Source organism: Desulfosporosinus youngiae DSM 17734, from assembly GCF_000244895.1.
GTDB lineage: Bacteria > Bacillota > Desulfitobacteriia > Desulfitobacteriales > Desulfitobacteriaceae > Desulfosporosinus > Desulfosporosinus youngiae.
Genome location: NZ_CM001441.1, coordinates 1,689,897 through 1,747,567, shown reverse-complemented (window position 1 = coordinate 1,747,567; position 57,671 = coordinate 1,689,897). Strand labels below are relative to the sequence as shown.

The window sequence follows — 57,671 nt, the reverse complement described above, 5'->3', positions numbered from 1 at the left end:
CGTTTACATCCTATCTTCAATAAGTGATCGGACCAAGTTATAAGAAGAAAATTCACCAAGACTAAAATATGCAATTGTTGGGGTTAAAGGAAAGATCTCTTTGGAAATTTCTTTAATACTCAGGCCTTTCTGGAAAAGAGTCAGGATTTGACCCTGTAGTTCTTCCAGATAAGCGAGCTTCTGCTCAATTAAATGATATCCGTTTTCAATTTTTCCTCCATGAGCACAATATATGGTGTCAAAGTTTTCCTTCAATAGTGAGCGTAAAGATTCCATTAGGAGGGGGATATTTTCTTTGCGCCGAACAACCCGCGTCTTATGATGGAGAAATAGGTCCCCGCTGAATAACCGTCCTTTCTCTCTTTCCAAAAATACGACATGGTCTGTGGTATGCCCGGGAGTTTTAATCACTTCAAAGCGGGAATGTTCGTTTTCGATGAAATCAGGCAGCGGCTTTGCTTGAAAGCCTATTCTAGGCCCCCAAAATGCTAACCGATAGAGCGGTATATCCCCTTTATAGCGGCAAATACTTAATGATTCGGGATGTATATAAGCAGGAATTTGAAGTTTTTTTACCAGATATGCCGTATTTCCCGTATGGTCTTCGTGAAAATGAGTATGCACTATTTTATCGGGTCGGTTTTGCCGGCAAAAATCCATGATCCCTTTCTGAAGTCTGTGGGGACCGCTATCTATGAGCATTCCGTCTACTATATAAGCATAGACATTGAGCGTAGTACCCAACATTCGAACAATACTGTTAAAAACTCTAACCTCCTGAGTTTTATCCTGCCTATTTTGACGATGCATTCCATGGATCGACATACAAGAAAACCCCTTTTCTTTGGATCTCCTCCCAACATTTACTTAATAAGTATACTACCTGTGAGTGAACTCGTTCAACATAAGATTCCACCTGATAAACAAGATGTTATTCATCCCTTCTTCTTTAACGTCTTCCTTGGAGCAACAATTTTTCCCTGAAACATCTCTTTAGGATTAATCCTGATTTCATAAGCACGTTCAAGCCTTTTCAAATATAAAGCCTCTTTTGAGTTTACAATGGATATGGCAATTCCCTTATTCCCCGCCCTGCCCGTCCTGCCAACCCGATGCAAATAGAGCTGCGGATCTTCCGGCAGATCGAGGTTAAAGACATGGGTAATCCCTTTGATGTCCAATCCTCTGGCAGCCAGATCTGATGCTACCAGTAAGGTACTTCTTCCGCTTCTGAAATCATCCATAGCTTTCTTTCGCTCCGACTTATTAGCCCCGCCGTAAATTCCTTCAGCTTCTAAGCCATGATAGTTAAGCTTTTCCACCATTTTTTCGATCTCTTCACTTTTGTTAATAAAAATCAAGGCCCGCGTGGGAACAAGCATTCGAATCAGCTTCCTCAGAACTTCGATTTTATCTCTCTGTTCCGCGGCAAAGAACATATGCTCAACAGTAGGTGCTATTACAATTTTATCCGTAACTCGGATGACTTCAGGCGTCTTTAATACTTCGGAAGCCTTTTGATAAGTTGCCGGAGGTAATGTGGCTGAAAATAATAAAAGCTGAGTTCTGCTTAAGGTCGTCTTAATGACCGATTTAACAAGAGATGCATTAGTTTCATCGAGCAGACGATCTGCCTCATCAAGAACGATCGTCTTAACGGTCTGAGCAACAATCTTTTTCTTCTGAATTAATTCAAGAATTCTCCCGCTGGAACCTACGATAATGTGCTGCTTCTGTTTGAGCTTTTCTATCTGCCGTGCTATATTCACATTTCCGATGATTGCGGTCGACGTGACAGCTAAACCGGAGTTTTTGGCCAAAATTTCCATTTCGCGCTGAATCTGAATGGCCAGCTCATGGGTCGGCGTGAGAATCATCGCTTGGGTTTCTTTCCTTTGTGTATCGATTTTCTGAAATAGCGGTAATAGATAGGCTAAGGTTTTGCCCGTGCCTGTTTCTGACTGACCCAATACATCTCTACCGGCTAAAATAAAAGGGATCGCTTGTTCCTGAATCGCAGTTGGTTCAAGAATTTCTTGTAGTTTCAGGGCATTTACCAAAGCTTCGTCAAGCCCAAGCTGATTGAAGGTATTCATTGATTATCCATCCTATCTATAAATTGGTATTATGATATCATTATAACCTTTCTCTTTGATAATAAGAAATATCTTTAGCAAAGCATGACTTTCTAACTTGAAGGATAAGTAAACACACTCAAATTTATACCGGGTATAACTATCTATAATTTCACACAATTCCATTAAAACTATAAGATGATAGTGGAATTGTCTAGTAAGGAGGGGATAGGATAATTGTCTGACCATCAAACATATTGTAAAACTCTTCAACATTTCTTGGCAGTTGCGCCCTTTATCAATCAATTTGTTATTGACGATATTGGGTTATTCATCTCTGATACAGAAAAGGTTATTTGGGACATTGTTCCTAAAACATTCAAATGGGATAAAGCATCTTATGTAGGTGAGATACCAGGTCCAGGATGGGTGTCTTATGATGCCATTCAACAACGAAAACGGGTTGTTAAAGAAGTAGGTAAAGAAGGATTCGGCGTACCCTACATAGCCGTAGCAATTCCGATCTTTGAAAATGACGATGTCGTAGGTGCTATTGCTATTCAACAGTCAGTGGACGGAAGAGAGCGACTCTTTGAAATTGCCAATTCTCTAAATAAAATCATTAAGGCTGTAGACAGTAATGTTCAACAAATTGCGGCTGAAGCAGAAGAACTGTCGGCGACGGGTCAACAATTAGGTATTATCTCTCAGAATACTAAATTTCAAGTTGATGAAACAGATACGATTATTGGAGATATTCACAAAATTGCCGCTCAAACAAATTTACTTGGGCTTAACGCTGCCATTGAGGCTGCGCGTGTTGGCGTACATGGTCAAGGGTTTTCTGTAGTTGCTGATGAAGTTCGCAAACTCGCTAAAACCAGTTCGGGTTCATCTAAAAATATTCAAGTTACCCTGAAGAAGATTCAAGAAGCGGTCGAGCAAATCAATGCTGCTGTTAATGAAATGGCCTTAGTTTCCGATCATCAAGCCGCTGCTCTGACAGAAGTTACCCCTTCGGTCAATGAACTATCTAAATTAGCCGATTCTATTGTCAAATTAGCCAAAGATCTAACCACAGATCATTATGCCCGCAGCTAATTCATAGTGAACTCCTTCAGCTAAAACTGAACATAGAGACTTCGGTGGTGGACTCTACCCTCACCTTTTGAATTGATAAAAAGCCAACGAAGCCCAATCTGTAGGATTGAGCTTTGTTGGCTTTTTAAGTAATATGCTCTTCTAATGTTTTACTATTTACCAATAATGATTAGTCTTATCTTAGTTGAGCTTTTAGTTTTTCTTTATCCAGCAAAAAGTCCAATCGCTTAATCTCTTGCCCTCTATTCAATACAACAACTGATGGCACGATTTGGACATCATACTTTTGGGCAAGATTTTTCTTAGTAGCCGTATCGATTTTCACCACTTTGCAGGGTTCCGCTAGTTCTTGATTTGCCTCTTCTAATAAAGTGCTGAACTCCAAGCTTTCAGTATTTAAGGCATTGAAGAAAAGCAAGAGAACCTTTTTGTCACTTTTCAGTACACTCGTACTAAACCCATTCAGTTCCTCAATATAGCGCTCTGCAGCAACTGCGGCCGTTGCCCCATCACCTGCAGCTGAAACCACTTGCCTTAAATATTTAACCCGATTGTCCCCCACCGCATATACCCCTTCGAGATTCGTTTCCATCAAGTCATTAACGGGTATATAGCCTATTCTGTCCATCCCAATGCCGCTTTCCTTAAGAAAATGAGTCGAAGGAATCATCCCCACAAAGAAAAAAACACCCTGGCAAGCAAGCTCGCTTGAACGGCCCGTTTTTAAGTTCTTGATTTTAACCCCCTCGACATTAGCCTCACCCAGAACTTCTTCAATGGTGGAGTTCCATACAAACTCCATCGTTTCATTTTGGAAGGCCCTTTCCGCACTCACTTTATTGCAATCGAGAACCCCTTCATCGTGGAGTACAATCACGGTGACTTTGCGAGCGAACTTGGTAATGTACATGCCTTCTTCAATAGCCTGATCCCCGCTGCCGACGACAACAACATCTTCCCCTTCAAAAAACTCAGCATCACAGGTTGCACAATAGGCTACCCCACTGCCCTGAAGCCGCTTTTCTCCGGGTATATTTAATAGTCTCGGCTCACTGCCACAGGCAATGATAACCGCTTTGGCCGTGTATTCTTTCTTTTTTTTGGTACAGATGATTTTTTCTTCTTGAGAAAAGTTGACACTCACAACTTCATCTCGTGAAAATTCAACACCAAAGGAATCGGCATGCTTTTTAAAGTCTTTCATAAGATCGGGTCCACTGATTTGACCATAGCCCGGATAATTGACAATTTCTCGTGTCGTATTGACCAAACCGCCAACCGTACCTTTGTTGATAACCAGAGTTCTCAGCTTCGCTCTTCCCCCATAAATAGCTGCCGTGAGTCCTGCGGGGCCCCCGCCGATAATGATTAAATCGTACGCCACATCTCCCATTTTCCTGAATTACTTCCTCTCTGTAGAATGTTATAGTGATTACGATTCCAGAACCTCCGCAATCTTATCTATGATTTTATCTTCGTCAACGGCCCCTGCCAGTTTTGCTTGATATTCCCCATCCTTAAAGAAAAGAATCTGAGGAACACCTTTTAAGGAGAATCTTTGGAACAAGTTTTTATCTTCTTCTACATCCACGTAATAGAATCCAAACTTGTCTAGGTAATCCGGTTGAAGCTCCTCCAAAAGAGGAACAACCTCTTTACAAACGTGACAGGCTTTTCTAGAGAAAATAACGAGACAGGATTCCTCATTATCATAGATAATTTTTTCGAAACTATTTACATTTAATTGTTCTAAGGACATAGTTTCCACTCCTTTAAACTGGCTTGAAGAATAGAAGCAGGCTATTCCACGAAGTCAATTTTAAGTGAATTAGCCTGCCTTTTTATAATTAGAATTCTTCGGTTAAAATCTGATAGATTGGTGCACCTTCGCACTGGGCAGGCATTCTTACACCTACTAGTGTTGCAATAGTCGGTGCAATATCAACTTGTCTGATTGTCCTAACTGTTGTAAAGTTTTCTTTAATTCCTTTTCCTGCTGCTACAAAAATTGGCATAACAGAAGTATCGAAAGCACCATCTGTAGTGGATAACCCATCACCATGTAAACGGCTATATCCCTCATCAACTGTGAAGAAGATATCACCACACTGCGGACCGTTTGCTCCTAACACTACAGCGTCTTTATTCCGCATTGCCAGCCCGATAACACGTTGTCCTTTATATCTATAAGAGTACAGGTCAGACATAATTTTTCTTTCCAGTTCATATTTGTCCGCTGGGTCAACAATGCCATGAGCATCACGACCTTTTAAGTTAATATAAATATAGTTACTTCGGGACTGAACTGCTGTTGTCTTTTCCCAATCTACTTCTTTCAAATTTTTACCGTTTTCATCCTGTTTCATAACGGTATAACCCAGTTCCTGCATTACCTGAATATTAATACCGCCATATTCACCAATTTGTGGTGGGAATTCTTCCCCTACCAGTAAACCATGGTCAGATACAAGCAGAACTGTCCAGTCTTCATCTAACAGATGTAAGAATTCACCTATATACTTGTCTGTCTGAATGTAGAACCTTCGGATAAATTCCTGATTTACTTTCTCATCAGTATAGCTCCAGCGCTCCAGATTTTTCGCTAAATGAAAAAACATATGACCTGCACAGTCAATATTATGCAAATGACTGAATACTACCTGGAAACCTCTGTTTTTAATTAAATGATTTAAAGACTTTGCCTGCCATTGACTATACGAATCCCAGGCCGGTTCAAAAATATTCTCAATTAGGTAAGCATCTTCTCCCCCAACCAAGCTAACAGGCGGAACCGGGCCAACATTTTCTACGATATCTGTTAACAACTCTTTTGGATGCCATAATTTATCCTGGGCAATATCCAATGCGTTACTGATCCACATTTTAACCGCTTTAGCATCCGCAGAAAGCTCCAGAACTCTCATAGTACGACATGCAGGTTTTAATACACCATCTTTATTAATGTCATCCACAATACCGGAAACCATTTTCCCGACTTCTAATTCTACAATTGGTTTCTCGGCCTTCTTATTTTTATAAACCGCTACACGGTCATAGATACCATCTGCATTCTTTAAAATAAGAGCCGGACGTCTTACAATACCATCAGAGGTTAAAATAGTGAATTCTCTGGCATCTGCCGGTGCAGCTGCCCAACCTTCCGCATCTTTCAACGGGGAATTGACTAAATCATAATGAGGGATAGCCTCAATGACCATTTCCATATTTTCCGGTCCCATGATATATTCACGGATTTCAGCGCCTTTCATGGCAGCTTCGCCGTACCATATTTCCAGCATATCTGTAGCTTCTTCTTTATCCTCTTCTTCAGTAATGGCACCCAGATCAGAAATAATACAGCCAACTCCAGCAGGGCGTTCAAGTTTTGGAGCATATTGTACTTCTGTAATTTCCTCATTAGCAACAATAATTTTTTCGAAATCAAGCTGTGCTACACCCATGTTAACAGAACCCGGCTGTGTCCCATCAACAACGCTTAAATTAGGGCTGTCACTGGTTGGAGGCCAAGCAGAACCAGGCCAGTGCCATACTAAGGTTTTGATGCCGGCAGCAGCAGTTACATTCCATAACTGTTCTGCTTCGCAGTTTCTGGAATCCATATTATATACAACGGCGTCCAAGCTGTGTGGTGACTGTCGCCAAAAGCAGGTAATACCGTGTGTTCCGGGATAAGCACCGGTTGCTAAAGTTGTCCAACATGGAGGCGTAATCGTTGGCACGGAACCTAAATGTCCCATGTCTTCTCTTGCTGAGCCTTTTTTAAGAAACTTTTGTAAGTTTGGCATTATTCCTTCAGCCATGAACTTCCGGGCTATTTTGGGATCCATCCCGTCTACCCCTAATACCAATAATTTCTGGGTTGATGCTTCTCTTTTCATTATTAACTCACAACTCCTCAAATGGTTTTGCTGCCAGTATGTATATGAACCCTGTGCCGCCGTTGATAGAAGATGACCTCATTGAGAAGAATCTTGCCCAGCGACTCTGGGAATTGTTCGATGAAATACCATTTCCAAACTTTAGCTTATTTAGTAATGAGAAGAACTAAAGTTGTCAGCTCGTTCTCCTCATTACTATCATTACATTTAGTTATTCGGTCGTTAACTTACTTATTGACACCATACTCTTTTTCTGTTTCTTCGACAATAGCTCGTAATTCAGCTTGAACACTTTCCGGCAGGGACTCAGGTTTATAGTCTTCCAAAATGGATTTAGCCACTTCATAGGCTCTTTCTGTAAAATCCTTACCTCCGTCTGTCAACCAGACATCCCTCATTCGACGGTCGATAACATTACTTTTGGATTGGGTGCGCATATGTTTGAAGGTGTGTTCTTCGCTAATAAAGTTACCAGCGGTACCTACCTGCTTAATAACATCTATAGCTAAGGTTTCATCCGACACACTAATCCCGCAAACAGTTTTCTTGATCATCCTAGCCATCTCGTTATCCATCACCATTTGAGCATAATCATAGGTGATACCGAGTTCTAACATACCCGCTCCATAGATCAGGTTGGACCCTGCCAACGCGGTCAGCATAGCGGTAATTGTGAACTCATGAGATGCTTGGGCATCCGGAAGTTTGCTATCTACCTATCCACCTGCTACCCAACTGGGCAGTAAGTAATATTGGGCAAGTTTTGCGACTCCGGCATTGATCATTCCCAATTCCGGAGATCCAACCGGAGCTGTCGCAAATCTTAAATCCATGATCGTCGTGGAACTGCCATAAATCACTGGCGCACCTTTGCGCGTGAGTTGACTTAAAACGATACCACTCAATACTTCCGCATTGTGCGTAACAAGACTGCCTGCTAAAGTGATTGGAGAGGTGGCCCCTGCCATAGCCATTGATAATAAGTTAACGGCTATACCGGCACGTGCACCCTCGATAATAACCTCAGTACAATGGCCCACCAATTGTAAAGGACTTGTAGGACAGACGTTGCACGAGAAGATAGGGCGTTCCCGAAGTTTGTCCTCGCCGCCAACAACCGCTGCAGCCATTTTTAATACCTTTTTAAAATTACGTCCACCTTCGGTGCCTATGAAAACATGCTTTGATGTATTATTAAAAAGTGCCTCTGCGTTGTGAACTACAGCAGCCTCCGCCGGTACATCCTGAGGTGCTACAGGTCGTAAAACTGCATCCATTTCACTCATGGCATCGCAAAAACGCGAGATATTAGCGACATCCTGCTTAGTCGTTTTTCGATATTCTTTGGTGTACGGGTCGATGATTGAGACCCCTTCACCGAAATTAATAAAATGAACCCTTTTGCCGCCTAAGATGATGTCATGTTTCGGATTACGCCCGGCTAATAGGATGGTATTGGGAGCTGAACGTATAGCATCTTCCACAATATAGGGCGGAATCTTTACGACGTGGGTTTTGAAGTCAACTATAGCTCCTCCCGCAGCGAAGATTTCCAAAGCCTCTTTAGATTCTACTTTAATTCCAGTTTTCTCTAAGACCTCCAAAGTCCCGGAGTGGATAGCGTAAAGCTCATCATCTGAAAATAAATTAAGCCCAAAGCCCTCAACTCTAGAAACTCCTGCTTGAACATCAGTTCTCAAATTTCTCACCTCTACTTAGTAATGAATTATTAAGTATCATATTAATCTTTATCGATCCTAGTTCAATAATGCGGTAGCCATTTCTTTTGCAGCCATGGCATCAGCACAATAACCATCGGCACCGATTTCATCGGCAAAGCTTTGAGAAACTGGTGCGCCTCCAATCAAGACCTTTACGCTGTCACGAAGTCCTTCTTCAGTGATTAGTTCAATAGTCGCTTTCATATTAAGCATGGTGGTCGTTAATAAAGCTGATAGACCAACGATTTTAGCATTATGCTCCTTGATTGCTGCAACAAATTTCTCCGGCGATACATCGACTCCTAGGTCAACGACATTAAAGCCGCCACTTTCCAAAATCATAACGACCAGATTTTTACCAATGTCATGAAGGTCTCCTGAAACAGTCCCGATAAGAATCGTCTTTGTGACGGAAATTTCCGATCCTGTAAGAAGTGGTTTCACGATTTTCATACCTTCAGATAATGCTTTGGCAGACATCATAACTTCTGGCACATACATATCACCGGCTTTGAACTTTGGAGTAACAATATCCATTCCAATCAGAAGACCGTTAGAGATAATCTCCATGGGGTTGCCGCCACCATCCACCATTCTTTGGGTCAGGTCTTTTACTGCAGCAGCATTACCTTTGAAAACATAATCGGCTAATTGTTCGAAATCATTCATTTTTGAAATCCTCCTCCTAAAAGATACTGATCACGCAACTAATTACTAAATTCCATTAGTTTAAATATAGGAGTCCTGTTAAATGGATCATATTATAAATGGCTGTTATTGTATAATTCCATCTTTTTATGCCGGATATAACTTTGGAACAACCTTTCAAGAGCTCACATGACTACTTGGAATTAGCATCAATATACTTTGATAGTGCTTTATCTATTTCTGGCATCAACAAAGTATCCGGAGCACTTTGAAGAATTTGTTTGAACTTACGATTTGCCCGGATCACCACATCTTCTGAACCGGAATCCTTCCAGTCGCTATAATTTCCCCAATCCGAGACTGTGGGGGTCCACAGAGAGCGGAATTTCTCAAAAGTGCTCATATGACTTAGATAGGTGCCCGTATGTCCTACTTCTTGAATAACATCTACCGCTAAGGCTTCATCAGAAGTATCAATACCTTGAGAAATTCTTCGTACTCTCCTGATCAGTTCCTCATCAATGACGAACTTCTCATAAGAAGTAGTCATGATAGCGTCCAATACACCTAAACTCTGAACCGACATGTGGGCCCCACTCATCATTCCCATCATTAAACTCTGCATGGTTTCATACCCTGCCTGGCAATCCACGGTTTTGGAGTGAGTAATTCCAGACATTGTTCTTACCGGTAAGTGATAGAAATCCAAACCCATTTGTAAGCTGGCTGTATTAATGAGCATAGCTTCCGGTGTACCAGCCGCATATGTAGCCTCCTTCATATATCCCGAGGTGGAGGCTGTTGCATATACTAACGGCGAACCGGGGTTGATTAATTGAACTAGTACCAATCCGGCAATAGTTTCAGTATTTTGCAAGACTGCCGTTCCCAAGAGGGATATTGGTCCGCTGACTCCTGCCATGATGCAGGGAGCAAGCAAAATAACCTGATTGCGTTTGGCATATTCGATCATAGTTTCCAATGTGTCAGGAGCATAGGCTAATGGACTCAGTGAATTTACCAGCACCGCAGTACAGTGATTATCTAACAGAAATCCTGGTTGACCCATGGCAATCTCAACCATGTCCAGTTGCTGACGAACTTGTTGAGTATTAGCGCAAAATCCGATCACTGGCTTCTCTGAATGTTTCAGGGCCTGATACATCATAAGCATATATTTGTCATCACTGTTAACATCACTGGGATCAACCGGAATTGTCCCTACCAAGTCAACAACATCACTAGCCTGACATAGTTTCTGGATATTGGCATAATCCTCTAAAGTTCCCTCACGACGTCCCTTATCCAAGTCTTGAATATAAACCGGACCGACATTAGGCTGTATCAAAAATCCTTCACCAACAGTTACAGAATATTTATCATTACGAGCGCGCATTCGGAAGCTGCGCGGAGCGGTAGCTAAAGCTTTGTCAACCATCTCACGAGATATATAAACTGTTTTATTCTCTACCCTAGCTCCATGTTTTTTGAAAACCTCAATTGCTTCCTCACTATGAAATACTACACCCGTCTCCCGAAGAATCTTCAGAGTGGCATCATGCACCCTCACTAAATCATCCTTCGTCAATACTTCTAACCTTGATTTTAAAGTCATTTTTGCACCCTCTCACATAGTACTGAAACTTAATGCAAATCTTCAGGCAACTTATCAGCCTACTATAATAAGTCAGATGACTTAAGTTGAGTCTAACTGACTTGCTATTTGATTACCCTCCTAAACATGATAAATACTAGGAAGAAAAAGATACATTAAGTTCAATTCCTTTTAAACCACGAATTATTGATTTAGTTCTACACCACCTCACATTGATTGATTGTCATAATTTAGCCCATAGTCGCCATCTTCGATACTACAGAAGAAGCAAGTGCTGACGATGGTCTAGACTTCGGAAATTGTTCAAAATTGAAACAATTCAGCAAGTTAACATTATATAATGCAATTTTCATGCCTGCAATAGGAAATGGTCCAAGAGTTATTTTGTACTAAATTAGAAAAATGCAGCTATGGTGATCGCCTAGACCTGAAGGCTTTTTTGCTAAGTTACGTGCGAAGACAGGGTCTTCGAGCGCTGGCCAAGTGTTCTAATGAATTATCCGCCGAGAATACATGCAATTCGGGACTAAATTAACAATGTATCAAAACTATAGGCACCTTTTAACTTGTAACCGTTATTAAAAATCCTGCATTCAAAAAAATAAGTCAAATTGGACTTATTTTTTTGAATGCAGGATTTTTAATTGATTCTACCGAATATAGTGTAAAAGCTGAATATTAGTTGTTTTATAACAATTTTTTTATATGACGACACATCTTGAGAAATTACCACAAAGGGAGTTGTTGAATTTGGTCGAATTTAACGATAGCAATTTGGACAAAGACGATTTCAAAATGATATTGAACAATTCCTTTGATGAGATTTTTGTTGTCAACAGCAAAGGAGTTGTAATATTTGTTAATGATGCATGTAAGAAACATTATGGTTTAGATCCATCTGAGATCATCGGAAAAAACTTTCATTATTTATTAGAGGAAGGGTATTATTCTCCGGCCCTTGCCCCCATTGTTTTTCGAGATAAATCATCGGTTACATTAGAGCAAACTACAAAATATGGCATCAAACTTGTTGTGACCGCTACCCCAGTCTTTAATAAGAACGGCGACGTAGAGTTCATTGTTATGAACAGTCGTGATATTACGCAAATCGAACAATTAAAACAGGACCTGGACAAAACCAAAAAACTGGTTAGCCATTATAAGAACAAAGTAGAAGAGTTAAGCCAACAAGTAAGTTATTTTAAAGGATATTCTTTTCGTGATGAGAAGATGAAGCAGTGCCTGGAAATTGTTCAGAGGGTAGCCCTTGTGAATTCAACCGTCTTAATCCTAGGGGAATCCGGAACTGGGAAAAACGTTTTAGCTATGGATATTCACAAAATGAGCGGTCGAAAAGATGGGCCGTTTATCTGTATTAACGGCGCCACAATTCCTGAGCACCTTTTAGAATCAGAATTATTCGGTTATTGCCGCGGTGCTTTTACAGGAGCAGACAAGTATGGCAAGGTAGGTCTGGTAGAACTTGCAAACGGCGGGACTCTTTTCCTTGATGAAGTCGGTGAAATTCCATTAGCAATCCAAGCAAAGTTATTAGAGCTTATTCAGGAGCGTCGATTTATTCCTGTCGGTGGAAAAGAACATAAGAAAATTGACATACGAATTATTGCAGCTACCAATAGAAATCTAGTTCAATTAATTCAAGAAGGTAAGTTCCGCGAAGATCTATATTACAGGTTAAGCGTAATTGAAATAGATACTCCCCCTTTAAGAGAAAGAGCAGAGGATATTATTCCTTTGTTACAATTCTTTTTAAAGAAATATGACCTTATGTATGCATACTCTCATAAATTTGATAAACGTTGTCTGTCTATTCTAGAAAATTATTCCTGGCCAGGAAATATACGCGAAATGGAACATCTAGCTGAGCGGTTAGTGGTTACAATTCCCGAAGGATATATTTCACCTGAACATTTACCCAGTAAAATATTTAAACTTCCATCCGTTCCCGCCAGTAGAAGTTTACTTCAAGATGAGCTATCAAACTGGAAGAATCTTAAGAAATCTAGTGACGAAGAGGCTATCATAATACGGTTATATAATACGCTGCGTAGTTCTTATAAAGTTGCAAGCACTCTGAATATCAGCCAAAGTAAAGTAACTCGAATCGTACGTAACTATAAGCAGAGCAGCACTACCGGTCAAAATAGTTAAAAGTATTAGAATAAGTCTCCTTCTTTTGAAGAGCTTCTTATGCAGTCGGAGGTATTTTATGAGATTAGAACAGTTATCTCTCTTAATTGAGGTTGCTAAATACAACTCAATTTCACTAGCGGCGGAGCATGCTTTTATTACTCAGCCTGCAGTCAGCTCTTCGATAAGCAAACTTGAGGACGAAATAGGGACAGTACTGTTTAAGCGCACTACCCAAGGCGCTTACCCAACAGAAATCGGAGAAATGGTTATTGAAAAAGCACGCCTTATTCTTGATACCGTAGAAGAGATTAAACAGCTTGCCAACTCTTCCTCATTAACCGGCAGTCTATCCGTTGGAATTATCCCGAGCATGGGAGATAAGATAATACCTAACGTTTTATACCACTTAAAAAATAAACACCCAAAAGTCAATATTAATTTAACAGTAGGTGAGTCAATTAGCATTTTACAAAACATCCAATCTGGAAAGAATGATCTTGGGATCGTTCTTTTAACTAAAGAAATCCAAGGAAAAGATATTTGCAGAGAGGAATTATTCTCAGATGAATTTTTGATATATGCCGGAAAAGATTCTCCTCTCTCAGCAAAAGAATCAGTCTCTTTGAAAGAAGCGCTTGAATATCCCTTTGTTGCCTATAATGACGAATTTGCAAAGAATAATGGGGGCATTACAAGTATATTGAAACAGTACGGCGAACCAAATGTGGTGTTTAGGTTCTGTAATTTTGAACTCATCAAAAGAGTCGTTTCTCAAGGAATTGCTATCTCCTTCTTTCCCAAGTTCATGTCGACTAACGATATATACTTGCAATCAGGAGAAATAATACCTATCCCCATTAGTGATGTTAGTCTAGGCATAACCGTTGGATTAATAAGGTCGAACCGATATGCTGTTTCTCAAGTAGAAAAGGAATTTATAGAAGTCCTTAAATCTATGTGTGAAATTTCCACACCCATTTCAAAATAGCAACTAAAACGTACACTACCCAAAAGAGGATGGCCGTGATCAGCCACCCTCTTTTGGTGCATTATGATTAGTCTTCTTCCGGATAATCGACAACTTGCACTTTAGCTTCTTGGCCGAAATCCTCCTTGAGCCACTTGCGTAGGGACAGCCCTAAGATGATGATAATAAATATAATAGGGACGCTGGTGGCAACGGATGAAAGCTGAACTACCGGTAACCCGCCCACCATCATGATAGCCACCCCGATCACTGCCAGGAGTGAACACCAGAAAAGTCTCGTCCAGCGGGGAGATTCCTGATCGTTCCTAACCTCTTTGCAAGCGATCATGGAAATAATGAACGCGTTGGAATCGATGGTCGTAGCTTGGAAAATAAGCATTACAAATAAGAAATAGGGAATCACTATTGCAGTTAAGGGTAAGGTATTTATAACTTGGGTAATCATTGCCCCGGCACCGGCCTCAGCCAAAGTTACATCAAGTGCTATCCCTTGATTAAGCTGAAGATCTACTGCATAGCTGCCGAACACTAAGAAGAATAGTGAACAGCCGATTGTCGTTACAACCATCATATTCAGAACAACGTTTTTGATCGTTCTCCCCTTGGAGATCCTGGCAACAAATAATCCGAAATACATGGCCCATGCTGCCCACCAGGCCCAGTAAAACACTGTCCAGTCCTGAGGAAAACCGGATTTGGTAATCGGATCTGTATATAAACTCATTCGTAAAAAGTTAGTAGCCCAAACCCCTAGGCTGTCAACATAAAAGGATAGCATAAATAGGGTGGGGCCTACCAGCATAACAAAAGCCAGTAATCCCATGCATAACCAACTATTTAATTCCGACAATTTTTTAATTCCGCTATTTAAACCGGAGTAAGCACTATAGCCAAATACAGCCGAAATCACCAGTGTGACCCCAACTTTTACCGCCATAGAATCCTCAATACCCAGCATATTGGCGCTTACGGCCGACATCATAGGCACAACCGTTCCTAAGGTTGTTCCTAATCCGCCTACCAGACCGATAATAACGAAGATATCAATAGCTCTGCCAAGCCATCCGTCTACCCTGTCCCCCAATATTCCCCTGCAAGCATAGCTTGGATAGAAGTAAGGTTTTTTTCTTACGTAAATCATGTAGGCAAAGGCGATAGCCCCCGGGACAAAGATAGCCCAGGCCGATATACCCCAGTGAAATATTCCATAAGCAATAGAGAATTGCGCAGCTTGTGCTGAAAATGCCTCACCCCAGAAAGGAGGCCACTTAAGATAAAAAATAGGCTCGGCCATAGACCAATAAACTAAACCGGCTCCGACACCGCCTGTGAACATCATCGATATCCAGCTGAAGTCTGAGAATTCGGGTTTATCATCCGGTCCGCCCAATTTTACATTACCATATCTGCCAAAAGCTAACCAAAGTGAAAACACTACACAGCCCAAGGCAAATAATAACCATAACCAATCCATTCTATAGGTTATAGCTTTTAAGATGGTTGAAACATAGGGTTGCAGCTCCGTACCAAAAATAAGCATTGGAGCATATAACACAACACATAAAATGGCACTGCCCCAGAAAACAACAGGATTAATACGAGCATATATACCTTTGGACTTCTCTTGTGACAAGTTATTCACCCTTTCTTGTGATTTAATCTGAGAACCGGGTTTAAGAAGAAAAGTCAGCTGATAAATTCACGTGTCTATCTATAGTATGTGTTACGAAAGCAAAATCCTTGGTTACTACTTTCTTGGTATTTTCAGGTCCGTGAAAAACAATCCTATACTGATGCCCGCTAAGACCCCTAGGTTATCGGCCTTAGTATAGCTATTTTACCTCACTAGGCTTGCATAAAGTTTAAAATGATTTGTTAAGTAAGAATTACAAAGATATATCATGAAAAATGCGTAATAATACCGTTAATCCTTTACTTTTATTCCTCCTTTGATTCAAATATTTCATTGCCCTAAAATGACCATCAAAACCTCCTTCTATAAAATGCTTAACTTCTGTCCCACAACTTTAATTGCAAGTTCTTTGCCAATTATCACACAAATCAATATGTTACCTCAGAAAGTTTAATAGCAGTGGACTATGTACGTATTTTCAAGGACTTATGCTAAGCTTTCAGGCCCCATTTATCAAACCACGAAAAGCATAGCTCAGAGTAATTTAAAGATTGTAACTTTTCAATCACAAATAATTAAGTCTTGATGACTCATGTAAGTCACCAAGACTTAATTTTCAAAGTATTTCTGTAAATCAGGAAGACTTAAACTTAAATGCCAATTTGGCCTCAGCGGCATCTTCCCAAATCAAATAGGCCGCAAATGATTGCCCTGCTTTCGACTTAAACCCTTTAATCAAGGGGGTCTTACCGGTTTTTAAAAGCCGTCTGACTTGGTTTAGAGTCAGAGTTTTACCGCAAATGGGTGTCTTCCACAATACAAAACGGCACCCGCTTCGCCAATTGGAACAGCCAAATCCTTTTTTGCCTTCAATAACTTCAGCGCCGCATTTCGGGCAGTATCCTAAAGATTGGTCAGTACTATTACTGTTATTTTCCTTCCGGCGAACCGCTTTTACGCCCTCTTCTTTCTTCTTGCTGTTTTTTGTAACCTCAGAAGCAGATGAATAGGCTAAAGGCAGTTTACCGTGAGATTGCTCAAAGGAACGAAGTTCTGCAACAATACGTTTGACAGCGGCTTCAACCTCTGACATATACCCTTCGATAGATAGTTCTCCCTTTTCAACCTTGGCAAGATTATACTCCATTTGCCCCGTCATCTCGGCACTAATGAGCAGTTGAGCTTCAGGCAGCTTTTCTTTGATTAAACGAATTAATTCGACACCTTTTGCCGAGGGCCGCAAAGACTTTTGTTTCTGAAAGATATACCCCCTATCGATTAAGCTCTCGATAATGGCCGGACGAGTAGCAACCGTACCTAGTCCTTTCCCTTTCATTTGCTGACGCAGAATTTCATCATCAATCTGTTTTCCTGCACCTTCCATAGCCTTAAGCAGATCACCTTGAGTATATGGTTTAGGAGGCTTTGTACTTTTTTCCTCCCAGAAAACTTGCTTAATCTGAACAGCCTCCCCCATGGTTAAGGGAGGGAGGGAAGCCTCCTCATTGTCTCCTGAAGGTCCGCGCTTTTTCCGCCCTCTTGAGGTTTCAGGCTGATCTTCCTTCCCTTCATCAAATTCATAGACCTCTTTCCAGCCCGGGCTCAACAGAGTCTTGCCTCGTGTGCGAAAGTGTTCGGCCCCAACCAACGTTACCACATCGGTTTGATGATAGCGAGCCGGCGGAAACCAAACCGCCAAAAAACGCCGCACAATTAAATCATAAAGATGCTGCTCATCCCGATTGAGCCTCCCCATAATAACTTTTTCAGTTGTTGGAATGATGGCATGGTGAGCAGTAATTTTATTAATCACGCGTTTCCCTTTAGGTATGCCAAAACCTCTCGCCTGCTCTGCCAAATCCTTATAGGGTTCTTGACTGACGGCATTTAAATGAGCCGGCAACTTTGGCAGGATATCTTCGGAAAGATAGGCGCAGTCCGTACGCGGGTAAGTAATGGACTTTTTTTCATAAAGAGATTGGGCTAATTGAAGAACTCTTTCTGCGCTATAACCATACTTTTTAGAGCCGGCGATGGTCAAAGAAGTTAAATCAAAGAGAAGGGGAGCCGGTTCTAAAATCTCTTTTTGTTCCAACTCCCCGATGCTGCCTAATTTACCCCGGGTTCTTGTTACAATGGCTTCAGCCTCTTGGGGGTCTGTAATCCGCTTCGAATCCTCGGCCGGATCAAACCATTTGCCAGGATACTCTCCTTGGGCAGCAACAAATTCAGCCTTTACTTCATAGAACGGCTGGGCAACAAAGCGTTCAATTTCCCATTCCCGTTCTACGATCAAGGCAAGTGTCGGCGTCTGCACCCTTCCTATGGAGATCACATTAGGTTTTTTCCGGACAGAATCAAAACTCCCAAATAAGGCTGTAAAGCCCTCTGTCAAATTCATGCCAAAATCCCAATCAGCGAAGGCCCGCCCATTACCAGCCGCCGCCAAGCCGGCTACCGATTCTGCGGAACGAAGACTTTTCAATCCTTCCCGTATAGCCGCACTCGTTAGCGAGGAAATCCAAAGCCTCGACAAAGGCTTACGGCACTCAGAAGCGTCCCAGACTTCTTGAAAGAGCAGCTGTCCTTCCCGGTCAGCGTCTGTTCCACAAATAATCTCTTCTATATCGGAAGACTTCAGCCAGCTTTGAATCACTTGATATTGTTTATCAGCACCTGGTTTGACTACCCTACGAAACTCCTTCAAGCTAGGGAGAACCGGCAAGCGCTTTAAACCCCATCGTTTTCCGACCCGCTCAATATCCATATAAGCTTCCGGCCGCTCTAACTCCAAGAGATGCCCGTAACACCAAGTAATAACATATTGCTCATTTTCCAAGTACCCATCCCTTTTGCCCCGAACCCCCAAGGCCGCAGCATATTCACGAGCTTGAGACGGCTTTTCTGCAATAATTAATGTTTTTCCCACGCTCTTAGCCCAGCCTCTCTTTCTCCTTTTATTAACAACAAGTAATCAACAACTCACTATATATATTCCATAAATCACCTATAAATCCAATACATGTATAGTATACTATAAATTCAGAATAAAGTGGTCTCTCGTCCACTGTTTCTTTAGAATTCTGAATAAATTCATTGATATATGCAGACAAACTATAATTATACCTAGTATCCATTACTGTAAAACTACTCCCCCGAAGAAGACTCCCTTTTTCGTCCTCTGCTGGTACCGCATCAGCTGCATAGGCGGCTCCTCTAAAAAATTAAAGACATGCAGAATAATCGCCAGGCCCGCAAGCAGGGCAGCTTCGTCCACAGAAGCGAACCCATTGCATGGAGAGGCGGTAAAAGCCCACAAGACGGTGCGGGGAGACGGAGCCACGGGTTCACATCAGGTATTACCCGGAGGTTTGGCGGAGTCCCGCACCGGCGAGTGGGCGAGCCTCGGAGTGCTGCGGTACGAAGACACTGTCTTCGCACGAATTAACTAATCTTGCACGGATGTGGGCGAAGCTGCCCGACCCGGACACAGCTCCTTTTCATCCTCTGCTGATGCCGCATCAGCGGCATGGGCGGCTCCTCTTCAAAAAACTTTAAGGAGATAAATTATGACTGAACACGAAAAAATGCAAAAAGGTTTGCTCTACCTCGCTTTTGATGATTCTCTCCTGGCAGACCGGCAGTCCGCCAAAGAACTGTTATTTCATTTTAACAGTCTGCGCCCTTCTCAAAAACAAGAACGGAATGCCCTTCTCCAAAAACTGTTTGGCAGAGCCGGTAACGATATCTGGGTGGAATCCCCCTTTCAATGTGACTATGGCTACAACATTCATGTGGGGAATAACTTTTACGCCAACCATAACTGCATTATTCTCGACGGCGCAAAGGTTACAATCGGCGACAACGTTTTGCTGGGGCCTAATGTAGGCCTATATACCGCAGGACATCCCCTTAATGTAGAGCAACGTATAAAGGGTTATGAATATGCCTATCCCATCACCATTGGCAATAATGTTTGGATAGGCGCAGGAGTATCAATCCTGCCTGGGGTAACCGTTGGCGATAATAGCGTTATTGGCGCAGGGAGTGTCGTGACAAAAGATCTTGCGGCTAATGTCGTAGCAGTGGGGAATCCGTGTAAGGCCATTCGGGAAATACCAAAGCCCCGAATACCTTAAGGTGCTCGGGGCTGGCCGTATTCGAGCTTAAATCCATAGCTGTTAAAAGCTACTTAGACCTCTTCCGGACTCCAAGATGCGAGATACTTTTCCTGCTCCTTGGTTAATTTATCAATGGATAACCCTAGGGACTGAAGTTTCAGCATAGCTACTCTCTCATCAATTTCTGTATTGACCTGATGGACCCCAGGGGACAGTTTATCATGATTTAAAGCAACATACTCCAGGGACAGTGCCTGTAAAGCGAAGGTCATATCCATAACTTCTGCCGGATGTCCATCCCCCGCAGCAAGGTTAACTAAGCGCCCTTCAGCAAGGACATACACTTGATGGCCATTGGGGAGAGTGTACTCGGTAATATTCATCCTGGCAGTTCTTTCAGAAACGGATATTTCCTTCAGCTGGGCCACATTAACCTCAACATCAAAATGCCCGGCATTGCACATAATCGCACCTGATTTCATGAGGACAAAATGCTCTTTATTTATAATATCCATATTGCCCGTCACCGTTATAAAGAAATCCCCGAATCTAGCCGCTTCAACCATTGGCATAACTTCAAAACCATCCATCAGCGCCTCGTTTGCTTTTATCGGGTTAATCTCACAAACAATGACCCGGGCTCCTAACCCCTTAGCACGCAGAGCAACCCCTTTGCCGCACCAGCCATACCCCGCAATAACCGCCGTTTTTCCGGCTACTACTAAGTTTGTCGTTCGCATAATGCCATCCCATACAGATTGTCCGGTGCCATACCTATTGTCGAACAAATACTTGCATTGAGCGTCATTAACCGCTATCATCGGAAACTTCAGAACCCCGTCACGCGCCATAGAATGCAAGCGCAGAACCCCGGTGGTCGTCTCCTCTGCTCCTCCCTTGACGTTCTTCAGAAGCTCTGGGCGAGTTGTGTGTATTGTAGAAACTAAGTCCCCTCCATCATCAATAATAAAGTCCGGTTCCGTATCCAGCGCCAGTTGAAGATGGGAATGATACTCTTCTTCTGAGGCATTGTACCAGGCATGGGCACCAATTCCGCTTTGAACAAGAGCAGCCACAACATCATCCTGGGTGGAAAGCGGATTGCTGGCAACTACAGTAACCTCTGCACCTCCGGCTTTGATCACCTGAGCGAGATAAGCTGTTTTGGCCTCTAAATGCAAGCAGATAACGACTTTCTTTCCTGCAAAAGGTAATTGTTTCTCGAATTCCTCACGTATCTTGTTAAGAACTTGCATACGCGGGATGACCCAGTCAATTTTTCGCTGTCCCTCAGGGGCTAATGATAAATCACGGATTGTGTATTTTAACTCCACGAACAATACCTTCTTTCAAAATATTTCTCTGCGCAAACTCGGGGAAAGTTCTCAACTTGCATCCTCTGCTTTTCAACTTCAGGAACGATTTTTTAAACTTGCGTGAGTTACTGCAAGTATATACTGTCTCAAATAATTATACTCTAAATCACTGGTTTTCTACAACCAATCTAATATTCTATCAAGTTGGAAAGGAATTGACTATCTTTGACCATAGCCCTGAAGGTAGAAGTTTCGCATTCCGTCTATATCCTCTTGAGATAATTCAACGACTCCACCCAAGAGCTGGGCAAAAAGGACGATTTGGGCTGTTTTCTCAACAATTTGACATACTTTCAGAGCCTCATCTAAATCACGCCCAACCCCTATCATTCCGTGATTCGCTAATAACACCGCGTTTCGTCCTTCCAGTGCCTTCACCGTATTCATGCCGAGTTGCTCAGTTCCGGGCAGTGCGTATTCATTAACCCTGACGTTTCCACCGACAATCTGTACTAAGTCCTCAACAGCTCCCGGTATTTCCTTCCGTGCTGCAGCCATAGCAGTTGCATACGCACTATGGGTATGGATGATTGCCTGCACATCTTCGCGGGCTTTATAGATCGCTAGGTGCAGCGGTACTTCAATGGAAGGTTTACGAGTCCCACTGACAATGGTTCCCTCTAAATCGACGGCTGTGATATCTTCCGGCACTAGGATATCATAGCTCATTCCCGTCGGGGTTATAGCTATGTAGCCCTCTCCCGGCACCCGGGAACTAATATTTCCCCATGTGCCTACCGTAAGGTTTTTAGCGATTATTTCAATCCCCTTCTCAACTATTTTTTTACGAGTTTTTAAGAGTTCATCCATCTATTACAGCCTGGTTCAAAACACACCAATACTATCTAAAGCTTGAAAAGTGCGCTTTCACCCTTGCAAGCGGCAACGTTACAGGATTCAAGGCAAGACCTCCCTAAATGTTGCCATAAACCAGGCTTTTCACCTCCCTCATTTTTCCGGTAATTATATTTGCTTATTTAACTTCCTAATTCGTTTCTGAATAAGAGGTAATTCATGAATTGCCCCTACAATTGGCGTCGCATAAGCGGTATGGAGACTACGTAAAAAAGCACCGTTCAAACATGGCCTTCTTATTTTACTTAAATTAAGTATAAAGTATCTCTAGCCTTTATATACGAAACTTTTCAATAATATAGCGCAGGTCTTCCGCCATTTTTGCTAAACTCTTACTATTCTCTGAGATCTGATCCATTGCAGCAGTTTGTTCTTCAACCGCGGCGCTGACGTCCATAGTTCGATTGGAAGTTTCTTTAGTTACCTGATCAATGGACATGACGGAAGAAACGATATATTGACTCCCACTAGCCATTTGTTGAACGACTGCCGCAATCTGGTTAACCTGCACGGAAACTTCATCAATTAAGCTCGCAATATGGGCAAAAGCTTTACCGGCGGTATCTACTACCTTAACACCATCCGCAACACTACGTACGGCACTATCCATTGCAAGGCTTGCTTCCCTGATGTTTGCTTGATTTTCTTGAACTGTAGCAACAATATTAACAGCTGAATCTCTTGACAGCTCAGCAAGTTTGCGTACTTCCTCGGCTACTACCGCAAAACCACGGCCATGCTCACCTGCACGCGCTGCCTCAATAGCCGCGTTCAGGGCTAATAAGTTTGTTTGAGAAGAGATATTAGTTATGACATCGATAAATTCGATTATACTATCAAAACCAAGGGTTAATTTCTTAACAGCATTCTGAACAAGCTCGGTTGAACTTCCAACCAGGCCCATTTGCTCTACCGCTTGATTAATCGTTATATTACCTTCTTTGGCAATTTGCACCGTCTTAGTTGCCGTATTTGCCACAATATTCCCGCTGGAAGCGACTTCTTCAATACTGGCTGAAAGCTCTTCAATGGTCGCAGTAGTTTCCGTAAGAGCTTTGACCTGTTGTTCTGAACCGTTTGCAACCTCAGAAATGCTTAAGCTAATTTGATTGGAAACTTGAGAATTCTGTTCCATGGCAGCGAAGGTTTCTTGTGAGGCTGCCGTAAGTTGCTCCGCTGAATCCGATATTTGAGTTACCAACTTTCGCAGATTAATGATCATGGCATTAAATGCTGCAGCGAGAAGACCTACTTCATCTAAAGAATTAATCGTGATTTCTTCATTAAGGTCTCCCTCTGCAACCTTTTCAACACTCTCTAAGATCTTTTTCAATGGACCAATAATCATTCTAGTAATGACAATACCAATAAAAACTGCGATAAGTATGGTCACAATAGGTAAAAAGATCAGAACCGATTGGGCCCTTTTAATCTGCAGGTTGTCGGCATCTACCTGGGATTTAGCTTCTTGGATATTAAAAATTCCGAGTTCACGCAAAATGGTTTGGAACTCCTCAAGCCCTATAAATCCCGCTTTATAAAAGTAATCTATAGCTTCACTTTTTTGACCTGCCTTCTCATAATCTAAAGTTTTTTGAATTACCGCCTTTAAGTTTTTAAACTGATCTAGGGCCTTTAAAATCCTTTCTTGTTCATAACTTGTTGTAGCTAAGGGTTGAAATTCTGCCAGAAACTTATCAATGGATTTTTCACGCGACACCACTTGATCTAACTGTTGTTTCCGACTTGCATCGTCCAATGGAAATGAGGCGACGGCCAAAACTGAAAATTTCAGAGCGTTACTATCCGAACGGGCTTGATTGATGTCTCGAATTTGTATTAAATCGTGATCATATAAATTATTAAGGGCGGTACTCGCTTGTTGAAAATAGTAATAGCCGATTAATCCTACTCCACCTAAAGCGATAGCCATTATAGCAATTATGATTCCGATTTTAAAGGCTGTTTTTCTATTATGTATCCAATTCAAAACCGATTCCTCCCTTGTTCTTCGAAATCTTTCAAATCATTACTATGACCTCCTATATGATTTTAACTTCTGTAAATATACGTAAATACCTTCTGCACGATGATAATATTTCAAAATCACTTCTGCTAATGATAATATTTCATTATTATTAAAAATCCGTTGTATTACCCTTACTTTTAAAACATCATTCCCATTCCCATGCGTAAACAAAGGACGCCTGACATATTTCTATGTCAGGCACTTTTTACTAACAAGTATCTATACTCTAAACCTATACCCCGCGCCCCACACAGTTTCTACATATTGGGGATTCGATAAATCACTTTCAATCTTCTCACGCACCCGGGCAATATGCACAGTGACAGTTGCTGAGTCTCCCATGGCATCCAGGCCCCAAACACGCTCAAATAGCTCTTCACGCCCAAATACTCTGTTGGGGTTTTCGGCCAGGTACAAAAGCAAGGCATATTCTTTCTGGGCCAGACTTACTTCTTTACCGAGAGCAAACACTCTGCGTGAATCCTTGTCTATTTTAAGTCCGCGTATTGTTAATATGTTTGACTTCCTGGCCCCTTCACTAAAGCGAAGCTTTAGCCTCTCGTAATTCTCTAAATGGGCTTTGACCCTTGCCACTAGTTCGCCTGGACTAAAAGGTTTGGTTATATAATCATCGGCACCTAAGCTTAATCCCTTAATCTTATCAATTTCTTCCTTTTTGGCGGAAACCAAGAGAACCGGTACATCCTTATCCTCTTTCAAACGGCGCAAAATTTCTAACCCATCTATACCAGGCAGCATAACATCGAGAATGAGCAGATCAACCTGATTTTCTTGAAACGCTCTTAACCCATCCAAGCCATCGGCATGGACAGTTACATCAAACCCGGCAACTTCAAGATAGTCCTTTTGTAACTCAGCAATACTGGAATCATCTTCTATGATTAATATTTTTTTGTTCATCGTCTTCCTTCCCTTATCACAACTTACTGAGCGAGATCATGATACTGGTTCCTTCTTTGCCATGGCTGACGGCCCATACTCTTCCATTATGCCCTTCAATGATCTGCTTGGCAATAGCCAGTCCTAAACCGCTTCCTTTGCTTCTGGCAGCATCTGACCGATAAAAACGATTAAAGATATGAGGTAAGTCCGCTTCTTTGATTCCGGAGCCATTGTCACGAAGCTCGACGATAATACTGGCGGCAGTTTCTCTAAGAGAGATTCGGATTTCACCCTGACCCTTGCTCATATACTTGCGGGAATTGTCCAGGATGTTCATCATGACACGCTTCATTCGTTCACGATCTATCAAAACATATTGGGTTTGATCCAACTCATTATTAAACACAATCTTAATTTGTTCCTGTTCTAACTCCGGTTCATTTTCTATTATATAATTCAGCAGATATTCTGCCGCATCTACTCTCTCAAAATCAAAGGGGATCTGGTTTAAATCCAGTTTAGCATATAGTAAAAGATCATCAATCATCTGATCGATTTGATGAGCTTTTAAGGAGATTGTTTTCAAATACCGTTCTCTTTTCTCCGGGTTACTGGCTACCCCATCCAAAATTCCTTCAACATATCCTTTAATAGAGGTTACGGGAGTCTTTAAATCATGAGAGATACTTGAAACGAGCAGCTTACGATTATCCTCATACTTCAATTGTGTGTGAACTGAGTCTTTTAGTTTAATGCGCATGAGCTCCAGGTCACGGCATAACTCTTGAATCTCCCGGTCCCCTTCCTCTACTATAGAGTAATCGAGATTTCCTTTGGCTATTTCGGCAGCAGCACTCTGCAAGCTATGTAAAGGCTTGATAATACTTCGGGAAAATTGATAGGAAACAAAGATATTCGTCAGCACAAATATCAGTATGTAGGTTATACAGGCCAGTATCAACAAACTCTTATAATTTGTCTCCCAGTGATCCTCAGGCAAAAGTAACAGTAAACTCTCTTTATACTTAAGATCCACCACGAAGACTGTATAAGCCACATTATCAATGGTTACGGGTTCTTTCTTTCCCGTCATATTCCCGGCTGCCAAACATTTGGCCACCTCGATTTTGGAAAACTTTCTGGAGGAAAACACCACCTTGTCATCCTTGATAAGCACCAGCTCTCCATCTAGTTCTTCGAGCTTATCTAAGAGATATTGTTGATAACTTTCGTCTTCCAAAACCTCAGGCGTTCGTTTCCAGCTGCCGGTTTCATTGATCAATTCAACCTTTTTAATCGACTGCTTTTGGTGATGCTCATAAGATATCTTACTGCCAAATAATTTACCGTATATAAAAAAGGCGGCCAATGCAACAAGAACAGCAATAATCATTGGAATTACTGCCGTCGAAGCATTGGCTAATATTAAGCGTGTTTTGAGCTTCATATCATCACCCTAAAATTCCTTCTTATCAAAGATATAAAACCCTGCTGAGAAGAACATGATTCCATATCCGAGCATAATCAAAAACTGGCGCATAATCTTTAGTATTGGAAAAGAATTCACCAGAAATAGATTATACCAGTCCAGATGAGTCGTCAAGAATAAGCCTGAATACTGAGAAAAAAGCACTCCAAGTACTGTTAGACCAAGGAATGATAAAATGGATACAAAAAAGACAGCTATACCGCTCTTAAATATATTGGCTAACAAAGCTATTGCTAAAGCTAAAACAGCCATGGGAAACAGGCTTACAAGGTAGGAAAATACGGTTCTGCCCAAAGAATCAAGGGTCGCCGAATTTGTATTAAAGATAAATCCTGCCAGCAGGGAAAAAACGAGGAGCAGAAGAAGAGCTCCAAAAATAAACAACACAATAGCCATGATTTTTGCTGTATAAACCTTAAAACGGCTGATTGGCCGAGTGAGAGTGATACGCATACTGTTTTGGTTAAATTCCCCTGAAAAACTGTCAATTGTGACTAAAGCTGTAAAAAGAGGCAGGATCGTATTAACGACCACAGATAGTACGAGCATTGGAAACTCGACACTCCCTGTGCCCCTAAGACCAAATCCGCTCCTCACTCCAACAATCACCAGTTGTCCAATGACAATCACCGCAAGTGACAGCAGAACAGCTACTAAGACCTTTTTCTTTTTATAAAGCTTCTCCAGCTCATTATGAAGTGCTGCCTGAAACACGGCCATTTCTCTCAACCTCACTTACAAAGTAATTCTCAAGTGTCGCATAGTTTTTCAGAATCGTATTGGTACTCTCAACATTAAGTATCTTTCCATTGTAGATCACACCGATACGATTACAGGTTAATTCGACATCGTGGATTAAGTGACTGGAAATAAAAAACGTAGTTTCTTCATTTTCCGCCAAATGCTTAATCATCTTACGGATGTCGATCATGCCCTCCACGTCCAGCCCATTAAGAGGCTCATCAAGAATAACGACTTGGGGGCGGGATAATACCGCTGCTGCCAAACCTAAGCGTTGTTTCATTCCCAAGGAAAACTTTTTCGGCTTTTCATTCTTAAACTTAAGCATTCCCGTAATTTCTAATACCTCATCAATTCTTGAATCATCAATTTCAGGGTAGTAGCGAGCCAATTGCTTCAGGTTATCAAAAGCACTTAAAAAATGATAAGACTCTGCAGTTTCGATCAGACAACCTACCTTGGCCATCGCTTTTTCGTACTGTTCTGTAACACTATAGCCCAAAATCTTAACATCGCCCCGGTCAGGCCAGACAAGTCCTGTCATAATTTTCATCGCCGTCGTTTTCCCGGCCCCATTCGGTCCCAGAAAGCCAAATATATCCCCTTTATAGATGTCTAAATTGATATCACTAATCCCCCGGCCATTTGCGTAGGATTTTGTTAAATTCTTGATTTCAATAACGTTCTCCATTTTTACCTCCGTCGTGAAAAGCTAAGGCGACTGCCGGGAAATATCCCGGCAGTCATCAGTAGTTCATCGTGACATTTTTTCTTAATCTAAAACCGGGCTAAAGCTTGAGTCATACATTCTACCACCTTGATTGGACATATTCATATTATGGACATTAAAGTTAATTTTTCCTTGAAATTCATCAAAGTAAATGTTTCCTTCTCCCTTATCGCCGGATTCAGTCGTGTATTTGAAGTCTGCATTACCTCTTTGGTTTTCTACAAATTCAGCACTAAATTTGAGAGCACTCGTTTGAGCTGCATATTCTTCGAATCCGGACTTATACTCCTCATGATACCGACCCGTCACAGTCTTATTATCCATTTGCGTGATCTCGATAATCCTCTCACCAATTTTTATATATTTACCCTCTTTTTCAATCAAGATGTTATTTTTGAATTTCCCAACGAACTTCTCCGGACTGGAGATTTCAGGGGCGGAATAGTCTTTGGCAATGTTCTTAACAACTTTCTTCCCTGTGAGATCAGGCTTTTTGACTGTAGTGGAATTAATATCTGATAGGGTAATTAAAGCATCTATTGAAATTTCATGGACCTCCCCTTGCTCATCCTTACCTGATAGCACTGCTACCCCCAGGATGCTCTCCATGACGCCATCTTTATTGAGTTTAGCCGACCCTTTGACCTCTTTAACAAAGACATCCTTGGTGAGCTTGGGAAGATTGCTTTGATTACGACCTCCATTAAACTCTTGTTTCAATTGAAAAGAAACGACTGCGTTAACAAGGGCCGGAATTTGCACTTCGGTTAGAGAGCCTTCGATCTCTTTAGTTCCATCAGCATTTTCCGTCACGACTACATGGTCTTTGAGACTTCCAACAATGGCATCAACGATTTTCTCCACGTCAGCGGCTTCTTCTTCCTTAAAAGGGTTGCTAATCGGATCTTTTTTTCGTTCTTTACTATATTCTGTTACATAGTAAGTAGGATCATTATCAGACAAACGAATCGAAGTCTTGGTGTCTGAGTAGATCTGATGTGAGTACGTTGATCCGTTCAGATTTACATTTGATGTTATACTTTCAGAAGCACCTGTCTTTCTGTCATACTTCTCAGTTAGGTCATTGCTCATCAAGGTTTTGCCGCTGTCCTTCATTGCCATAGAAAAGTCCATAGTAAAACTATCAAATGACTCACTGCTTTTTTCAGCGGTTAGTTTAATCGCATCCTTAAACTCCTCATACCCGCTTTTACTTGCGATATCAGCCAGAGCAGTTGTGGCAAACAACAAAGCCCCCACAGTAAAACTTGCAAGCACTGCTGTCTTCTTTGTGAATTTCATCTTGTCAACTCCTTAAATTAATTGGATAGATCTTAACTATATTCTAACTCACGTGTCTTGATTTTCCCTAAACAGACTATAAACAAATTATAAACTATTCTACCTGTCTCCCACATTTATTTCAACTGCCCTAAACTAGTTGCTTACCGCGGATAAATGAAGACTTCCAGATCAGCCTAATAACTACTACTACATTCTGATAGATTAAAAAGAGAGCCGACCACAAATCTGATCGGCTCTCTCTATGATCCATCATTTAAGCAACTTAAATCCAGGACTTACACGCAACCGGTTGGTTTTGGAAGTCCAGCAATTTTACAAGCACCTTTTCCAGGGCCAGCAGGGAATAATTCGTAAATTTTCTTTTGGTCATAACCAGTGTCTTTAACCATTTTACGAACCATTGGTGCAACACCAAACTGCTCGAAATAGTCACGTAGATAGTTGATCATTTTCCAATGATCTTCAGTAAGTTCTTCTACATCCTCAGTGGCAGCGAGGGCATGTGCTACGTCTTCAGTCCATACTGCATAATCCTCTAGAAAACCGTCTTCGTCCAGTTCAACAGTTAAATCGCCTACTACTAATTGAGCCATAATTAAAATTCCTCCTTAAGTGTGTTTATAAAATTGATACTGCTTGAGATCAGGATTCCGGATTTGATCATTGCTAATGCACTTTAAATAATTTGGACTAATGTTTTATTGTGCTGATTAAGCATGATCAGAATTGTTAATCCCTCACCTCCCAAACAAGCATCAAAAACCAAATCAATATTGAAGCTTAGCTTGCTTTCTCTTCTCTGACTGAGACCGCAACTTTATAGAGTATTGTTAATAACAAGAAGCCAATTGAGTATACACCCAAAGTTACTAATATTTCATTAAGAGTCGGTGAGTATTCAACGATTCTTTCGAAGGAATTGGGGACAAATCCAGCAACAATTAACACCATACCTTTATCGATCCAGTTAGCAATAATGATCGATAACAAAGCAATTGTCAAGGTCACCCCATTCTTTCGTGTAGGGAAGATGAGTAAGGCAATTCCCAATAACGCTAAGACAACGGCTGTCCACATAATGGGAACTAAGTTATTATAACCATTTAAGCCAAAGAGAGTGTATCTTAAAGCTGCACTATATTCAGGTATATTACTATAGAATGCAGTGAACACCTCTAAGAGATAGAAGAACACATTGGCAATCATAGCATATCTGATAATTTTTACAAGGGACTGAATTGCTCCCACACCGGGATCCGGATCAAATTTGGTGACCCTCCTGACGATAAAGCAGAGAAGGAGCAGGATTGCAGGACCAGCTGCAAAAGCCGAAGCCAAGAAGCGTGCCGCCATAATAGCAGATAACCAGAGATGTCTGCCTGGAAGACCGGCGTATAGAAAGGCTGTAACAGTATGAATACTAAAAGCCCAAGGGATTGATAAGTAAATAATTGGTTTTACCCATTTCGGATAAGGGAATCCCTTACGCTCAGCAGCGAGCGTCGTCCAACCAACGACCAGATTGATGAGAAGATACCCGCATAACACGATCATATCATAAAACATCACTGAACGGGGGCTTGGATGGAGAATAACATTCATAATCCGCATTGGCTGACCCAAGTCTACGACAATAAATAACATACACATAATCACCGCTGGAATAGCAATAAACTCTCCAAGGATGACCATTTTGCCAAATCTCTTGAAATCATGAAGATAATACGGCAAAACCAACATAACTGCAGACGCCGCGACACCAACAAGGAAGGTAAATTGGGCAATGTATAATCCCCACGATACATCCCTGCTCATACCTGTTACGCCTAAACCATAGTTAAACTGGTTCATATAGGCATAAAACCCTACGGCTATACCAACAAGTAACAGCGAAACCCATATCCAGTACCTTTTGCTGCCCGATAATGCTTTCTCAATCATGTTCGCCACCTCCTACTAGGTAGTAAACACACGGTTGAGTTCCCAATTCCGGTTTACGCCGAATCGTAAGTTGTGTACTAATGATCTTGCGCACCTCTGAATTAGGATCATCTAAATCTCCAAATATTAATCCGCCATTTGATTGTTCTACACAAGCAGGCTGAAGTCCTTCTGCTAAGCGTTCGTAACAAAAATTACATTTTTCAACGACCCCTGGGGTTCTGGTTGGATACTCACTTGAAACATCATCAATATAGGGTCTGGGATCTTTGAAATTAAAGCTTCTGGCACTGAAGGGACAGGCCGCCATGCAGAATCTGCAGCCGATACAGCGGTGAAAGTCCATTGCCACAATCCCGTCCGGCCTTTGGAATGTCGCCTGAGTAGGGCATGCCTTTACACAAGGCGGATGATCACAATGATTACAGGTTACGATAAAGGGACTATGCATCACATGCTCATCCAAATATTCGTTAAATCCACCGGCAAAGGTATGATGATAATCATCTTTCCAGATCCATTTAATTTCATCTTTCGAATTGCCGAAATTGGGAACGTTATGGAGTTTGTGACAAGCATTGATAACCCGGTTAAAATCTGCTTCTGTCTTGAACTTACTCATATCAACAACCATAGCCCAACGTTTAGCCGGCAAATCTTTAGGTGCCTTAGCATAGCCGGCTGCTTCAGCAACATCCTTCTTCCGGAAACCGCTGATTACAAAGGAACTTCCTAATCCCAATGCAGTGATCATACCAGCTCTTCTCAAAAATTGTCGTCTATTGATACTCATTTCACCGCCTCCTTTGGCTCAAAATGGCAAGTCCAACATAGCGGCTTCACAGCTGAATAATCGTGGCAGGAGGCACAAAATTCAGGTGAATCATTAATGGCCGGATTACTTACTCCTGCGGTGTTCGCTGGGTTGCTTAAGACTACTGGGTTCGAAGCCGACTCATGACATTCCAGACATGTATTTTGAAGACTGATTTCGAATTCCTTACCTTGACTATTGATATAGACTGTCTGGCCGTTTCGAACCGCTTCCTCTCTCCATTGATTGAGAAGCTGCATGTGATTGGCTCTCATAAATTCCGGCGACTCGACACATTGCTTATCCGTAAGTTGTTGGATAGCAGGTGTGTCTAATGCTACATCTGGTCCGGCATTAACCTTTCCCATGTTATAAAGGAAGGGTATTGTGAAAAGAGCTGCAAAGATAATGAGTGAAGCAATTATTTTTCCGCCTTTATACATTACTCATTACCTCCTTTTCCCGGTAAATCTTCAAAACGGAGGTTCGTCGTTCTCTCTTTCTCGCCTTTCATCACTAAGGCATTAGCAACCAGCTCAGTCACACCAGTGACCCCTACCCCGGGATTCCAGTAGTCCATAAGAGCAGGCAGTGCTGCACGGTCAACTGCACAAACGTTTGCCAGCATATTAACTCCATGCTTCTCACGTACATACTTAACAGCATTGGCCCGCGGCAAGCCGCCTCTCATCCGCTGTTCCATATTTTCAGAAGCATTCAGTCCTGATCCGCTTCCACAGCAGAAGGTCTTTTCTCTGATCGTGTTCTCAGGCATCTCGTAGAAATTATTACAAACAGCTTTAATGACTTCACGCGGCTCATCCAGCATTCCCATTCCTCTGGATGGATTACAGGAATCATGGAAGGTTACCTTCAGATGGTCGTTGCGGGTTGGATCAAGATTCAGCTTTTTATGTTTAATCAAGTCAGCGGTAAACTCAGAAATATGAATCATCTTTGTCGATTTAGCATTTTCAAAGACTGTACCAGTTATCGGGGATACCGGTACTTCGAGGAAGTCGGCAGGACCATGCCAGGTATCCATGTATTGATTCAGGACCCTCCACATATGACCGCATTCTCCGCCAATGATATATTTAACTCCCAGTCGCTTTGCTTCAGCATAAATCTTGTAGTTTAGTCTCTTAGCCGTGTCGTTCGAAGTGAAGAAACCGAAATTCCCACCCTCGGAAGCATAAGTGCTCCAAGTGTAGTCCAGACCTAACTCATGGAAAAGCATGAGATACCCCATACATGTGTAAACCCCCGGCTCACCTAAAAGGTCTCCAGAAGGAGTGACAAATAGGATCTCTGCTCCTTTTCTATTGAAGGTCGGATTAACCCGTATTCCGGTTATATCCTCGATATCATCGCACATGGACTCAATGTTTCCTGTGATTGCATGAGGCTCCAACCCGAGGTGATTACCCTTCATGTAACAGGCTGCGGCAGGTCCGGAAATCCAATCGATATTCAATCCGACTAAATTAAGAAGTTCCCTGCCGATAATCGTAACTTCTGCCTGATCAATACCATAGGGACAGTAAACAGAACATCTTCGACATTCGGTACATTGGAAAAAGTAAGACCACCATTCCTTTAAGACGTTCATATCAAGTTCTCTGGCTCCGGCTAAACGCCCCAGGAACTTTCCTGATTTTGTGAAATATTTTTTGTATACGGACCGTATCAGCTCTGCTCTCAGGACAGGCATATTTTTAGGGTCACCAGTGGCGATATAGAAATGACATTTATCAGCACAGGCACCGCATCGAACGCATATATCCATAAAAAGTTTAAAGGAGCGATACTTACTAAGTCTCTCAGCGATTCCATCTAAGATTGTAGTTTCCCAACCATCTGGTATTTTCCAGTCTTCGTCAGCTGGCGACCACTGTCTTGGGTTAGGTAAGCCTAATGTGAGTAAATCTTTTTCTTTTGCTCCCCAGCAATAGGTACCCGGTTTGAATTCAACGGGTGTATCCATCCAATCCGTCGCCGGAGTCTTAAAATCTATCTTAGATAATTCTCCCGGCTTAGGAAGCTTAACTTTCGGTGCCATCCACGATCACTCCTTTTCTACCGGTATACCAGCTTTTTTCATTTTGACCCTGAACTCATCTTCATACTCTTCATAGGTATGAACTTCAACTTCAGGATTCCAAGGATTAATGTGCCGGACCATCCGGTTATTACTGATCATATTTCGAGTAGGACTCATGAAGATTCCACCCATATGCATTAGCTTACTTGTTGGGAAGTAGGCAAACAGCACACTGACCAAGAAGATATGGATGAAAAACATAGGGCCGATCCCTGTAGGGAGAACTGGTTGAAAAGTAGCTAATCCAATTGCCAGTTGCTTGACAGCGACAAGATCCACTTTGTAGAAATACCGCATCAAGACCCCCGATATTGCTACGCTCATAAGCATAAACAGGGGGAAGAAATCTGCAGGAAGCGAAATGTATCTAACCTGTGGAACAACAATTCTTCTGAAGAACAAATAGGTAATTGCAGCTAAAATGAAAACATCTGTCAAGTAGATTGCGGGCAATCCAATTTGTAAGATTCCGTCGACACTTTCGAAGGCCTGCACTAAAAACGGAACAGGCTCCAAGAAGAATCTAAGATGTCTTACAATGATGATGAGAAACGACCAGTGAAAGACCAAACTACCTAACCATAGCCATTTTGCCGAGCCGTAGGATAATTCAGGGCCCTTCTGCCCTTCTCTTAATTCGGTCTTAGTATTACGGAACAGCGAACGAAAAAAGAGCACTTCCATAGCCATTCTGACAATAACACCAAAAGCACTTGTGGGATTTTCAATCTTGTTTTGTTTAATCCAAGGGAGTGATTTTTGCTGTCCAATTGTTGTAGGAATACGGAACGGTACTGGAGAGCGCCCCCATTTGACGATTCGGAAAATGAATCCACCCACAAACATAGCGAAGGCTAAATACGGTATAATAATACCAAAGACATAATGCAGATTTGTGATAAACGCTCCCATGGCGGCGACTAGAATGATTAAAATGACTGCGAGGAAAGAAAACAAGACTTTCACTCTACGACCTCCTTCCTTTATTTTTGGTCTTACGGTTCGAATTCTTGATCAGGAATCTCGGACATCAAATTCGCTTTCTTTAAGAGTGTAAATGTCATCCGTTTAAGCTCATCTGTCCTCAGTTCGTAGATCTGTTCCCGGCATTTTACATATATATCAAAGGCAGTAAGGGCCAGATCGTCTATTTTAGATTCAAACTCTAATAATGCGCCATAGATCTGGTTCTGCCTTATTTCCTTTTCCAGTTCTTCCCGTACTATAGTTTTGAGTTGAAAAATAAACGCCATAGCCTTCGCCGGCGTGAAATCCTGAACCGCCCTGACTCTAATAATATCATTGAGAAATTGTACGCTTTCCGCAAAGTCTTCCCCTTTGGCAAGGACCTCCAAAATCCCGTCGATCCCTGTCGAGAACGTATAGCCTACAGGATTTGAAAACCGATCTTTTTGGTTCATTAAAAACCCTGAATTGTCATTGGGATATGATGCGATAATCATCTCTAACCATCGTTTCGAAATGGTGGATTTCTTTGCTGCTAAGATCTCAGTAAACTTTCTGTCCAATTTTGACCACTCCTTGTAGCTAAAATAGCGAATCCATTTGTTTATTCCTACCAGGAACGCTCAATCCCACCATTTTTAGAAGCCTTTGTGTAACACAATTCAGTCGATGTTGAATATGGCGCTATTCAACATCGACTTACCCTGAGAACGTTTTCACATAAATGGAGTCCCATCTCCCCATTAACAAGATTAACCTTTACCTATGTTTAGCACCCTCCTTTAACGCATCGAATAACTGAATGTTAAAATGAAGGACTAGGTATTGTAAGCATTTTAGAACACATTTGTTCTTATTATCACTATCAGTCTAAGGAATTTTAACAAGCTTGTAAAATTCTTATTTCTTATTGATCAATTAGATAATCGTATTGCGATCATAAAAAAGAAAGAGCTACAAAGTTTGTAACTCTTTCATGTCGGATTTATCCTAAGGCACGCTCTAAAATCTCATTAAGACGATTTACCATTCCCCTGGGATCAATAATGAGTCCTGCCGCGATTTGTGCGTTTTCGAAGATTTGCTCTGCCGCAACTTTGGCGAAAGCATCTTCGTTTTTACGAGCAGTATCCAAGCGTTTAATCATTGGGTGTGCTGAGTTTATTTCTAATACACTGGGACCTACGCTATTAAAGTCTTTATTTACAAGCTGCATCATCCGCTGCATACTGTTCGTGCCATATGGGCTAAGTACCACTGCAGGACTATCAACCAGTCGTTTGGATTCCCGTACTTCGGTGACCTTGCTTCCTAAGACCTCTTTAAGCCAGTTGGTAAGGGCCAGAACATCTTCTTCTGAAAGCGCATCTTCACTTCTGCTCTGCTGTTCGGTATCACCTAAATTCAAGTCTGCTTCATCCGCCGATATAAGCCTCTTACCCTCATATTCCCTGATTGCTCCAAAGATATAATCATCAATGGCTGCATAGGTATAAATCACTTCAAACCCTTTGTTCTTGAATATTTCCAGGTATGGACCGGATTCTATGACCTCGCGGGAAGGACCATTAACGTAATAGATAGCGGATTGATCCTCTTTCATTCTGCCTGCATAATCAGCTAAGGATATTAGTTCACCCGGCTGGGTGCTTGAAGATTCAAATCTTAATAGTTTAATAAGTTCTTTTTGATGAGTAAGGTCATTTGCTGCGCCTTCTTTAAGGTAGAAGTTGAATTTCTCCCAAAATTCCTTGAACTTCTCAGGCTCAGATGTTGATTGTCCGTCAAGAAACTTAATAAAACGGCTTGTGACTACTTTGTTGAGCTTACTGACCAGGGCACTGTCCTGCATCGTCTCCCGCGAAATATTCAGCGGAAGTTCTTCACTGTCTATGACCCCTCTCAGGAAGCGCAGCCACTCGGGCAAAACAAGAGGAGACTTTTCCTGGATGAGAACCTTTTTGCAGTACAGGCTTACCCCCGGCTCAGTGCGTCCGAACCCAAATTGCTCGAAGTTTTCTTTAGGAACAAATAATAGGGTGTTAATGTTTAAGGGAGCGTCTGAGGAAAAATGCAGACGAAAGAGCGGTTCATCGAAGGCATTGGCAATAAATTTATAAAACTCTGTGTAGTCATTATCCGAAATCTCACTTTTGTTCTTAGTCCACAGGGCATCTACCGTATTTACTTTCTGCCCATTAACAGTAATTGGATAGGGTACAAAACTGGAATATTGCTTTATGACCCGTTTAATGGTTTCTTCCTTAGCAAATTCGTGAGCATCCTCTTTTAAGTGAAGGACCATTTTTGTTCCCCTAACCCGGTCCTCTCCTTCTGTAATTGTATAACTCCCTACACCATCAGATTCCCAAACATAACCTTTTCCTTCTTGATGGTAAGAGCGCGTATGAATCGTCACTTTATCTGCCACCATGAAGGCTGAATAAAATCCAACCCCAAATTGCCCGATAAGGTTAAGATCCTTTTGATCCCCTTTACTGCTTAAGTGTTTGATGAATTCTTTGGACCCCGAATGGGCAATGGTCCCTATATTTTCGACTAACTCTTCTTTGGTCATCCCGACTCCGGTATCTGTTATAGTTAGAGTATGGGCGCTGTCATCCGTATCGATTTGAATTTCTAAAGCCGCATCTTTATCCTTAACTCCTGATTCAGTTAACAGTGTGTAACGTACCTTCTCCATGGCATCAGCTGCATTGGAAACAAGTTCTCTCAAGAAAATCTCGCGCTCAGTATAAAGAGAATGAATAACAATGTCCAATAATTGTCTGATTTCTGTTTGGAATTCTTTTGTTTCTACTGCCGTACTCATTGTAAACCTCCATCGTATTTAAATAAGTAGGGGGCACCGGCAAGCCGGAGCCTCTAACCATAGTTTAATCAAATTTGGTCAAAAGTGCAAAGCCTTTTATTAAGTTAACCTTCATGCTGATAAGTCATAAAGAATGTTTCAAGTATTTTCTGCAGAGCTGCTTCAAATTGCTGATCATTTTCCGTCATTCTTTTTTTAGGCCCTTTAGTTCTGCCCCCGCTTCTGCGGAATTTTGCTTTGGCTTCCCGCTCCTCCAATAAAAACTCAATTGTAGAGGGGTCAAACTCTCTCCCCATGGGATTTAAACACCTGACTCCTTTACCTAACAGCATGGCCGCCAAACCCCAATCCTGGGTCACTGCCACATCTCCTGCCAGAGCAATATTTACAATCCGAATATCCGCCTCTTGCGAAGAGTTACCCACAACTATATGATGGTCGGATACTATGTTGTGGTTAAAACTGGCCACGGTCCAAACAGGGATATCGCGGTCCCGAGCAACTTTAAAACAAATCTGCAATACCGACTTGGGGCAGGCATCGGCATCAACAATAATCTTCACGCTACACCTCACCTTTCCGTGGTGTCGGATAGGGGTAATCCTGAATCGTCCCTACTTGATTGGCGTTTCTTGCAAACCGCCTTCTACTTGGACCACTTTATTCTCTTTTAGCAGTTTGCCTACAGCTCTTTTAAAGGCTGCTTTGCTCATGTTAAGACGACTCTGGATTTCAAGGGGGCTGCTTTTATCATTTAAAGCCAGAAATCCATCATGGTCCTTAATTGCCTGAAGAATTTTTACCGTATCGCTTTCCATTTGAATATATGACAGTTCCCTTGGCGATAAATCAAGCTTGCCGTCTTCCCGTACCCTGATAACCCTGGCCTCCACCCGGTCTCCTTCTTTAAGCTCTGAAAAACACTCATTGAGCGGAATAAGCCCCATGTACTTATTATCCACAGCAACAAAGGCCCCTAGCTGAGGGTTCACTGAATAGACTGTTCCGACTACTTTGTCGTTCTTTTGATAAGGAGCATCTGACGTCAGATACTCATAGATCTCTGTGGTAGCACTTAGCCTCTGACTCTTATCTAAATAAACTTTGACTAAATAACTTTTTCCTGCTTCAATAGGATACTTCTGTTCCCTAAAGGGCAGAAACAACCCTCTTTCTAAGCCCCAATCCAGAAAAGCACCAATTTTTGTCTTAGAGCTAACTTTCAAATAGGCTAAATCTCCTAATTTGGCTAATGGTTTTCTAGTCGTGGCGATTAAACGTTCTTCAGAATCACGATATATAAAAACCTCTAATTCATCCCCTACTTTAGCGCCCTCCGGTATCTGCTTAATAGGCAGAAGAATATTATCGTGCCGGCTGCCTGTGCCCGCGTCCAGATAAGCACCAAAGGATGTGAAATTTGCAATTCTCAGATGATGATAGTTTCCAATGTCAATCATTTCTTAGTTCCTTTCCTGACCCAATTCAATTTTACGCTAAAAAGGCGCACTATGTATTCCCATTCATTATAACGAAATGGCATCCAAGGTGCAAAAAAACTAACAAAAATTTCCTCGAAACTTAGCATATACACCTATAATCTCAAATTACCTCCCCTGAAACAAACCCTAAAGACATGCAGAAGAGAGGATGAAAACGAGAGTGCTCCGGGGGCAGGCAGCTTCGTCCACATCCGCTCACCGCAGCATTCCGAGGCTTGCCCACTCGCCGGCGCGGGACTCCGCCAAACCTCAGGGTAATACGTGATGTGAACCCGTGGCTCCGTATCCCCGCACCATCTTGTGGGCTTTTACCGCCTCTCCATGCAATGGGTTCGCTTCTGTGGACGAAGCTGCCCTGCTTGCGGGGTCTGGGGATTCTTCTATATGTCGTTAGGGTCTTTTTTCAGGGTAAACGCCTATGCTGCTGCCGCAGCATCATCAGAAGATGAAAAAGATTCCACGAAGCCTTACCAGCCTCCCCCCAAAGTTCTGCTTACATTCCCAACAAACTGGCTGAAGGAGCGCTTGTCTGCTAAGCGGATGCGTCAGTGGAGCCGCGCTAAGGCGAGCGCAGACGGTTCGCGTCCCCGTAGCGCGCCGCAGGTTCACATGCAGAAATACCCAGAGGTTCGGACGCGCTCGCGAATCGTCCAGCGAGCCAGCGGCGGAACTCGCAGACGCGTGCAGATAAGCGCTCCGCCCCAGAGCCAGGCAGTAGAACCGACCTCCTGTCTAACCCAGGAGGCTTTTTTCAGGGTAGCGGCATGAAAGGCTACTATAAAAATATACCACTAAGCATATAGAAGCCTTAAGGAACCAGCATTTTGCCAGTCCCTTAAGACTTCTACTATACAATGAATTCCGGATCTAAAATCTATTGGTGCAATCTATTTTCTTAACCAGCGACTCAGCGCAAATTTATTGGTCTCCCTATTCAAGTCCGCCAGACTGGTTGTCAGCGGTATTTCCTTCGGACAAGCACGAACACAGTTTTGGGCATTCCCGCAGTCGGCGATCCCCCCCTCTTCGAGTAAGGGAGCCAATCGTTCATGTTTATTCATTTCTCCTGTCGGATGAGCATTAAACAGACGAACTTGAGAAATAGCTGAGGGGCCTATAAATTTGGAACGGGAATTGACTTGCGGACAAGCTTCCATACAACATCCGCAGGTCATACATTTTGAAAGCTCATAAGCCCACTGCCGCTTTACTTCCGGCATCCGTGGTCCCGAACCCAAATTGTAAGTCCCGTCAATAGGTATCCAGGCATGAACTGTTTTCAGATGATCGAACATGATTTGCCGGTCAACCATCAGATCCCGTACTATGGGAAATTTGCTTAAAGGTTCAAGTTCAATAGGCTGTTCCAGGTGGTCTACCAACGCTGAGCATGCTTGCTTGCCCTGTCCGTTGATATTCATGGTGCAAGCTCCGCAGACCTCTTCGAGGCAGTTGCATTCCCACACCACAGGAGTTGTTTTCTTCCCGCTGACAGTTACCGGGTTTTTCTGAATCTCCATCAGACAAGAGATTACATTAAGTTTTTCACGATAGGGTATTTCAAACTCTTCCCAACGGAAGGGTTTATTGGGACCGTCCTGGCGACGGATTTTTAACCGTATTGTTTTTTGTTCAGCCATCATTAACCCCTCCTATTTATCAATGTCGTACCGGCGGGCACGCAGCGGAATCAACGACACATCAACCGGCTCATAACTAAGCTCCGGACCGGTGGATGTCCAAGCAGCGATCGTTGTTTTTAACCAGTTCTCATCATCTCTTTCCGGATATTCCGGCTTATAGTGCGCTCCTCTGCTCTCATTGCGGTTCAAAGCTCCCAAAGTAATAACTCTGGCCAACTCCAGCATATTCCAAAGTTGGCGGATAAACGTTCCCTCTTGGGTTCCCCACTCAACATTGTCACTTCTTCCGATATTATACCAGCGTTTCATGAGCTCTTTAAGCACGACGTCAGTTTCCGCCAATTTACTATTGTAGCGTACGACAGTAACATTCTGAGTCATAATATCTCCAAGTTCTTTGTGCAAAAGATAAGGGTTTTCCGTTCCTTTCATAGCCAGTATGTTTGCCCATTGTTCCTGTTGGCGTTTTAATTCGTTCGTAAATGCCGGTTCATTGCCGCTGGGGGTCTGTTTCTTGTTTTTATTGATAAAATCCATAGCCTTCGGCCCTGCTACCATACCTCCGTAAATAGCGGAAAGCAACGAGTTGGCACCCAGACGGTTTGCCCCATGATACTGGTATTCACATTCTCCCGCTGCAAAAAGCCCCGGGATATTCGTCATCTGGTCATAATCCACCCAAAGCCCGCCCATAGAATAATGAACCGCCGGGAAAATTCTCATAGGCACTTTCTTCGGATCATCCCCTACAAACTTTTCATAAATTTCCAGGATGCCGCCCAGCTTGACTTGCAGTACGTGCGGGTCAATGTGCGACAAATCCAGGTAAACCATGTTTTCTCCATTAATGCCAAGGCCTTTGTCAAATACCACCTCATAAATCGCCCGTGTCGCAATATCACGGGGAACCAAGTTGCCGTAAGCGGGAAACATCTCCTCAAGGAAATACCATGGTTGACCATCTTTATAAGTCCAGACACGTCCGCCTTCTCCACGGGCCGACTCGGACATCAGCCTCAGCTTATCATCACCTGGAATAGCCGTAGGATGAATCTGAATAAACTCACCATTGGCGTACTTTACTCCTTGTTGATATAACGCCGATACCGCACTCCCGGTGCAGATGGTAGAATTTGTGCTTTTTCCAAAGACTGCTCCCGGACCCCCTGTAGCAACAATCACAGCGTCCGCTGCAAATGATTTAATGCTCATATCACGAAGATTTTGCGCAACGATCCCTTGGCAAACCCCCTCGTCAAGAACAACCGACAATAGCTCCCACTGTTCATATTTTTGGACCAAGCCCTCAACCTCATACCGCCGAACTTGCTCATCGAGCGCGTAAAGAAGCTGTTGTCCTGTTGTCGCCCCTGCAAAGGCTGTCCGGCAGAACTTTGTTCCTCCAAAGCGTCGGAAATCAAGCAGTCCCTCCGAAGTCCGGTTAAACATTACTCCCATTCTGTCCATCAAATGGATAATCCCCGGCGCCTCATCACACATAGCTTTTACAGGAGGCTGATTGGCCAGAAAGTCCCCCCCATAAATAGAATCATCAAAATGATTCCAAGTAGAATCCCCTTCTCCTTTAGTATTAACCGCTCCGTTAATCCCGCCCTGAGCACATACAGAGTGTGACCGTTTGACGGGTACTAAAGAGAATAAGTCGACGCGCGTTCCGGCTTCGGCCATCTTGATTGTCGCCATCAGCCCTGCTAAGCCGCCTCCCACTACGATGACTTTACTCATTCCTTGACCTCCCACTCTTTCTTGTAAATTACTTCTTATTTCATGTACAGATAATATCGATTTATCCGGATTAAGTTCTGATTATTTTAGAAAGGCAGCTATGTCAGACATACCAACTGCGGACAAGAGAACAAAAACGACTCCTAATGCATATGTCCAAACCTTCTGTGAATGAGGTCCAACCGTGAGGCCCCAAGTAATCGCAAAGGCCCACAAACCATTGGTAAAATGGAAAATAGCGAATAGTACACCTAAAACGTAAAAGACCAATCCCAAAGGCTGACTTAAAAACTGGGATAGTGCTGCGAAATTGGCCTCGCCAAAGCGCAGCAAATAAACATGAACAACAACAAAGACCACAGAATAGATGCCTGAGACACGCTGAAGAATATAGAACCAATTCCGAGCGTATTGGTATCTCAAAACATTGGCTTGCCCGGTGTAAACTACATAGGTTCCATAAATGGCATGCAGGGCTATAGGGATAAAAATCACTACAAGTTCAATAATGAAAATACCAGGGAAACTTTGCATAGTGTGTATTATCAGGTCATACTGTTCTGCTCCGCCAAGAGCTGTTAAGTTAAGAACCATGTGAAACATCAGAAAAAAGCCAATGGGCACCAGACCTAATAATGAATGAACTCTTCGAATTAAAAAATGATGATTAGTCGTTTGCGTCGTTGTACTCATACGCTCCATCCTCTCTTCCGAACTTATCTGCCCAAGTCAGATCCCGTTTCTTGAAACTGAACATCCTATTTAAATCTCCCTCCATTTTTTTGGTTCTAATTATATAGATAGCAATTAGCATGCCAATAAAGATTGAATTAACGAATTTTTCTGACTATTTGTTTTAAAAAATTTATACCCTCATATTTACTGGGTTTAAGAAAGCTTTGATTGAAACTATTTAATATTCAAACTAGTCTAAAACCCCATCGAATCCGGATTGATTGTATACAAATAACACAATCAATTTATAAATTCTAGAATTTAGTATTGAATAATTCTAGTAATTAGAAATTCCTGAGCGCCTGTGGATCTTAGGACATTACCTTTAATTTATTATAGAGTGTTGCTAAGGATATCTTTAACGCTTTTGCAGCTTGCTTCTTTCCTTCAACCGAGTCACCGTAGCTCTCTAAAGCCAGACGAATCATCTTTTTTTCCATCTGTTCAATGGGCATGATGCCTTCGATGATCTGCTCCTGGTGTTGTGTTCTCGAAGAGTCTACAAGATTAAGAATTTGTTTATGGGTAATTATTTCTTCGTCAACCGTTACCATAGCCCGTTCTACGACATTTTGGAGTTCACGTATATTCCCAGGCCAATCATACTGCATCAATATTTCTTCTGCTTGTGCAGTCAGCCCCTTAACATGTTTTCCGAATTTGCGATTAAACTTGGCTATCAGGGAATGCACATAGGCCGGAATATCATCTTTATGGTTTCTAAGGGATGGCAAACGCAATTCTACAACATTGAGGCGGTAAAAAAGATCATCTCGAAAATCCCCTTTTTGGGCCATCTCCAGTAAATTTCGGTTGGTCGCCGCAATCACTCGGACATCCACATTAATAGTTTGCGATCCTCCTACCCGTTCAAACTCCATTTCCTGCAAAACGCGCAGTAATTTTGCCTGCAGATACAGGTTCATATCTCCAATCTCATCTAAAAAAATCGTTCCGCCATTAGCCAGCTCCATCTTACCGAGTTTTGTTTTCACCGCCCCAGTGAACGCTCCTTTTTCATATCCGAAAAATTCACTTTCGAGCAATGTTTCCGGGATCGCCGCACAGTTAACCTTGATAAACGGTTTGTCTCTCCGCAAACTTGACCCGTGAATAGCATGGGCAAATAACTCTTTGCCAGTACCTGACTCTCCGGTAATAAGAATCGTAGAGTTGCTTCTGGCAGCTTTGCGAGCCAGATCCAGAGCACTTTCAAATTCAGGATGACTTCCAATTATGTCGTCAAATGTATATGAGCTGGTTGAGATCTGATTAATGCGGGTTTGTAAATCGCTGATGACTTGATTAGATGCCTTTAATTGCTCCATTAATTTATAAATGTCTGTCAGGGGTTGAAAAACGACCACAGCACCTTCCATTTTGCCGTCAACGACAATGGGTGATGCATTGGCAATCACCTCTACATCCGCCCCTCCAACGACAGCACGATGGGCGAACACTGCTTCATGGGTTCGAAGAGAACGAGCTAAAGCGCCATTAGGAGAGACCTCGAAAATATTCCTGCCAATTCGTTGACCAGCGTTAATTGATGTCACACGACTAAAGGACGGGTTGACATATTTAATCATACCGTCAATGCTGGCGACTTCTATGGCTTCCTGCACTGAGTTCAAAATGGCATCCAGTTCTCCTTTAACACGCTTGATATCTGCCAGCTTTTCTTTCTCTTCTATGATACACATCATTAGATCGGCTCCTTGAGCCTCAATAACTGCAGTCGATTTCTCTTTATTATGTTCAAGTTGTTCTCGAATGGAATCAAGTCCTGTAGCCTCAATGATTACATCAAGGCCGGGAACCTTTGCAAGATCATGGACTGACACACAAGTCTGCACTCCGTCTAATTGTGCAAACTGCATCCCCTTTGCACTCTCAATACAATCGCAAACTACAACAATCTCGACATGTTCAATACTACGCAGCGTCTTATAGATTGATGTCCCTCCTTGGCCCATGCCAACAATACCCACTTTCATTTTCCGAGCCATTTTTTATACCTCCCAAATATTGAACAATTGTTGTAGATATTAGAATATTCGCTTCTTATTTTTAAAATCCTGCTGGAATTGTTATAATTTTTGGAATTATTAGATTTAATTTTACCATAAAATTAAGGAATCCCCAAAATTTTCTTTACCAATATTGGAAAAGCCCAGCTGCGAAATACAACTGGGCTTTTAAACACTATTTATTTTACCTTACAACTCATTTCAATTTATACTTCTCCATAAGCCATCCATGAGCTATATTCCTAAATAGGCTTCTTTAATGTGGTCATTGTTCAACAGTTCTTTACCCTCTCCTTCCATAACGACTCTGCCGTTCTCCAAGACATAGGCCCGGTTGCACATGCTTAAGGTTTTTGCCACATTCTGTTCTACCAGCAACACAGTAACTCCCTGAGAGTTTATCTCTTTCACTATGTCAAAAATCTGAGTTACCAACACCGGGGAAAGCCCAAGGGACGGTTCATCCAATATCAGCAGCTTGGGCAGGGCCATCAATCCTCTGCCCATGGCGAGCATTTGCTGCTGGCCCCCACTGAGATCACCTGCTTCTTGATGTTGCTTTTCATGCAAAATCGGAAATAATTCAAAGACCTTTTTCATAGTCTCTTTTCGTTTGCTTTTAGCTTCAGGCAGCAGTGATCCCATTTCCAGGTTTTCTTTTACGCTCATTTCCGGGAAAAGACGCCGGCCCTCCGGCACATGAATGATACCCTGAGCCGCAATCTTAAAGCTTGCCAGCTTAGTAATGTCTGTGCCAAGAAATTCTATAACTCCCTTTGTACCAGGTATTATTCCTGAGATACTGTTTAAAATTGTGGTTTTACCCGCTCCGTTCGCCCCGAGCAGTACGACTAGCTCCCCTTGTTTTACTTCAAATGAAACGTCCCATAAAACCTGAAGATCTTTGTAGGATGCATTAAGATTTATTACTTTAAGCATGGTCATCACCTAAATATGCTTTAATTACCTCAGGATGTCTCGCTACTTCCTGCGGTTTTCCGATGGTGATCTGGCTTCCGAAGTTTATCGCCAGAATGCGGTCAGAGATCCCCATCATGACTTTCATGATGTGTTCAACAATAATTATGGTCTTCCCTGCCTCACGAATCCTCTTGATGATGGCTATAGCCTCTTCTGACTCCCTCGGGTTCAGCCCTGCGCAGGTTTCATCCAGCATAATCAATTCCGGGTCTGAAGCAAGGGCCCTGGCAATTTCCAGCCTTTTGCGCAGCGCAATGGGCAAACTTTTAGCCTCATAGTTTTTAAACTGGCTCAATCCGCAGAAATCCACGGTCTCCTCAGCCTTAAGCTTTGCCTTTGTCATGCTGTTTGTGCGCAGAAATGCCCCTACCGTCACGTTTTCCAGCACGGTCATGCGTTTTAACGGTTTGACCACCTGAAAGGTTCTTCCTATTCCTAACTTACATATATCATGAGCCGGCACTTGGTCAATCCTTTTTCCTTTGAAATAAATTTCTCCGGAAGTAAGAGGGAAAAAACAACTGATGAGATTAAAAACCGTGGTCTTACCGGAACCATTGGGGCCGATAATACCTAAAATTTCGCCCTTTTCCACCGTGAAGCTTAAGTTATTAACAGCTGTATTACCACCAAAACTCTTCACAATGCTTTTAGCCTCAAACAGACTCATGTTTTGTACCTCCCGGCCAGCCTTTCTGTTGCCTCACAAATCGCCTCAGACTCGTTAACGCTCCTAAAATCCCATTAGGCATAAACATGATGATGATACACACAAGCAAACCAAATACCAGTACATTGGCCGCTCCAAGGGTTGCCCGGAACAGTTCTCCCAAAATTATATAAATGGCTGCCCCGATTGTGGGCCCCCAGGTTGTGGCAGGACCTCCCAGCATAACAACTAAGATGATCATGATGGATACGTTGACTAAATTAAACACTATTTTCGGATCTATGAAGGCTACATAATTCATGTAGAGCGCCCCGGCCAGTCCGGTGAAAAAAGCGCTTGGCAGCAAAGCGATAATTTTATAGGTTGTTGTGGGAATCCCCAAAGAGGTTGCGGCATCCTGGTCTTCCCTTATTGAAACCAGATAATAACCGATTTTAGAGTTTACGATCTTGTAGGTTGTCATGACCGTAACGACTAAAATAGCCAGAGCTATATAGTAATACCAGGCTTTCGAAGTAATTGCCGGCATAATTAAAATTCCCTGGGCTCCATTTGTCACGGACAAATTAGTAAACAAAATTCTGAAAATCTCACCTAAGGCCAGCATTGCCAGGGCAAAATAGGGTCCTCTCAGCCGGAAACAGATCAACCCGATAGGAAACGCTATAATGGCAGCAGCCAGAGGGCCAAGCAGCATACCCCACCAGGGAGATAACTCAAAATACAGGTTTAACATTCCTGCGGAATAGGCACCCAAGCCAAAGAATGCTGCATGGCCGAAGGAAACCTGACCGCCATATCCGCCGAGCAAGTTCCAGGATGTACCGATGGTAGCCCAAATAAGAATTAATATAATCATGTGCAGTTGATAAGGGGCTTTAATCAGCAGCGGGATAACTAATGCTATGACAAGTGCCAACAGCGTAAACAGCCAATTTTTATTTTTCATTCCCTACTCACCTCCGTACAAAGCTTCTTAAGCCGCCAGGCAAAAACAACAGCACCAGGATAAACATGATCAGGCCAACCAGATCCTTATATCCCATAGAAATATAAGTAGCACCTAAGGATTCCGCAGTACCCAGAATTATAGCGCCGATTATAGCCCCCATGGTACTGCCCATTCCGCCTAAAATAGTGATAATAAACGACTTGGCATTAAACAATTGTCCTACATCCGGATATAAGTAAAAAATCGGCAAGAGCAGGGAACCGCCCGCGGCTGCTAACGCAGAGCCAATCCCAAAGGTTATTACCGTAATTTTCGAAGCATTCACACCCATGTACACAGCTGCATCCCGATCCTGAGCAGTAGCTCGGATAGACTTGCCCAGGTCTGTTTTCGTTAAAAATAAATGAAGCAGAGTTGTAAAGGCAATGGCAATAAAAAATCCTATTAACATGGGTACACTGATTGACATATCAGCCAAAAAAATCGTGTTGGAGGAGTACCCTGTGGCAACGGATCGATAGTCAGACTTGAAAATCAGCCGGGCAATTTCGGTTAAGACCAGCATGATACCGATGGTAAGCAGAACCTGATTCTGAGGAAGTATGGATTCAACTTTGACTAAGATATTAATCATATACTTCTGGATGAGGCAGCCAATCAAAAAGGCAACCAGCATCGCTACGAACATACCAAGATAGGGATCAATTCCAAATTGCTGAAAACAGACGTAGGTAACGTACATCCCCACCATAACAATAGCTCCATGGGCCAGGTTAATGATTTTCATGACTCCCATAATCAGGGTCATTCCAAGAGCAATTAAAGCATACATAGACCCAAGCAGGATACCTGATACAACCGACTGGCCAAATAACATCATGTATTAACCCCCCAATGCGATATCTCACTTGCTGTGCTGAGATGGCAAATGGAAGAGGATTATACTTCTTCCATTTGCCCCAATGCTGTAGAAATCCTGAGAATTATGTTCTATCCTTCCAATTAGGCACCGGATAGAGATAGGGTGACGATTTTACGTCTTCCGGCCATATAACTTCCAGCTTTCCCTTCTGCCATTGCACAACATAAGAATAGGGTTTGTTTTGATTGGTATACCCTTCCCAGTCCTCAAACTTAATCGGACCCATAACCGTCATCAGATCGGTTTCTTTGAGAGCCTTTTGAATGCCTGTATTGTTAAATTCTTTAGCTCTATTCAGGGCATCCCCGATAATATACATAGTAGCATAGGCCTGGGCGCCATGGTAATCCGGTTCTTTACCAAACTTTTGCTTATACTTTTCAAAGAATTCTTTAGCACCCGGCCAGGTAACCGTGGGTACCCACAGAGTACTGGAGGCAATATATTCGGAAGCGTCGCCGGCATTTTCCCTGAATTCAGGCAGAGTATATCCAGCGCCCCCTCCGACAAACAGTTTTGTATTGAAATCGAGCTCCTTCGATTGTTTGACAATCATGGACGCGTCCATCAGATAGGAGACTGCAAAAACCATATCGGGGTTGGCATTTTTAACTTTAGCAAGCATCGGTTTAAAGTCGATGGCACCGGACTCATAGGGTTGATCGTAAACAATCTTCAGCCCTCTTTTTTCTGCTTCAGCCTTAAAGCTTTTGGCTGATGACTTGCCAAAATCAGTACTTTCATAGATAATAGCAACCGACTGGGGCTTGACGACCTGATCAATCATCTGCCAGAGAGAGATAGTGTATTTGCTTGCCGGAGCGGCAGTCCCTCGGAAAACCCATTGCCAGCCTTTCTTAGTGATGTCGTCCGCTGATCCGGTGGCGATAAGGAAAGGCATGCTCATAGACTGAGCGGCACCGGCAATAACATTGGTTGAGGCACTGCTGTAAGCGCCGCTTAACATGGAAACCTTATCCTGATTAATGAGCTTTTCTGTGGCCGACTTGGCTACATCCTGTTTACCCTGATCATCTTCAAACAACAGGGTGATTTCTCTGCCTCCAATTGTTGTCTTACCGGCTGCCTTAAGTTCTTCATAAGCCATTTCAAAGGCATTTTTCTCCATATTTCCGAAAATCGCTTCACTTCCGGTTAGAGGCAGAATAACTCCCACTTTAATCGCTTCCGCCGCTCCTTTAGTTTTCTGGCTTCCGCAGCCTGCCGTTGTGACTAAAAGCCCCATAATTAAAACCAAAACTGTTAACAAGCGCCATTTAGCTTTTTTCAATGAATACCCTCCTCCTTAAATAAATTGTGCCCTTTTCACTTGAGCTCTCCCAAGTTCCGGCCTCACCTCCCTAAATGAGAATTACCAATCCTTTGAAAATCCTCCCTGCGGTTCACTCTATTTCCTCACTTCGTTAAGAAACTCCAAACCAATTTCTTTTTCGAATTTAGAGTAGACCGAGGAAAAATCGGCTTTCCAAGTACTTTTTTCCTGACTGGTCAGGGCATAAATGCTGATCTTATTTAGTTTCTTGATTTTCTCTAATTGTTCTTCATTTAACCGTTCGGCCGTTTCTCTCTCCCACTCCGTCACTTCCACTATCGTCTTCTCTAACAGTTCACGGGCCTGACTGGGGAGCTGATCCCAAAACTCAGCATTAACAATCACGGCATACCCTAAAAATCCATGCTGGCTAAGGGTTAAATACGTTTGTACTTGGTCAAATTGCTGAGTATAAATATTGGAAATCGTATTTTCCTGGCCATCCACCTTTCCTTTACTGAGAGCCTCATAAACATCATTAAACGGAAGAAAAACCGCCTCTGCCCCAAACTTATTAAACTGGGCCTGCAAAATTCCCGGAGACATAACCCTGAAGCTTAAACCGTCAAAATCACTGGGTTTAATAATTGGATGGACATTATTGGTCAAGTGTTTAAAGCCGCTGTCCCACATCGCCAGCCCACGCATATTTTTTTCTTCCAACTGACTGAGTAAAGCCTTGCCAAGGGGGCCATCCATGGTTTGATGAACGCTTTCCAAATCGTCAAAAAAATACGGAAGATCCATAACTTGCCACTGAGGGAAAAGCTGAGTCAGCTTCGAAGTTGCCGGGGCAATCATTTGTACATCTCCCCGGCTTAAAGCCTCAAATTCTTCGCCATCCTTAAATAATTGAGAGTTTGGAAAAACCTGAACTTCGATTGAGCCGCCGGAGCGTTCTGAGATAAGCTGAGCAAAGCGAATAGCTGCCAGTCCCTTGGGAGTGTTTTCGTCAACGACATGGGAAAACTTAATGATTATTTTGTCTTCCTTATTAACTTGCTGCCCATCTATAACTCTGCTATGACAACCTGATAATCCCAGAGCCAAGATTATGATAACTAAAATCCAACGTTTTCCGGCCATTCGTTGCTCCCTTTCATCTGTCAATATAAAGTGTTTTAAGTTTAGTATATTTTCAGACTATTCTCAATACTTTTGGTCCTATTGATGTTTCTGGTCTTATTGGTCTAATAAAAAAAATTGTACTCTAAAGTACAATTTTGTATTTGTTAATCGGCCTGCCCACAGATCCGTATTGAGTTTCCAGTAGAACTTGATCGATTTTTTCCAGATACTCTAAATACCTTCGGGCGGTGACCCGTGCCAGACCCGCCCCTTCAGCGACTTCCTCCGCTGAGAGCCCGACTTGTCTCTCTTTAAGGAAATTATAAACTTGCTGAAGAGTAATCTCCCGCAATCCTTTGGGCAATGGTTCACGGCTCTTTCTGTAATAACTTTCCTGACTGGGCAGAATTTTGATCAGGCGGTCTAAATCTTCTTGATTCATTTCTCCCCGATTTCTGAATTGTTCGGCATAGGAGCGATAATTGTTCAGGGCGGCTTCGATCCGTTCAAATTTAAAGGGTTTGATGATATAGTCTACGATGCCGAAATGTAAACCGGCTTGAACAGTTGCCACATCTTGAGCTGCCGTAATCAAAATAATATCGGTAGGTATCCCCTGACGTCTTATTTCCCGAAGTATTTGAATACCATTGCAATCCGGCAGGTAAATGTCTAAAATTACCAAATGCGGTCTTAACTCTTGAATAAGTTCTAAGGCTCCTTTTCCTGTCTTTGCTTTACCGCAAATTCGAAATCCGCCGATTCGTTTAACAAATCCCTCATTGACTTCCATCACCATGGGATCATCTTCTACTAAGACTAAGTCAATTGGATTCATAAGTTTCTCCTCCTTTTAGAACCTTCACGTATAGTTCCATACGCTCTATAATAAATGTGCACCTTTAAGAGGCAGCCTGACGCCGAAGCGCGTCCCCCAGTTTCCGGACTCAAGTTCTATCGTCCCCCCAAGCCTTTCTATAGTCTGTTTAACCAGAGGAAGACCAATCCCGCGATTTCCGGTTCCTTTCGTTGAAAATCCCCATTGAAATACTTTCATCTGATCCTCCGGGGGGATTCCTCCCCCAGTATCTTCAACGCTGAAAATCAAAACTGTATCCTCTTGCTTTATACGGCAATGCACCTCACATAATTCTTTTCCCACAACCGCTTCCATAGCATTTTCCAATAAATTTCCTAAAATAATCGTCAACGCAGTACTATCAATACTCTCCGGCAATTCTCCCAAACTGGAATCATGCTCAAATAAAACATCGACTTTTAGTTCTTTTCCCCGGTTATACTTTCCTAAAAGTAAACCCGCGACACTTGGGTGTTTGATATTCTGACTTAAAAATCTGGTCACTTCCTGTTGTTCCGCTGTTACGTTGTAAACATACTCCATCGCTTCCTGTACTCTGTTTAACTGGATAAGACCCGCAATCGTATGCAATTTATTTAATGACTCATGATTTTGTACTCTTAGAGCTTCTATAAACGTCCTGACACCTGTTAATTCCTCCGCCATTTTACGCACTTCTGTTTTGTCTTTTATAGTTATCACTTGCCCTACAATCTGATCCTTCACTTTAACCGGCAAAAAATTGATAATTACCCAGGTCTGATTCAGGAGAAGTTCCATGGTTTCCGAAGAATCTCTTGCTTCAGGAAGATCATTAAGAACGGAAAGTACTTCGAGGTCGTTCAAATGGACTCCGATTACATTTTTAGTAATTCCGGCGATGTGACAGGCTTTTTGGTTAATGACTGTAATCTGGTTTTCCATATTCAAGGCAACGACCCCTTCATCCATTGCTTGAAAAATAGCCACCCGTTCTTCTAACATCCTCGCGATTTCATTGGGTTCAAGGAAAAACATATTCTTTTTAATATTGCTTGCCAAATAGAAAGAACCCAGGATTCCCAAGCTCAATACCATTATTAAGGAAGAATACAGCTGGATTCTCAGGGTACTGATAATGTCTTTTATTGTAGGAACCAGAATTCCGACCGCTACTACCCCGACTTGACGGGTGCCTTCATCGGCAAGTACCGGTACGAAAGCCCGTATAGACGGACCTAATACCCCGACTGCCTGAGAAAGATATTCTTTTCTTTGCAGAGACGGCCCCTCATCCCCGTCATTAAAGATTGTACCGATTCGATCTAAATAGGGATGGGAATAGCGCATTCGTTTCATATCAAAGACCACAATATACTCTACCCCGGTTGCAATACGAATCCGCTCAGCGAGGGGCTGGATCACCTTAGAACCCTGCTCGGCACCCAGATTTTCCTGTATATCCTGTAATTGAGCCACTGTTCGGGCAATAGCTATCGCTCGGTATCCGATTTCCTGTTCCATTTTGTCTGAAATCCGGTTGACAATAATTACTCCGGCCAAAAAGACCGATAATAAGATTAAGAAAAATGAGAGAATAGCTATCTTGGTTCCCAATTTCAAATGGGGCCTATTCAAATGCCTATTCCCTCCTTGAAATATCTGAATTATATATATTAGTTCGATAATTCAGTTATAATTCCTTCAATAAAATTTTCATATTTCTGTTTTCTTTTTTATACAGTATTTTTAGTAAAATTCTCTTGTCAGATGACTAATAAAGTGTTAAATTAAAGTATATTCCAACGGAGCAATGGCGCTCCTTGAAGATTAAGGAATAATCTTTGAGGGCGTCTTTTTGTTATTACCATGACAACACATAGGAAGGGGAAATCAAACAATGGATATTTTTGGACAAAATGTCTTTAACGATGCCGTGATGAGAAAACGTTTACCGAAAGCAACCTATAAATCGTTACGTAAAACAATCGAAGGCGGACTTCCGCTTGATCCAAGTGTCGCCGAAACAGTGGCTAACGCCATGAAAGATTGGGCAATTGAAAAGGGCGCAACACATTTTACTCACTGGTTTCAGCCCTTAACCGGCATTACCGCGGAGAAACATGATTCCTTTATCTCACCGACTATGCATGGTCTGGTAGGCATGGAATTCTCGGGTAAGGAACTGATTCAAGGCGAGCCGGATGCCTCCTCCTTCCCAAATGGCGGCATACGCGCTACCTTTGAAGCGAGAGGGTACACATCTTGGGACTGTACCTCTCCCGCTTTTCTGAAAGAAGATGCCGGTATCTTGACCTTATGTATCCCTACAGCCTTCTGCTCCTATACAGGGGAAGCACTTGACAAGAAAACCCCGCTTCTGCGTTCTATGCAGGCTCTTTCCAAGCAAGCCCTACGAATCTTGCGGCTCTTTGGTAATACGACAACGACTCAGGTCACCAGTACGGTCGGAGCAGAGCAGGAGTATTTCCTGATCGATAAAAAATTCTACGACAAACGCTTAGATCTCATGCTTAGCGGACGGACCCTATTCGGAGCTATGCCCCCCAAAGGGCAGGAAATGGATGATCATTACTTTGGAAGCTTAAAAGCGCGGGTTGCTGCTTTTATGCATGATTTAAATATTGAGTTGTGGAAACTGGGTGTTCTGGCTAAAACCCAGCATAATGAAGTGGCGCCTGGTCAATTTGAACTGGCACCGATCTTCGGGACAACCAATATCGCAACCGACCATAACCAACTCGTTATGGACAGCATGAAAAAAGTTGCTCTCCGCCATGACATGGTGTGCTTGCTTCATGAAAAACCCTTTGCCGGAGTCAATGGTTCCGGTAAACACAACAACTGGTCAATGTCTACCGATGATGGTCTGAACCTCCTTGACCCCGGTCATAACCCCCATGAGAATTTTCAATTTCTTACTATTCTTTGCGCTATTATTAAAGCCGTTGACGATTATGCTGAACTATTGCGGGTCTCCGCCGCCATGCCGGGTAATGACCACCGTCTCGGGGCCAACGAAGCTCCTCCCGCAATTATCTCAATCTTCCTTGGTGATCAACTCACAGATATCCTTGAACAATTGCAAAATGGAGGAATCACACGTTCCCTCCAAGGAGGAAAGATGGCCAGCGGCGTAGAAACTCTGCCTGCCTTCCATAAAGATTCAACGGATCGAAATCGAACCTCTCCTTTCGCCTTTACCGGAAACAAATTTGAGTTCCGAATGGTAGCCTCCTCTCAATCCATTTCAGGTCCCAACGTAGTGCTCAACACTATTTTTGCGGAAGTCTTCTCCCAGTTCGCTGATCGCCTGGAGCAAGCAGAAAACTTCGATCAAGCTCTTCTCGAACTTCTAAAGGGAACCGTTGCCAACCACAAACGGATTCTATTTGATGGTAATGGCTACGGCGCGGAATGGGTTGAAGAGGCCGCTAAACGAGGACTTCCCAATATAACGTCCACTGTTGATGCTGCCCTTGTTCTTCTGCGTGAATCAACCGTCGAATTGTATAAGAAACATGGCGTTTTGAACCGGACCGAGCTGGAATCACGTTATGAGATTAACCTGGAGAGATATTGCAAACAGATTAACATTGAGGCTCTGACTATGATTGACATGGCCAAACATCTGATTATTCCAGCAGCCGTCAAGTATTCTGCTCAGCTGGCAGGTTCCATCAATGCTATTAAATCTGCCTCAAGCGCTGTCGATATATCCGTCCAGGAAAACCTTCTGATAGATCTTTGTTCGACCCTGACTTCCTTCAGATCAAACTTAGATGCTCTGGAAAAAGATATTCAAGGTTCAGCCTCTGTCCCTGATGATGCTTACGCTAAAGGGGTCTATTACCGTGACGTCGTCTTTCGGGGCATGAAGGCCCTTAGAACGGATGGAGATAAGCTCGAAACCATGATAGATGCAGAGCTTTGGCCACTGCCCACCTATGCTCAAATGTTATATATGCTTTAAACCTCATCAGTTACCAGAAGGTGTTTAATAAGGAAAAAAACAGGGGGACAGGTACATCGTTTCGAAACGATATACCTGTCCCCTGTTTTTCATCACAAATAGAACTGCCCGGCGCACCAAAAAAGATCTGCAATACTGCAGATCTAAACTATAAGAATAGCTTACTTAAAAACAGTGGCTAAGTCTATTACTAAGCTATTAAGCTGTTCGACCCTTATTTGTTCACCTGCGCCAAAAACACTAGGCTTGCTGTACTGATTCCGTTCATCCAGCATGAAAACCATGACCGTTTTATCTACCGGATGGACAATCCAGTATTGCGATACACCGGTCCGCTCGTAAAGGTGCAATTTTATCGAAAGATCCTTTTTCGCTGTTTCCGGCGACAATACCTCGATGACTAAATCAGGAACCCCTTTACACCCTCGGTCGTCCAATTTTTCAGGGTCACAGACCACTACCAGATCGGGTTGAACGACGGTACTGGAAGTCTCGTCTTGTTCTCCTGAGTTTGGCAATCGCACATCGAAAGGAGCGATGTAAACTTCACAAGGTTTATTCTTTAGAAAATTGTAGAACTGGTTATAGAGATCCCCCAAAACCTTTTGGTGCATGCGGGAAGGTGCCGGTGCCATATCCACAGGAATACCGTCAATCAACTCGCAGCGTTTTCCATTAACCCAGGACAAGTAATCCGTATAATTATAATGCTCCCTTTGAGTCAAGGCCGATTTACTCATGGGCTTTCTCTCCTATTCCAGTTCCTTCCTTGTAAATTATATCATAGGGTAAATCTTTAATTCAACGTGGGTACAGGCAACAAGAAGCATTCTTCTCTCACGATAAACGTGGGACGTCTTTCGTTCATGATTATCCGGACGAAAGCAGGGCTGTGATAAAACGATAAAAAGTTTTCGCACAGCCCCTTCTGCATCAATCTTTAGTTTTTATTCCTTGGTTATTTCGATACTTGCATTTTGAGCCAGTGCTAACCCAGCCGCAACTTCAATCGTTTTCATGATCCCGGAAACTCCCGGGCAACTTGGATGCGGGCTGTGCTTGGCGAAGGCTTCATACACTTTCCCCATATGAAGTTTCTGAAAAATCTCTTGGAAGGCATCTATTTCATCTAATTCGTTAGCTATTTTTTGGTAATTCGGACAATCACTTGTTATTTCCAATTTTACTTTATGGTTATCACCGGCTACGGCTTTCA

The 57,671-nt window shown here is 42.6% G+C and carries 48 protein-coding genes and 1 pseudogene (1 of these 49 only partly in view); 7 read left to right on the top strand and 42 right to left on the bottom strand.

What is annotated here, in order from left to right:
- Window positions 1–3: 3 nt before the first annotated feature.
- Both DESYODRAFT_RS08275 and DESYODRAFT_RS08270 read right to left on the bottom strand, forming a co-directional pair.
- Window positions 4–825 carry an MBL fold metallo-hydrolase gene (locus DESYODRAFT_RS08275; protein ID WP_007781719.1) on the bottom strand — a complete coding sequence of 274 codons (822 nt, stop codon included), beginning with the start codon at window positions 823–825 and terminating at the stop codon, window positions 4–6.
- A gap of 110 nt (window positions 826–935) precedes the next feature.
- A complete protein-coding gene (locus DESYODRAFT_RS08270) occupies window positions 936–2,096 on the bottom strand; it encodes a DEAD/DEAH box helicase (protein ID WP_007781717.1) in 1,161 nt (386 codons plus the stop codon).
- A gap of 216 nt (window positions 2,097–2,312) precedes the next feature.
- Here DESYODRAFT_RS08270 and DESYODRAFT_RS08265 point away from each other — a divergent pair, with 216 nt between their 5' ends.
- Window positions 2,313–3,176, top strand: coding sequence for a methyl-accepting chemotaxis protein (locus DESYODRAFT_RS08265; RefSeq protein WP_007781714.1), 864 nt, complete (start codon window positions 2,313–2,315; stop codon window positions 3,174–3,176).
- Between the two features lie 175 nt (window positions 3,177–3,351).
- On the opposite strand, the gene trxB is transcribed toward DESYODRAFT_RS08265, so the two are convergent.
- From trxB to DESYODRAFT_RS08230, 6 genes and pseudogenes are all read right to left on the bottom strand, one after another.
- Window positions 3,352–4,569, bottom strand: coding sequence for a thioredoxin-disulfide reductase (gene trxB, locus DESYODRAFT_RS08260; RefSeq protein ID WP_042338353.1), 1,218 nt, complete (start codon window positions 4,567–4,569; stop codon window positions 3,352–3,354).
- A 39-nt stretch (window positions 4,570–4,608) separates the two neighbouring features.
- On the bottom strand, window positions 4,609–4,935 hold the full coding sequence (locus DESYODRAFT_RS08255) for a thioredoxin family protein (RefSeq protein WP_007781709.1): 327 nt from the start codon (window positions 4,933–4,935) through the stop codon (window positions 4,609–4,611).
- 88 nt (window positions 4,936–5,023) lie between these two features.
- Window positions 5,024–7,075: an alkaline phosphatase family protein gene (locus tag DESYODRAFT_RS08250; protein WP_007781707.1), complete on the bottom strand. Its 2,052-nt coding sequence runs from the start codon at window positions 7,073–7,075 to the stop codon at window positions 5,024–5,026.
- Between the two features lie 227 nt (window positions 7,076–7,302).
- A pseudogene (gene mttB / locus DESYODRAFT_RS08240) lies at window positions 7,303–8,775 on the bottom strand ([trimethylamine--corrinoid protein] Co-methyltransferase).
- A 57-nt stretch (window positions 8,776–8,832) separates the two neighbouring features.
- Entirely contained in the window at window positions 8,833–9,465 is a 633-nt protein-coding gene (locus DESYODRAFT_RS08235) for a cobalamin B12-binding domain-containing protein (protein WP_007781704.1), read from the bottom strand.
- Between the two features lie 172 nt (window positions 9,466–9,637).
- Window positions 9,638–11,059, bottom strand: coding sequence for a trimethylamine methyltransferase family protein (locus tag DESYODRAFT_RS08230; RefSeq protein ID WP_007781702.1), 1,422 nt, complete (start codon window positions 11,057–11,059; stop codon window positions 9,638–9,640).
- A gap of 750 nt (window positions 11,060–11,809) precedes the next feature.
- Between DESYODRAFT_RS08230 and DESYODRAFT_RS08225 the strand changes: the two genes are divergently transcribed.
- Both DESYODRAFT_RS08225 and DESYODRAFT_RS08220 read left to right on the top strand, forming a co-directional pair.
- Complete coding sequence (locus DESYODRAFT_RS08225) at window positions 11,810–13,231, top strand: sigma-54 interaction domain-containing protein (protein ID WP_007781699.1); 1,422 nt, start codon at window positions 11,810–11,812, stop codon at window positions 13,229–13,231.
- A gap of 58 nt (window positions 13,232–13,289) precedes the next feature.
- Complete coding sequence (locus DESYODRAFT_RS08220; RefSeq protein ID WP_007781697.1) at window positions 13,290–14,201, top strand: LysR family transcriptional regulator; 912 nt, start codon at window positions 13,290–13,292, stop codon at window positions 14,199–14,201.
- A gap of 67 nt (window positions 14,202–14,268) precedes the next feature.
- Here the strand turns inward: DESYODRAFT_RS08220 and DESYODRAFT_RS08215 are convergent, their stop codons facing one another.
- Together DESYODRAFT_RS08215 and DESYODRAFT_RS08210 are read right to left on the bottom strand one after the other, a co-directional pair.
- Complete coding sequence (locus tag DESYODRAFT_RS08215) at window positions 14,269–15,834, bottom strand: BCCT family transporter (RefSeq protein ID WP_007781695.1); 1,566 nt, start codon at window positions 15,832–15,834, stop codon at window positions 14,269–14,271.
- 634 nt (window positions 15,835–16,468) lie between these two features.
- A complete protein-coding gene (locus DESYODRAFT_RS08210; protein ID WP_007781693.1) occupies window positions 16,469–18,763 on the bottom strand; it encodes a type IA DNA topoisomerase in 2,295 nt (764 codons plus the stop codon).
- Between the two features lie 361 nt (window positions 18,764–19,124).
- On the opposite strand from DESYODRAFT_RS08210, the gene DESYODRAFT_RS28660 reads away from it, so the two are divergent.
- Both DESYODRAFT_RS28660 and DESYODRAFT_RS08205 read left to right on the top strand, forming a co-directional pair.
- The gene (locus DESYODRAFT_RS28660) at window positions 19,125–19,286 is read left to right on the top strand and encodes a hypothetical protein (RefSeq protein ID WP_169315914.1); all 162 of its coding nucleotides are present in this window, start codon (window positions 19,125–19,127) and stop codon (window positions 19,284–19,286) included.
- A 117-nt stretch (window positions 19,287–19,403) separates the two neighbouring features.
- A complete protein-coding gene (locus DESYODRAFT_RS08205; protein ID WP_007781690.1) occupies window positions 19,404–19,973 on the top strand; it encodes a sugar O-acetyltransferase in 570 nt (189 codons plus the stop codon).
- 53 nt (window positions 19,974–20,026) lie between these two features.
- Here DESYODRAFT_RS08205 and DESYODRAFT_RS08200 read toward each other — a convergent pair whose 3' ends face one another.
- From DESYODRAFT_RS08200 to DESYODRAFT_RS08115, 18 genes are all read right to left on the bottom strand, one after another.
- Window positions 20,027–21,289: an adenosylhomocysteinase gene (locus DESYODRAFT_RS08200; protein ID WP_007781688.1), complete on the bottom strand. Its 1,263-nt coding sequence runs from the start codon at window positions 21,287–21,289 to the stop codon at window positions 20,027–20,029.
- Between the two features lie 201 nt (window positions 21,290–21,490).
- Entirely contained in the window at window positions 21,491–22,141 is a 651-nt protein-coding gene (locus DESYODRAFT_RS08195) for a class II aldolase/adducin family protein (protein WP_007781687.1), read from the bottom strand.
- A gap of 319 nt (window positions 22,142–22,460) precedes the next feature.
- Window positions 22,461–24,176: a methyl-accepting chemotaxis protein gene (locus DESYODRAFT_RS08190; protein ID WP_007781685.1), complete on the bottom strand. Its 1,716-nt coding sequence runs from the start codon at window positions 24,174–24,176 to the stop codon at window positions 22,461–22,463.
- Window positions 24,177–24,434: 258 nt separating this feature from the next.
- Entirely contained in the window at window positions 24,435–25,136 is a 702-nt protein-coding gene (locus DESYODRAFT_RS08185; protein WP_007781683.1) for a response regulator transcription factor, read from the bottom strand.
- 16 nt (window positions 25,137–25,152) lie between these two features.
- Window positions 25,153–26,565 (bottom strand): sensor histidine kinase, encoded by a 1,413-nt coding sequence (locus tag DESYODRAFT_RS08180; RefSeq protein WP_007781681.1) that lies wholly within the window; start codon window positions 26,563–26,565, stop codon window positions 25,153–25,155.
- 9 nt (window positions 26,566–26,574) lie between these two features.
- Window positions 26,575–27,327, bottom strand: coding sequence for an ABC transporter permease (locus tag DESYODRAFT_RS08175; protein WP_007781678.1), 753 nt, complete (start codon window positions 27,325–27,327; stop codon window positions 26,575–26,577).
- Window positions 27,299–28,039, bottom strand: coding sequence for an ABC transporter ATP-binding protein (locus DESYODRAFT_RS08170; RefSeq protein ID WP_007781675.1), 741 nt, complete (start codon window positions 28,037–28,039; stop codon window positions 27,299–27,301). Before DESYODRAFT_RS08170 ends, DESYODRAFT_RS08175 begins: the two co-directional genes overlap by 29 nt.
- 81 nt (window positions 28,040–28,120) lie before the next feature.
- Window positions 28,121–29,380 (bottom strand): hypothetical protein, encoded by a 1,260-nt coding sequence (locus DESYODRAFT_RS08165; RefSeq protein WP_007781672.1) that lies wholly within the window; start codon window positions 29,378–29,380, stop codon window positions 28,121–28,123.
- A gap of 278 nt (window positions 29,381–29,658) precedes the next feature.
- Window positions 29,659–29,976 carry a TusE/DsrC/DsvC family sulfur relay protein gene (locus tag DESYODRAFT_RS08160; protein ID WP_007781668.1) on the bottom strand — a complete coding sequence of 106 codons (318 nt, stop codon included), beginning with the start codon at window positions 29,974–29,976 and terminating at the stop codon, window positions 29,659–29,661.
- 187 nt (window positions 29,977–30,163) lie between these two features.
- Complete coding sequence (gene dsrP, locus DESYODRAFT_RS08155) at window positions 30,164–31,324, bottom strand: sulfate reduction electron transfer complex DsrMKJOP subunit DsrP (protein WP_007781665.1); 1,161 nt, start codon at window positions 31,322–31,324, stop codon at window positions 30,164–30,166.
- Window positions 31,317–32,117: a sulfate reduction electron transfer complex DsrMKJOP subunit DsrO gene (dsrO, locus tag DESYODRAFT_RS08150; protein WP_007781663.1), complete on the bottom strand. Its 801-nt coding sequence runs from the start codon at window positions 32,115–32,117 to the stop codon at window positions 31,317–31,319. The genes dsrP and dsrO overlap by 8 nt, the downstream gene beginning before the upstream one ends.
- Entirely contained in the window at window positions 32,114–32,581 is a 468-nt protein-coding gene (gene dsrJ, locus DESYODRAFT_RS08145) for a sulfate reduction electron transfer complex DsrMKJOP subunit DsrJ (protein WP_007781657.1), read from the bottom strand. The genes dsrO and dsrJ overlap by 4 nt, the downstream gene beginning before the upstream one ends.
- A complete protein-coding gene (gene dsrK / locus DESYODRAFT_RS08140) occupies window positions 32,581–34,200 on the bottom strand; it encodes a sulfate reduction electron transfer complex DsrMKJOP subunit DsrK (protein WP_007781654.1) in 1,620 nt (539 codons plus the stop codon). The genes dsrJ and dsrK overlap by 1 nt, the downstream gene beginning before the upstream one ends.
- A 6-nt stretch (window positions 34,201–34,206) precedes the next feature.
- Window positions 34,207–35,208: a sulfate reduction electron transfer complex DsrMKJOP subunit DsrM gene (gene dsrM / locus DESYODRAFT_RS08135; RefSeq protein ID WP_007781651.1), complete on the bottom strand. Its 1,002-nt coding sequence runs from the start codon at window positions 35,206–35,208 to the stop codon at window positions 34,207–34,209.
- A gap of 29 nt (window positions 35,209–35,237) precedes the next feature.
- Complete coding sequence (locus DESYODRAFT_RS08130; RefSeq protein WP_007781648.1) at window positions 35,238–35,771, bottom strand: RsbRD N-terminal domain-containing protein; 534 nt, start codon at window positions 35,769–35,771, stop codon at window positions 35,238–35,240.
- A gap of 422 nt (window positions 35,772–36,193) precedes the next feature.
- Window positions 36,194–38,041 carry a molecular chaperone HtpG gene (htpG, locus tag DESYODRAFT_RS08125; RefSeq protein ID WP_007781645.1) on the bottom strand — a complete coding sequence of 616 codons (1,848 nt, stop codon included), beginning with the start codon at window positions 38,039–38,041 and terminating at the stop codon, window positions 36,194–36,196.
- A gap of 104 nt (window positions 38,042–38,145) precedes the next feature.
- Complete coding sequence (locus DESYODRAFT_RS08120) at window positions 38,146–38,604, bottom strand: YaiI/YqxD family protein (RefSeq protein WP_007781641.1); 459 nt, start codon at window positions 38,602–38,604, stop codon at window positions 38,146–38,148.
- 51 nt (window positions 38,605–38,655) lie between these two features.
- Complete coding sequence (locus DESYODRAFT_RS08115; protein WP_007781639.1) at window positions 38,656–39,501, bottom strand: CvfB family protein; 846 nt, start codon at window positions 39,499–39,501, stop codon at window positions 38,656–38,658.
- Window positions 39,502–39,927: 426 nt separating this feature from the next.
- Between DESYODRAFT_RS08115 and DESYODRAFT_RS08110 the strand changes: the two genes are divergently transcribed.
- A complete protein-coding gene (locus DESYODRAFT_RS08110; RefSeq protein WP_042338343.1) occupies window positions 39,928–40,311 on the top strand; it encodes a hypothetical protein in 384 nt (127 codons plus the stop codon).
- Window positions 40,312–40,430: 119 nt separating this feature from the next.
- Here the strand turns inward: DESYODRAFT_RS08110 and sdhB are convergent, their stop codons facing one another.
- From sdhB to DESYODRAFT_RS08050, 12 genes are all read right to left on the bottom strand, one after another.
- A complete protein-coding gene (sdhB, locus tag DESYODRAFT_RS08105; RefSeq protein WP_007781637.1) occupies window positions 40,431–41,183 on the bottom strand; it encodes a succinate dehydrogenase iron-sulfur subunit in 753 nt (250 codons plus the stop codon).
- Window positions 41,184–41,195: 12 nt separating this feature from the next.
- A complete protein-coding gene (gene sdhA, locus DESYODRAFT_RS08100; protein WP_007781635.1) occupies window positions 41,196–42,932 on the bottom strand; it encodes a succinate dehydrogenase flavoprotein subunit in 1,737 nt (578 codons plus the stop codon).
- An 81-nt stretch (window positions 42,933–43,013) separates the two neighbouring features.
- Window positions 43,014–43,625, bottom strand: a complete 612-nt coding sequence (locus DESYODRAFT_RS08095) for a succinate dehydrogenase/fumarate reductase transmembrane subunit (RefSeq protein ID WP_007781631.1) — start codon at window positions 43,623–43,625, stop codon at window positions 43,014–43,016.
- A gap of 353 nt (window positions 43,626–43,978) precedes the next feature.
- Complete coding sequence (locus DESYODRAFT_RS08090) at window positions 43,979–45,676, bottom strand: sigma 54-interacting transcriptional regulator (RefSeq protein ID WP_007781629.1); 1,698 nt, start codon at window positions 45,674–45,676, stop codon at window positions 43,979–43,981.
- Window positions 45,677–45,931: 255 nt separating this feature from the next.
- Complete coding sequence (locus tag DESYODRAFT_RS08085) at window positions 45,932–46,636, bottom strand: ABC transporter ATP-binding protein (protein ID WP_007781626.1); 705 nt, start codon at window positions 46,634–46,636, stop codon at window positions 45,932–45,934.
- Entirely contained in the window at window positions 46,629–47,348 is a 720-nt protein-coding gene (locus tag DESYODRAFT_RS08080) for an ABC transporter ATP-binding protein (protein WP_007781623.1), read from the bottom strand. Before DESYODRAFT_RS08080 ends, DESYODRAFT_RS08085 begins: the two co-directional genes overlap by 8 nt.
- Window positions 47,335–48,297 (bottom strand): branched-chain amino acid ABC transporter permease, encoded by a 963-nt coding sequence (locus tag DESYODRAFT_RS08075; protein WP_007781620.1) that lies wholly within the window; start codon window positions 48,295–48,297, stop codon window positions 47,335–47,337. Before DESYODRAFT_RS08075 ends, DESYODRAFT_RS08080 begins: the two co-directional genes overlap by 14 nt.
- Before the next feature lie 7 nt (window positions 48,298–48,304).
- A complete protein-coding gene (locus tag DESYODRAFT_RS08070; RefSeq protein ID WP_042338340.1) occupies window positions 48,305–49,180 on the bottom strand; it encodes a branched-chain amino acid ABC transporter permease in 876 nt (291 codons plus the stop codon).
- 103 nt (window positions 49,181–49,283) lie between these two features.
- On the bottom strand, window positions 49,284–50,513 hold the full coding sequence (locus DESYODRAFT_RS08065) for an ABC transporter substrate-binding protein (protein WP_007781615.1): 1,230 nt from the start codon (window positions 50,511–50,513) through the stop codon (window positions 49,284–49,286).
- 117 nt (window positions 50,514–50,630) lie between these two features.
- Entirely contained in the window at window positions 50,631–51,641 is a 1,011-nt protein-coding gene (locus DESYODRAFT_RS08060) for a TRAP transporter substrate-binding protein (protein ID WP_007781613.1), read from the bottom strand.
- Between the two features lie 124 nt (window positions 51,642–51,765).
- Window positions 51,766–52,461, bottom strand: coding sequence for a response regulator (locus DESYODRAFT_RS08055; protein WP_007781611.1), 696 nt, complete (start codon window positions 52,459–52,461; stop codon window positions 51,766–51,768).
- Between the two features lie 45 nt (window positions 52,462–52,506).
- Window positions 52,507–54,099, bottom strand: coding sequence for an ATP-binding protein (locus DESYODRAFT_RS08050; protein ID WP_007781608.1), 1,593 nt, complete (start codon window positions 54,097–54,099; stop codon window positions 52,507–52,509).
- A 262-nt stretch (window positions 54,100–54,361) separates the two neighbouring features.
- On the opposite strand from DESYODRAFT_RS08050, the gene DESYODRAFT_RS08045 reads away from it, so the two are divergent.
- The gene (locus DESYODRAFT_RS08045) at window positions 54,362–56,455 is read left to right on the top strand and encodes a glutamine synthetase III family protein (RefSeq protein WP_007781605.1); all 2,094 of its coding nucleotides are present in this window, start codon (window positions 54,362–54,364) and stop codon (window positions 56,453–56,455) included.
- A 161-nt stretch (window positions 56,456–56,616) separates the two neighbouring features.
- Here the strand turns inward: DESYODRAFT_RS08045 and DESYODRAFT_RS08040 are convergent, their stop codons facing one another.
- Both DESYODRAFT_RS08040 and DESYODRAFT_RS08035 read right to left on the bottom strand, forming a co-directional pair.
- The gene (locus tag DESYODRAFT_RS08040; RefSeq protein ID WP_007781602.1) at window positions 56,617–57,195 is read right to left on the bottom strand and encodes a Uma2 family endonuclease; all 579 of its coding nucleotides are present in this window, start codon (window positions 57,193–57,195) and stop codon (window positions 56,617–56,619) included.
- A gap of 207 nt (window positions 57,196–57,402) precedes the next feature.
- Window positions 57,403–57,671 carry the 3' portion of a DUF6951 family protein gene (locus DESYODRAFT_RS08035; RefSeq protein ID WP_007781599.1) on the bottom strand. 49 nt of this gene lie beyond the right edge of the window, so 269 of the gene's 318 nt are visible here — the last part of the coding sequence; the start codon falls outside the window, past its right edge; it ends in the stop codon at window positions 57,403–57,405.

Excerpts from the sequence above, each read along its gene's own strand:
- DESYODRAFT_RS08255 (WP_007781709.1), bottom strand. The coding sequence starts at position 4,935 with ATGTCCTTAGAACAATTAAATGTAAATAGTTTCGAAAAAATTATCTAT.
- DESYODRAFT_RS08080 (WP_007781623.1), bottom strand. The coding sequence starts at position 47,348 with ATGAGTCTGTTTGAGGCTAAAAGCATTGTGAAGAGTTTTGGTGGTAAT.
- DESYODRAFT_RS08060 (WP_007781613.1), bottom strand. The coding sequence starts at position 51,641 with ATGGCCGGAAAACGTTGGATTTTAGTTATCATAATCTTGGCTCTGGGA.
- DESYODRAFT_RS08250 (WP_007781707.1), bottom strand. The coding sequence starts at position 7,075 with ATGAAAAGAGAAGCATCAACCCAGAAATTATTGGTATTAGGGGTAGAC.
- DESYODRAFT_RS08185 (WP_007781683.1), bottom strand. The coding sequence starts at position 25,136 with ATGAACAAAAAAATATTAATCATAGAAGATGATTCCAGTATTGCTGAG.
- dsrO (WP_007781663.1), bottom strand. The coding sequence starts at position 32,117 with ATGAGTATCAATAGACGACAATTTTTGAGAAGAGCTGGTATGATCACT.
- DESYODRAFT_RS08055 (WP_007781611.1), bottom strand. The coding sequence starts at position 52,461 with ATGAATCCAATTGACTTAGTCTTAGTAGAAGATGATCCCATGGTGATG.
- DESYODRAFT_RS08160 (WP_007781668.1), bottom strand. The coding sequence starts at position 29,976 with ATGGCTCAATTAGTAGTAGGCGATTTAACTGTTGAACTGGACGAAGAC.
- DESYODRAFT_RS08230 (WP_007781702.1), bottom strand. The coding sequence starts at position 11,059 with ATGACTTTAAAATCAAGGTTAGAAGTATTGACGAAGGATGATTTAGTG.
- DESYODRAFT_RS08195 (WP_007781687.1), bottom strand. The coding sequence starts at position 22,141 with ATGGATGAACTCTTAAAAACTCGTAAAAAAATAGTTGAGAAGGGGATT.
- sdhA (WP_007781635.1), bottom strand. The coding sequence starts at position 42,932 with ATGAGTAAAGTCATCGTAGTGGGAGGCGGCTTAGCAGGGCTGATGGCG.
- DESYODRAFT_RS08235 (WP_007781704.1), bottom strand. The coding sequence starts at position 9,465 with ATGAATGATTTCGAACAATTAGCCGATTATGTTTTCAAAGGTAATGCT.
- DESYODRAFT_RS08205 (WP_007781690.1), top strand. The coding sequence starts at position 19,404 with ATGACTGAACACGAAAAAATGCAAAAAGGTTTGCTCTACCTCGCTTTT.
- DESYODRAFT_RS08270 (WP_007781717.1), bottom strand. The coding sequence starts at position 2,096 with ATGAATACCTTCAATCAGCTTGGGCTTGACGAAGCTTTGGTAAATGCC.
- DESYODRAFT_RS08090 (WP_007781629.1), bottom strand. The coding sequence starts at position 45,676 with ATGGCTCGGAAAATGAAAGTGGGTATTGTTGGCATGGGCCAAGGAGGG.
- DESYODRAFT_RS08040 (WP_007781602.1), bottom strand. The coding sequence starts at position 57,195 with ATGAGTAAATCGGCCTTGACTCAAAGGGAGCATTATAATTATACGGAT.
- DESYODRAFT_RS08095 (WP_007781631.1), bottom strand. The coding sequence starts at position 43,625 with ATGAGTACAACGACGCAAACGACTAATCATCATTTTTTAATTCGAAGA.
- DESYODRAFT_RS08180 (WP_007781681.1), bottom strand. The coding sequence starts at position 26,565 with ATGAAGCTCAAAACACGCTTAATATTAGCCAATGCTTCGACGGCAGTA.
- DESYODRAFT_RS08110 (WP_042338343.1), top strand. The coding sequence starts at position 39,928 with ATGTCGTTAGGGTCTTTTTTCAGGGTAAACGCCTATGCTGCTGCCGCA.
- DESYODRAFT_RS08275 (WP_007781719.1), bottom strand. The coding sequence starts at position 825 with ATGTCGATCCATGGAATGCATCGTCAAAATAGGCAGGATAAAACTCAG.
- dsrJ (WP_007781657.1), bottom strand. The coding sequence starts at position 32,581 with ATGTATAAAGGCGGAAAAATAATTGCTTCACTCATTATCTTTGCAGCT.
- DESYODRAFT_RS08175 (WP_007781678.1), bottom strand. The coding sequence starts at position 27,327 with ATGGCCGTGTTTCAGGCAGCACTTCATAATGAGCTGGAGAAGCTTTAT.
- DESYODRAFT_RS08085 (WP_007781626.1), bottom strand. The coding sequence starts at position 46,636 with ATGCTTAAAGTAATAAATCTTAATGCATCCTACAAAGATCTTCAGGTT.
- dsrK (WP_007781654.1), bottom strand. The coding sequence starts at position 34,200 with ATGGCACCGAAAGTTAAGCTTCCTAAGCCGGGAGAATTATCTAAGATA.
- DESYODRAFT_RS08075 (WP_007781620.1), bottom strand. The coding sequence starts at position 48,297 with ATGAAAAATAAAAATTGGCTGTTTACGCTGTTGGCACTTGTCATAGCA.
- dsrP (WP_007781665.1), bottom strand. The coding sequence starts at position 31,324 with ATGATTGAGAAAGCATTATCGGGCAGCAAAAGGTACTGGATATGGGTT.
- DESYODRAFT_RS08115 (WP_007781639.1), bottom strand. The coding sequence starts at position 39,501 with ATGATTGACATTGGAAACTATCATCATCTGAGAATTGCAAATTTCACA.
- DESYODRAFT_RS08045 (WP_007781605.1), top strand. The coding sequence starts at position 54,362 with ATGGATATTTTTGGACAAAATGTCTTTAACGATGCCGTGATGAGAAAA.
- trxB (WP_042338353.1), bottom strand. The coding sequence starts at position 4,569 with ATGGGAGATGTGGCGTACGATTTAATCATTATCGGCGGGGGCCCCGCA.
- DESYODRAFT_RS08165 (WP_007781672.1), bottom strand. The coding sequence starts at position 29,380 with ATGAAATTCACAAAGAAGACAGCAGTGCTTGCAAGTTTTACTGTGGGG.
- DESYODRAFT_RS08070 (WP_042338340.1), bottom strand. The coding sequence starts at position 49,180 with ATGATGTTATTTGGCCAGTCGGTTGTATCAGGTATCCTGCTTGGGTCT.
- sdhB (WP_007781637.1), bottom strand. The coding sequence starts at position 41,183 with ATGGCTGAACAAAAAACAATACGGTTAAAAATCCGTCGCCAGGACGGT.
- DESYODRAFT_RS08220 (WP_007781697.1), top strand. The coding sequence starts at position 13,290 with ATGAGATTAGAACAGTTATCTCTCTTAATTGAGGTTGCTAAATACAAC.
- htpG (WP_007781645.1), bottom strand. The coding sequence starts at position 38,041 with ATGAGTACGGCAGTAGAAACAAAAGAATTCCAAACAGAAATCAGACAA.
- DESYODRAFT_RS08170 (WP_007781675.1), bottom strand. The coding sequence starts at position 28,039 with ATGGAGAACGTTATTGAAATCAAGAATTTAACAAAATCCTACGCAAAT.